Genomic DNA, 53,001 nt, shown 5'->3' on the forward strand with positions numbered 1-53,001 from the left:
CACCGAGAGCTTCTTCTGGAACTTCACGGACGACTACGTGGAGCTCATCAAGGACCGCGCCTATGGTGCGGCCGGCGAGGAGCAGCAGGCGTCCGTGCTGGCCGCCCTCGCGACGAGCCTGGACACCCTCCTGCGGCTCTTCGCGCCGTTCCTGCCGTTCGCCACGGAGGAAGTCTGGAGCTGGTGGCGCACCGGTTCCGTGCACCGCGCCCAGTGGCCGTCCGCCATCGCGGTCGACGGCGATACGACCCTCCTCGCCACGGTCGGCACCGCGCTCAGCGGCATCCGCAAGGCCAAGTCCGAGGCCAAGGTCAAGCAGCGCACCGAGGTGCTGTCCGCGACGATCACGGCCTCGGAATCCCTCACCACGCAGCTGAAGGCCGGCCTCGCCGACCTCAAGGCCGCCGCCAACGCACGGGAACTGGCGCTGGTTGCCGGCGAGGGCGAACTGACCGTCAGCGACGTCGTGCTGGCACCGGCCGAGCCGCCCGCGCAGTCCTAGCAGGCTGCGACAACCAAAAGGGGGCCTCCGCCCGGCTTAGGCCGGGCGGAGGCCCCTTTTGTTTTTCGGGTCTTTGCCTTCCGGGCGCCCTAAATCTCGAAGGAGGTCTCGAAGCGTGTCAGCACGGGCGGGGCCGCCAGGAGCTCTCCCAGCCCGCTCGCGCCGGGCCCTGCCCGCCAGGCGCGGTAGGCGGAATCGTGCTCCAGCGATGCCCACTGTTCCACCACAAGAAAGTGCGCCGGATCATTGCTGTCGACCAGCACATGGACGCCGAGGCAGCCGTCAAACGCCCGTGTATCGGAGAGGATGTCGCGGAGCACGTCAGGCGCCGTGGGCAGGGATTCCGCTTTAAGGTTCAAATCAAGGTGGGCAGTGATAGGCATGGCGCTCCAATGGTCGCGGGCGGACAGGACACAGGACAGCACCGGCCGGATGTATGGACATCACGGAACCGCGGCCCTGCCATTGGAAGCAACAGCGGTGCAATCGGGCTTGTTCCTTCGGCCCTGATCCGCAGGCCGGGGTGCTCGCCTGTCGTTGCAAGGTCAGGACCCCACCCTCTGACCAGTTTTTGGGCAATCACCAGATTTTGGACCCTGCCAGTTTTTGGACCCTGCCAGTTTTTGGACCCTGCCAGTTTTTGGGCAAAGGGGAAGCCCCATCAGCGTTAGCCGTTGGTGGGGCTTCGACTTTTCGATTGTCACGTGACGTCTTAGACAATCTGGCGGGATCCTTGGATTTCCAGGTCTTCCTACCTCGTCACTGGTAGCCATCATCTGACTTTGCCGAAGGCTGCGTCGGATGAGTGTCACTGAATCTTTGGTTCCTGCGTCCCTCTTCTTTCGAAGTGGGTAAGTTCCATTGTTATCCTCCTGTTTGCCATACACAAGAGCCCCGAAAGAACTACATCAGAGTAATTCTTTCGGGGCTCCTAGAGGTATCCGCGCGGTGCCCGGAGGCCTAGTTGAAGGCCGGGCTTTCGGACCGGCTGCGCTTGATTTCAAAGAAGTACGGGAAGGATGCCAGGGTCACTGTGGCGTCCCAGATCTTCCCGGCGTCCTCGCCGCGAGGGATGCGGGTCAGGACCGGGCCGAAGAAGGCCGTGCCGTTGAATGCCACCACCGGGGTGCCCACGTCCTGTCCGACCAGGGAGATGCCGGCCTCGTGGCTGGTGCGCAGCTGGGCGTCGAATTCATCGCTTTGGCCGGCTGCGGCCAGTTCGGCGGGCAGTCCTGCCTCGGCCAGGGACTTGGCGATGACCTCGTCAATGTCCTTGTTGCCTTCGTTGTGGATTTTGGTGCCCATGGAGTCGTAGAGCGGCTTGATGTACTCCGCGCCATGCTGTTCCGAGGCGGCAATGATGACGCGGACCGGAGCCCACGCCTTCTTCATGAACTCCTTGTACTGCTCGGGCAGTTCCTCGCGGCCCTCATTGAGTACGGCAAGGCTCATCACATGCCACTCGGTCTGGATGTCGCGGACTTCTTCGACTTCGCCGATCCAACGCGAAGTGACCCAGGCGAAGGGGCACATGGGGTCGAACCAGAAGTCGGCTTTATTGGTCAGGGTTTCAGGCACAGGTGTTCTCCTTATGGAAGTCTGCGGGATGGAAGTCTGCGGGTAAGCGCGCTGCGGCAGGCAGGTCGGATGAGATCAGGTCAGGTCAGATGCCAGTCGTACATCAGACGCAGGGCGCGCCAAAGGTGACAGCTATCGCTGGGCCTGATTTATTCCGGGCGTCAGGACGGTCAGGCGGACTTGCGGCGCTTGACGTCGTGGGCGATCATCGTGGGCGCCGCCTTCTTGGTCACGACCTCTTCTGTGATCACGACGCTCGCGACGTCGTCGCGGCTGGGGAGATCGAACATAACCGGAAGCAGGACTTCCTCCATGATGGCGCGGAGCCCGCGCGCCCCTGTGCCCCGCTCCAGCGCCTGGTCGGCGATGGTGTTCAGTGCCTCGTCCTCGAAGATGAGTTCGACGCCGTCGAGCTGGAACATCTTCTGGTACTGCTTGACGAGGGCATTCTTGGGCGTGGAGAGGATCTGGATGAGCGCTGCCCGGTCCAGGTTCGAGACCGTGGTGATGACCGGCAGCCGGCCGATGAATTCCGGGATCAGCCCGAATTTGAGCAGGTCCTCGGGCATGACCTCGCCGTAGGAATCCGTGGTGTTCTTGACCTCGTTGAGGGGCGCGCCGAAGCCGATGCCCTTGCGTCCGGAACGAGAACCGATGATGTCCTCGAGCCCGGCGAAGGCGCCGGCCACGATGAACAGCACGTTGGTGGTGTCGATCTGGATGAATTCCTGGTGCGGGTGTTTGCGGCCGCCCTGCGGCGGGACGGAGGCCACCGTGCCCTCGAGGATTTTCAGGAGCGCCTGCTGCACGCCCTCGCCCGAGACGTCCCGGGTGATGGACGGGTTTTCGCTCTTGCGCGAGATCTTGTCGATCTCATCGATGTAGATGATGCCCTGTTCGGCCTTCTTGACGTCGTAGTCGGCGGCCTGGATGAGCTTGAGGAGGATGTTCTCGACGTCCTCGCCGACGTAGCCGGCCTCGGTCAGGGCCGTGGCGTCGGCCACAGCGAACGGGACGTTGAGGCGGCGGGCCAGGGTCTGGGCCAGATAGGTTTTGCCGCAGCCGGTGGGACCGATCAGCAGGATGTTGGACTTGGCGATCTCGACGTCGTCGTGGTGCACGCCGTCCGCGAGGCTGCCGCTCTTCGGGGCGTGGCCGGCCTGGATCCGCTTGTAGTGGTTGTAGACCGCGACGGCGAGCGACCGCTTGGCCGGCTCCTGGCCGATCACATATTCCTGCAGGAAGTCAAAGATCTCGCGGGGCTTGGGCAGTTCGAAACTGCCCAGGTCAGCTACTTCCGCGAGTTCTTCTTCGATGATCTCGTTGCAGAGTTCGATGCACTCGTCGCAGATGTAGACGCCGGGCCCGGCAATGAGCTTGCGAACCTGCTTCTGGCTCTTTCCGCAGAAAGAACACTTCAGCAGATCAGTGCTCTCGCCAATCCGAGCCATGTGTGAACCCCTTTAGTAGCTTGCTGCTGGCTGTGACATGTTCCACTCTAGGTCACTTTGGGCCCGTTGGGTGGAAAGCGGACGCCGGTGCGGCCAAGTAAAGTGCCGCACCGGCGCGTCGCGAATTGCTGGTTAGCGCGCGATCGCCTGGGGCTTGATCTTGCGGGAATCCAGGACCTGGTCGATCAGGCCGTACTGCATGGCCTCGGCGGCGGTGAGGATCTTGTCCCGCTCGATGTCGTTGTTGACCTGTTCCGGCGTCCGGCCGGAATGCTTGGCCAGCGTGTCCTCGAGCCAGGAGCGCATGCGCATGACCTCGGCGGCCTGGATCTCCAGGTCGGAGGCCTGCCCGCCCTGTCCACCGGAGAGTGAAGGCTGGTGGATCAGGACACGGGCGTTCGGCAGTGCCAGTCGCTTGCCCGGCGTGCCGGCCGCGAGCAGCACGGCTGCTGCGCTGGCCGCCTGGCCGAGGCAGACGGTCTGGATCTCCGGCCGGATGTACGTCATGGTGTCGTAGATCGCGGTCATGGCGGTGAAGGAGCCACCCGGAGAGTTGATGTAGAGCGTGATGTCCCGGTCCGGGTCGGTGGACTCGAGCACCAGCAGCTGGGCCATGACGTCGTCCGCCGAGGCGTCGTCGACCTGGACGCCCAGGAAGATGATGCGGTCCTCGAACAGCTTGGTGTACGGGTCCTGGCGCTTGAAGCCGTAGGGTGTGCGCTCTTCGAACTGGGGCAGCACGTAGCGGCTGCTCGGCAGGTTGCCGGCAGTCGAACCGAAGTTGTAGTTCATGTTCATTGCTCCTGAATTCATTACTGTCTACGTGCCGGTCAGTTCTCGGTGGCTGTCGCAGCGCCGCTGTTGCCGGAGCCGTTGGCGTTGGTTCCGCCGCCGCCGGCCACGGATCCTGCGTGCGCCGCGATCTTGTCGAAGAAGCCGTACTCGAGGGCCTCCGGGGCCGTGAACCACTTGTCGCGGTCGTTGTCCTTGAGGATGGTGTCCACGGTCTGTCCGGTCTGGTCTGCGGTCAGCTCGGCCATGACCTTCTTCATGTGCAGGATCAGCTCGGCCTGGATCTTGATGTCCGACGCCGTTCCGCCGATGCCGCCGGAGGGCTGGTGCATGAGGATGCGGGCGTTGGGGGTGGCGTAGCGCTTGCCCTTGGTGCCCGAGGAGAGCAGGAACTGCCCCATGGAGGCGGCGAGCCCGGTGGCCACCGTGACGACGTCGTTCGGGATGAACTGCATGGTGTCGTAGATGGCCATGCCGGCGGTGACGGAACCGCCGGGTGAGTTGATGTAAAGGTAGATGTCCCGTTCAGGATTCTCCGCCGAGAGCAGCAGCAGCTGGGAGCAGATCGCGTTGGCGTTATCGTCACGGACCTCGGAGCCGAGCCAGATGATGCGCTCTTTCAGCAGGCGGTTGTAAATGTAGTTATCCTGGGCTGCCGGATCGACCGTGGCCATCCGGGGCGCCCCTGCTTGCTGTGACATATGTACTTACCTCTCGCTGGCGACGGTGACGTCATTGGACGACATCACTGAACTTTCCTACAGCGACACTAACCGTTTTCACGCCCGCTTTGTTCGCTGGCGGCGGGCTGTTCGCTGACGGCGCACGTCCGCCGTCGCGGGGTTAAACGGGCGCCGGTTAAAACAGACGGCCCCCCGGATCGGTGATCCGGGGGGCCGTCAGCGCTAATGCTAGAACTTCACTGCTGCGGGGTCATCGCTCGGGGTGGCCTCGGCGGCGGTTTCTGCCGCGGGGGCTTCTTCCTCGACGGACTCAGCGGCCGGTGCGGCTTCGTCGCCGGGGCGGACGAAATCGCTCAGGTCAACCTTGTTGCCCTCGGAGTCGGTGACCTCGGCCTGGCCCAGGACGACGGCCAGTGCCTTGCGGCGGCGGACCTCGGAAACCATCATGGGAACCTGGCCGCTCTGATCGATGATCTGGGCGAACTGGTTCGGGTCCATGCCGTACTGGCTGGCGGTGGTGACGATGTAGTCGATCAGCTCGTTCTGGCTGACGTTGACTTCTTCCTTTTCGGCGATGGCGTCAAGGATGATCTCGTTCTGGAAGGCACGCTCGGTGTTGGCCTTGACCTCGGCGCGGTGCTCCTCGGTGTCGTGCTCGCCTTCACCGTGGGCGTTCTCGGCGTTGAAGTGCTGCTCGAGCTGCTCTTCGACGATTGATTCCGGGACGGGGACGGCGACGAGCTCAACGAGCTTGTCCAGGACCTTGTCGCGGGCCTCGACGCCCTGCTCAACAACCTTGGACTCGGCAGCCTGCTTGGCCAGGTCCTCGCGGAGTTCGGCCAGGGTGTCGAATTCGCTGGCGAGCTGGGCGAAGTCGTCGTCGGCGACGGGGAGCTCGCGCTCCTTGACGGCCTTGACGGTGACCTTGACCTGAGCGGACTCGCCGGCGTGCTCGCCGCCGACCAGCGTGGTGTCGAAGATGGCGTCCTCGTCGGCGCTGAGGCCGGTGACGGCCTCGTCGAGGCCTTCGAGCATGGTGCCGGCGCCAACCTGGTAGGACAGGCCGGAGGCGGAGTCAACCTCGGCGCCGTCGATCGAGGCTGCGATGTCGATCGTCAGGAAGTCGCTGTCGGCTGCCGGGCGGTCCACGGACTTCAGGGTGCCGAAGCGGCCACGAAGCTCGTCCATGGCCTTGTCGACGTCGGCGTCCGAAGACTCGGCGGCGGCAACCTCAACCTTGATGCCGGCGTAGTCCGGCAGTTCGATCTCGGGGCGGACGTCAACCTCGGCGTGGAACTTGAGCTCGCCGTCGGTGGCGGACGGGTCCGGAACCTCGGTGATCTCAACTTCGGGACGGCTCAGGGGACGAATGCCGGTTTCCTGCACGGCAGCCTGGTACCAGCCGTTGAGGCCTTCGTTGATGGCCGTCTCCAAGACGTAGCCGCGGCCGACGCGCTGGTCAATGAGCTTGGAGGGGACCTTGCCCTTGCGGAAACCGGGAACCTGGATCTGCGAAGCAACAGTCTTGTATGCCTCTGCGATGCTGGGCTTCAATTCCTCAAAGGGGACCTCAACATTGAGCTTGACCCGGGTGGGGGTGAGGTTCTCGACAGCGCTCTTCACAGTCTAAGTACTCCTGGTGTGGGGGGAATAGGGTTCTGCATTGCCACGTGCTGGCAGTGCTTGCAGAGTCGGGGTGACAGGATTTGAACCTGCGACTTCCTGCTCCCAAAGCAGGCGCTCTAGCCAAGCTGAGCTACACCCCGTAAGTGCACAGAACAGTCTACGGTCATACTGCGCCGATTTGCACATTTGACACCGGGGCCCTGAATTGGGTTTAGTTGTATCCGGCTTGAACAGCCGCCCGGAAGTTTTGCTGGAAATCCAGCATCGCCCCCGGGGACGTAGCTTAATGGTAAAGCCTCAGTCTTCCAAACTGATTACGCGGGTTCGATTCCCGTCGTCCCCTCTGAAATATGACGAAAAAAGCCCCTCCACGGAGGGGCTTTTTTCATGCCTGTTTCATGCCTTGCGGCGCATATGCCGGATGGGGACTACTCAGTTGTGTTCAGGGGCTGTTCAGGCTTGCTGGCACTGCGGGCACCAGTACAGTTTCCGGGCACCGAGCTCCGTGAGCGCCACGGACGTGCCGCAGTCACGGCAGTCCAGGCCGTGCCGGCGGTAGACGAAGTGCGCCCGGTCCGGGTCCGGCAGTGCGTCCGGCAGCGCGCCGGCCTCGGTGTTCGGCACGGCGTCGCCGTGCCCGTCCCGGGGCGGAGTGTCCCAGTACTGCGGCGGCGTTGTGATGATCCGGCCGTCCCGGACGCCGTCGGACATCATGGCGGCGGTGTCGTCCCAGAGCCGGCGTGCCGCCTCCGGCGTCAGTCCGGTCCCGGGCAGCCAGGGGTTGAGGCGCTGCCGGAACAGCAGTTCCGCCCGGTAGACGTTCCCGACGCCGGCGATCACCTTTTGGTCCATGAGCAGCCCCGCCAGCGGGGCCCGTTTGGCCGTCACGCTGGCGGCAAATGCGTCCCGGTCCCCTGGTCGGTTGCCCAGCGGGTCCGGACCCAGGCGGGCGACGACGGCCGCGGCTTCGGCCGCGATGATCGCCTCGCAGGTAGTGGCGCCGCGCAGGTCCGCCCAGCCGTGCCCGCTCACCAGCCGGACGCGGACCGCGCCCACCGGTTCTGGTGGCCCTGTGTAGGCAGGCGACGCTGCACCAAACGACGGCCGGCCCCGCCGCGCTGCCGGCGTCATCGGCGTCGTACACCTCCCGCTCCCCCACCTTCCGGGGCGCCCCGATGCTGGACGCACCACGGAAGGTGGCATCCCCGCCGAAATTCCAGGCACCGTAGAGGCCCAGGTGGACGTGCAGGACCAGGCCGTGGTCGAACCCGAGGAACAGATGCTTGCCGTGGGCGGTCGCGGACGTCAGGACATGGCCGTCCAGCAGGGCGGCGCCGGGCGCGAACCTGCCTTGCGGGCTGGAGACCGAAAGCCTCTGGCCCGCGAAAACGTCACCGAACTGGCGGGCCAGCCGGTGGACGGAGTGCCCCTCCGGCACTACAGGACGACTTCGCCGGTGCGCTCGTAGGTGGCGATCTTGCCGATCCGGCGGACGTGGCGCTCGTCGTTGCTGAACGGCTCGGTCAGGAAGGCCTCGATGATGGCCGTTGCCTCATCGACGCTGTGCTGGCGGCCGCCGACGGCGACGACGTTGGCGTCATTGTGTTCGCGGGCGAGCTGGGCCGTGGAGAGGTTCCACGCCAGTGCCGCGCGCACGCCCTTGACCTTGTTGGCGGCAATCTGCTCGCCGTTGCCGGATCCGCCGAGCACGATGCCCAGGGCGTGGGTTCCGGCTTCCTGGTCCGCGACCACCGCGAGGGCGGCGTTGATGCAGAACGACGGGTAGTCATCCAGGGCGTCGTATTCCACGGGGCCGTGGTCCACCACGTCGTAACCTTTGGCGCTGAGGTGGCTGACGAGGTGGGCACTGAGCTCCATACCGGCGTGGTCGGTGGCAATGTGCACGCGGGGGAAGTCAGAAATGGTCACGGCTGTTCCGTTCAGTTGCGGCGCGGGGCGGCGGCCGGGGCGGTCGAGGTCTCGTCCAAGCCTACTAGGCCGCGTCTTCCGGGACGGTGCTGTGGCGGGCCGGGGGCTGGATCGGGCCGCCGTGTTACGTGGCCGGGGCCCCGCCGTTCCGCCGCGCCCTGTCCGCCACCCGGGAAAGCGTTTGGGCAATGTTGTCCGCCGTGGCGGCGCTACCGCCACTCACCGCGAGCCGGTGCCCGTCCGAGCGGTCGATGACCACCGCGGGGCCACTGCTGACCAGCAGCGCTGTGGTGTTGCCGTGGATGCGGTAGCCCCAGCCGCCGTAGTCCGCCGCCCTGACGTCCCTGGGCGTGGCGGCGTCGATAGCCGCGGCTGGAACATTCATGACACGGACGAAACCTGCCACGAAGACCCGCAGGCCGCTCCGGTCAACCCGGATCCGGGCCACCAGGAACGCCGCCGCCACCAGGGCTGCGGCCACCAGGAGGGCAGAGACCCACGGCACGGCAATGGTGAAGAGGGCCGCGGGCAAGAGCGTCGCGATGCCAAGCATGACGAAGATCGAACTGCGGGCATGGACCCAGAGACTGACCCGGTCCCTGGCCAATTCAGGATCCTGTTCGCGTTGGAGGGCCTGGCGGACGGCGAGGTCGTCATCGACAGACCAGCGTTCGTCTGCCTTGAAGACCATGCCCATGACGAAGCCCATGGCGAGGGCTGCGCCGCTTCCCAGGGCCAGGACCGAGGCGTCCACATGGGAGCCCCGCGCGTCGGGCAGTCCCAACTGTCCCACGAGGGCGGCGGCGAGGACGGTGGTGAGGAAGAGGCTCATGGCAAATCCGGCGCCCATCATGATCCGGCGCATCATCACAGGCCGGGACAGCGGCACGGCCTGCAGCAGCACGGCCCAGCCCACAACTACGATCAGCGCGGCACCGGCGCCCACGAAGGCGGTGAACGGCGCAAAGTCGACGGCACCGGCGTCGGTCCAGCGGATGGCCAGCGGCTCGGGGAGCTCCGGCCGCACCAGCAGCGCACACACCACGAATCCGGCGGCCAGCATGAGGGGGAAACCGATGGCAAAGCGCAAGGCCCTGGCATCGACTGAGTCCCGGATCTTTCCCATGACCCAACGCTACCCCGGCTGGGCATGGAGAGATCCAGAGACATGCCCGCAGGTCAGGCGGCCAACAGGAAGCGAAACGGAGGAACGGATGCGTTGCGGCTGGAGCGCCGGGAAAGACATTGTGAGCGGGCTAACTTGCCACGGGCGGCTGACGTGAAAGAATGATTTCACAGTATCGCCGGCGGCTGCGGCCGGCCGGCAGTATCCATCTTCTTCTGGAGGCCCCTTTGCCCGGTATGAACCTCACCCGCGCCGAAGCCCGCGAGCGCGCCACCCTGATCGACGTCGAGTCCTACGAGGTCAGCCTGGACCTGACCCGCGGCGAAAAAGTCTTCGGGTCCACCACGGCCGTGAAGTTCGCGGCCAAGCCTGGGTCCTCGACCTTCATCGACGCCGTGACCCACACGGTGCACAGCGTGAGCCTCAACGGCCGCGAACTCGACCCGGCCGAGGTCTCCGACGGCGTCCGGATCCAGCTCCCGGACCTGGAAGCCGAGAACCACTTGCTCGTGGTCGCCGATGCCCCATACATGAACACCGGCGAGGGCCTGCACCGCTTCGTGGACCCGGTGGACAACGAGGTCTACCTCTACACCCAGTTCGAGGTCCCTGATTCGCGGCGCATGTTTGCCGTGTTCGAACAGCCCGACCTCAAGGCCAGCTTCACCTTCACGGTCACCGCCCCCTCGCACTGGGACGTGGTCTCCAACTCCCCCACCCCGGCGCCGGTGGAGACCATCCCCGGCGCGGACGGGGGCGCCCGCTCCGTCTGGGAGTTCACGCCCACGCCGCGGCTCTCCTCCTACGTCACCGCCCTGATCGCCGGGCCATACCAGTCGGTGCGCAGCGAGGTCGTCTCGGCGGAGGGCCGGGTCACGCCGCTGGGCATCTTCGCCCGCAAGTCCCTCATGCAGTACCTCGATGCGGACAACATCTTTGAGCTCACCCGTCAGGGTTTCGAGTTCTTCGAGGCGCAGTTCGGCTGCCCTTACCCGTTCGAGAAGTACGACCAGCTCTTCGTGCCGGAGTTCAACGCCGGCGCCATGGAAAACGCCGGGGCCGTCACCATCCTGGAAGGCTACGTCTTCCGAGGCAAGGTCACTGACGCCCAGGTGGAGCGCCGCGCCATCACCGTGCTGCACGAGCTCGCGCACATGTGGTTCGGCGACCTCGTGACGATGCGCTGGTGGAACGACCTCTGGCTCAACGAGTCCTTCGCCGAATACATGTCCCACCTGGCCGCCGTGGAAAACACCGAGTTCGACCACGCCTGGACCACGTTCGCCTCGGTGGAGAAGTCCTGGGCGTACCGGCAGGACCAGCTGCCCACCACGCACCCGATCTTCGCCGAGATCAACGACCTCCAGGACGTCGAGGTGAACTTCGACGGCATCACCTACGCCAAGGGCGCCTCGGTGCTGCGCCAGCTCGTCGCCTGGGTCGGCCCGGAGGAGTTCATGGCCGGCGTGCGCGAGTACTTCAGCAAGCACGCCTGGCAGAACACCGAGCTCAGCGACCTCATGGCAGAACTCGAAAAGGCCAGCGGCCGCGACCTCGAAAAGTGGGGGCAGCTCTGGCTGGAGACCGCCGGCGTCAACACACTGACGCCGGAGATCTCGGCCGACGCCGAGGGCACCATCGGCTCCTTCGCCATCGTGCAGTCGGCGATCGAGAGCCAGCCGACGCTCCGCCCGCACCGGCTCGCCGTGGGCTTCTACAACCTCAACGGCGCCGGCAAGCTGGAGCGCGTACACCGCGTTGAGCTCGACGTCGACGGCGAGCGCACCGAGGTTCCGGCCCTGGCCGGCCTGGCCCAGCCTGACCTGATCCTGCTCAACGACGACGACCTCGCCTACGCCAAGGTCCGCCTCGATCCGAAGTCCCTCGCCACCGCCACGGCCCACCTGAAGGACTTCAGCCAGAGCCTCCCCCGCACCCTCGTGTGGGGCTCGGCTTGGGATGCGGCGCGCGACGGCGAATCCCCTGCCCGCGGGTATGTGGACCTGATCCTGGCCAACATCGCCGAGGAATCCGATTCCTCCGTGATCCTGGTCCAGCTCAGGCAGCTCGCCACCACGCTGACGTTCTACGTGGCCGAGGAGCACAAGGAGGCCACCACCGTGGCCGCGACCGACAAGCTGTGGGATCTCGCCTCGGCCGTGCCTGCGGGCTCGGACGCCCAGCTGCAGTTCGTGAAGTCCTACGCCCTGCTGGCCAGCAGCGCCGGGCAGCTGGACACGGTGTCCGGGCTGCTGGACGGCTCGCTCACCCTGGATGGGCTGAGCGTGGACCAGGACCTGCGCTGGGAACTGCTGGCGTCCCTCGTGGCAGGCGGCCGCGCCGGGCAGGAGCGGATCGACGAGGAACTGGAGCACGACAACACCTCCAACGGCCAGAACGCGGCGGCCCTTGCCAAGGCCGCGATCCCCACGCCGGAGGCCAAGGCCGCAGCCTGGGAATCGATTGTGGTCAAGGGCGATCTGTCCAACGCCCTGCAGGGTTCCGCGGTGGCCGGCTTTACCCGGGTCCTGGACACGTCCCTGCTCGAGCCGTACGCCGAGAAGTACTTCGAGGCCGTCCCGGGCATCGTGGCCAACCGCACCCACGCGCTGGCCTCGCAGATCGTCGTCGGGCTCTACCCGGCCCAGCTGACCACGCAGGCCACCGTGGACCGCACCGATGAGTTCCTGGCGTCACTGCCGGAAGGCAGCTCCGCGCTGCGCCGGATGATGCTGGAGAACCGCGACGGCGTTGTCCGCTCGCTGCGGGCCCGCCAGGCCGACGTCGGCTAGGAAAGCCGCCCCGAACCCCGGCAATCCTGGAGCCCCGGTGCCGCCCACGTGCGGCGCCGGGGTTCCCTCGTTCTAGGCTGGAGTCATGAGCCTTGACGAACACCGCTACGCGCTGACTGTCCGCTGGACCGGGAACCTCGGGGAGGGGACGTCCTCCTACCGCGGCTATTCACGGGACCATGACGTCGAGATCCCGGGATTGCCGGTGTTGCATGGCTCGGCCGATCCGACCTTTCACGGCGACCGCGAGCGCTACAATCCCGAACAGCTGCTTCTGGCCGCGCTGTCCCAGTGCCACATGCTCTCCTTCCTGCACGTGGCCGTGAAGCACGGCGTGGTGGTGACCGCCTACGAGGACCGGGCCGAGGGCCTCATGCGGACCAACCGGGACGGCAGCGGCCAATTCGAATCCGTCACGCTGAAACCCACGGTGACGGTGGCGGAGCCGGCGGCCCCGGAACTCCTGGAAGAGCTCCACGTCGAGGCCAACAAGGTCTGTTTCATCGCCCGCAGCGTCAACTTTCCGGTGCTGCACGAGCCCACGGCTGTGGTGGAGGGCCCGACGGACTGAACCCGGCCAGGTGGCACCGTCAGGTGGCAAGGTCAGGCGGCACCGTCAGCCTGCCCGACTGAAGCCTCCGCCCTGTACTCGGACACGATCCGGCGTTCGGTCTCCGCGCTCATCCCGGCCTTGCGTTCGCGGCCGAGCCCGCGGCGGCGTTCATCCGTCAGGGTGTCACGCAGCGTGTCCATCCAGGGCCGGAGGCGCAGCCCGGCGGCTCTGGCAGCGTCATTGCTGCGGGCCGCGAAGCCATCGTGGCCGGCCGGCAGCCACAGCGGCAGCGAGTCCGGGCCGGCCCAATAGTTCGCGCCGTGGGACGCCAGCCAGTCCTCGGGAGCGACAACCACCTCGGAGTCGGCGTCGGCGAGCTGACGCGATTCCTCAAGGTAGGCGGCAAACGGGACCGGTTCGCCGACGGCGTTCAGGGCGCCGACGGTTCCCTTTTCGGCGGCGGTGAGGATCCAGGCCGCGAGGTCGCGGACGTCGATGATCTGGGTGGCGTCGGCGGGGATGTCCGGGACCAGGACCGGATCGTCGTCCCGGGCAAAACGGGCAGGCCAGTACCCGTAACGGTCAGAGCCGTCCCCGGGTCCGCCGATCAGGCCGGCGCGGCACAGGTGTGCCTTGGCCCCGGCCAGCTCCCAGGTCCAGGACTCAATCGCGGACTTGGCCTCGCCGTAGTTCTCCATGCTCAGTTCCGTGCCCGGAGCCAGCGGCGGGAGCACCTGGGCGTCTTCGGAGGCACCGGCCACGGAATGATCGGCGTAGACCGAGCAGCTGGAGACGAAGGTCCAATGCCGGGTCGAGCCGGCCAGCGCCTCAAGGGCCTCACGCGCCTGCACGGGGTCCCGGGAGACATCGATCACGGCATCCCATCCGTCCGGGTCTGAACGGCCCGCCACCGGCGCGTAGGCGGCCTTCCCCTCCGAGCGGTCCGCCCGAACCCACGTGGCTCCGTCAGGCGGTGAAGAAATAGTCCCACGGGCCAGGCAGGTCACATCATGCCCGGAAGTCAGGGCCTGTCGGGCTATTTCGGCTGAGAGGAAGGCGGTGCCGCCAAGGACCAGGATGCGCATGGGGCAACGCTACGGCGCTAATGTTGAAGGAGACCAGAGTGTTATGCGACCGGCGAACGCCGGCCGCTACCCGGACGCCCAGCCCTGCTGCCGGCCGGCTGGGACGAAGCAACAAGGAGTTTTCCCCCACCGATGATCAGCCTGACCACCATCGAACCAATCACCGCCCAACAAATCGCCGCCGTCAATCTGCCGGGCGCCCTGATAGCCCTGGGGATCGGCGTCGCCGTGTGGCTGGTGGCGTCCTTCGTGATCGCCGGAATCACCAAGCGTGTCGCCGAGGGCAGCACATTCTTCAAGAAGCGGCATTTCCGCTGGGTGTCTCCCGCTCTGCGGGCACTGGACCACGAGCGCCGGGTCCAGCGGGCCCACACCATTGGCGCACTGCTCAACAGCGTTGTCGGCGTCCTGGTGGCCGTCCTCACCATCGTGTACGTGCTCAAATACCTGAACGTGGACATTGCACCGCTGCTGACCAGCGTCGGTATCCTCGGTATCGCCATCGGCTTCGGCGCCCAGCAACTGATCCGCGACTTCCTGGCCGGCATCTTCATCACGCTCGAGGACCAGTACGGGATCGGCGATGTCATCGAAACCTCCGAGGTGGTGGGCATTGTCGAGGCCATGAACCTGCGGATCACGCGCGTCCGGGCCGACGACGGCACCATCTGGTACCTGCGCAACGGCGAAATCCTGCGCGTGGGCAACCGTTCCCAGGGCCATTACATCGCGCCGTCTTCCCCGCCGGCCGAAGAGGCCGATTCCGCGCCGCAGCAGCAGGCCGGAGAATAGAGCCATGACGATTCCCAGCGCCGGCGAACCAAGCCAGCCCAGGCAGCTGCTGCAGAACGATCCGTTCAGCCAGCCCGGCTACACCGACAACTTCTATGACGCCGTGGGCGGCCACGAGACCTTCGTGAAGCTCATCGACGTCTTCTACGACGGCGTCGCGACCGATCCGCTGCTGCGGGCCATGTACCCGGAAGAGGACCTCGGCCCGGCCAAGCGGCGCTTCCTGATGTTCCTGGAACAGTACTGGGGCGGGCCCAGCACGTATGGCGAGGAGCGCGGGCACCCGCGGCTGCGGATGCGCCACATGCCGTTCCGCGTGACGCCGGAGGCCAAGGAACGCTGGCTGTTCCACATGCGCGCCGCCGTGGACTCCCTGGAGCTTCCGCCCTTGTATGAGGGCACGCTCTGGGACTACATGGACCGGGCAGCCCTGTCCATGGTGAACAGCCCCTCGGAGGCCTGAGCGCGGACGCTGCCTACAGCCCGGTGCCGGTCCGGACCAGCACGTGTCCGCGGGTGCCGCTGAGGCGGAACCAGCGCCCGGCGCGGAAGAGCTTTTGTTCGCCCTCGGCCAGGAAGCCCAGGGTCAGCGCGGCGAAAGCGGCACCCGCCGGCAGGCCGCCGGCGTCGGGCAGTTCCCGGCCCCAGACGCTCGCGCGGGCGTTGTTGACGATCAGTGCACCCGGCTTGTCCGGGATGATCGCGGCGATTTCCCTGATGCCGGCCTCGGCAGCGTCCCTCAGGACGGGGTCCTGGAGGGTGCCAAGCAGTTCCCAGCCGGTCCGCGGCGCCCCGATCCCGGCCCACGACTCGCTGACGGTCACCGGCGGAACGGGGAGCTCGACGTCGTGCTCCCCCGCCCGGGCCAGACGGTCCAGCACGGCGGACAGCGGCACCGTCACGTCAGTGTCCGCCGGCTGTGCCAGCGCCATGGTCCGCAGTCCCAGGATGGTGGGGGTGGATTCGCCGAGGAGCCGGGGCCGCAGGACGCAGACGTAGGCGGCCAGGACCGGGCCCGCGGCCTGGAGCCGGATGGCGCCGTCGTCTATGGATCTGGCGCGCGTGGCGAAGGTGCGCAGGTCGGCGAGGTCGCGGGGATCGGTGAACTGCAGGGGCTGGGTTAGGACATCAGACACACTACCGACTCTACCGGCTGCGCTTCTTTGGAGCGGCGCGCGCTGCCGTCTAGAGTCAGACCATGACTGAAGCCGAAGCCGGACTGCTGGGGCTCCCGACCCAGGACCCCACCTCCTCGCTCATCCAACTGCTCAACCTCGGCGAGCTCGAGGGCGCGCGGACGGACGAGGACATCTTCATGGGGCCCTCCCAGCAACAGCCCAGGCACCGCGTCTTCGGCGGCCAGGTGCTGGCGCAGTCCCTGATCGCCGGCAGCCGCACCGTCGATCCGGACCGCAGTGTGCACTCCATGCACGGCTACTTCCTGCGGCCCGGTGACGCCAACAAGCCGATCACCTTCGGGGTGCAGCGGTTGCGTGATGGCCGGTCCTTCTCGGCCCGCCGGGTCCACGCCTATCAGGAGGGCATGCCCATCCTGTCGATGATTGCGTCCTTCCAGGCCGAGGACGAGGGGATCGAGCACCAGTCCGAAATGCCCACCGGGATCCCGGACCCGGAATCTCTGCCCAGCACTGCCGACCTGCTGGGCAAGTTCGATCACCCCGTGGCGCGGCACTGGGCGTTTGAACGGCCCTTCGATATCCGCCACGTCGACCCGGCGCTGTACGTCTCGGCGAAGGGGCCCAAGGAGGCGCGCAACGCCGTCTGGATGAAGACGTTCGGGCCGATGCCCGACGACGCCGGCGTGCACCGGGCCGCCCTGGCCTACGCGAGCGATTACACCCTGCTCGAATCCATCCTCCGCAAGCACGGGATGAGCTGGATTACACCCGGGATGTCCGTGGCCAGCCTGGACCACGCCATGTGGTGGCACCGGCCGGTCCGGGTGGACGAATGGCTCCTGTACGTCCAGGAGTCCCCCAGTGCCCAGGGCGCGCGGGGACTGGCGACCGGCAAGATCTTCAGCCGGGACGGCCTGCACGTGGCCACGGTGGCGCAGGAAGGCATGGTCCGCGTCCCGGACGATCTGAAGAACACGGTGAACGGCGCCGTCCAGGCCGCCGTCTAGTAGTACATCTAGTCCGCCGTCAGTCCAGAGTGCTGCAGCACCAGATGCGCAGGGCCGAGCGCAGCTAGGACTCCCGCCCCTGCCGGACGCCGCGCCAGTCGCCCTGCCCGGCACAAAGTCCCGCGGCACGCAAAAAGCCGGCTCCCCCCGGGGAACCGGCTTTTTGTGTGCCAGCGGCGCTGTAAGCCTGGCGGGCTTAGTCGCGGGTGAGGCGGCGGTGCGTGACGCGGTGCGGCTTGGCCGCGTCCGGGCCCAGGCGCTCCACCTTGTTCTCCTCGTAGGACTCGAAGTTGCCCTCGAACCAGTACCACTTGGACGGGTTCTCCTCGTCGCCTTCGTAGGCGAGGATGTGGGTGGCCACCCGGTCCAGGAACCAGCGGTCGTGCGAGACGACGACGGCGCAGCCCGGGAATTCCAGCAGTGCGTTCTCGAGGCTACTGAGGGTTTCGACGTCGAGGTCGTTAGTCGGTTCGTCGAGGAGCAGCAGGTTGCCGCCCTGCTTGAGGGTCAGGGCAAGGTTGAGGCGGTTGCGCTCACCGCCGGAGAGCACCCCGGCCTTCTTCTGCTGGTCCGGGCCCTTGAAGCCGAAGGCGGCCACATAGGCGCGGGACGGCATTTCGACGTGGCCGACCTGGATGTAATCCAGCCCGTCGGACACGACTTCCCACAGCGTCTTGTTCGGGTCGATGCCGCCGCGGCTCTGGTCGGCGTAGGAGATCTTGACGGAATCGCCGATCTTCAGTTCGCCGCCGTCCAGCGGTTCCAGGCCCACGATGGTCTTGAACAGCGTGGACTTGCCGACGCCGTTGGGGCCGATGACGCCGACGATGCCGTTGCGGGGCAGGCTGAAGGACAGCCCGTCGATCAGCGTACGGTCATCGAAGCCCTTCTGGAGCTCCTTGGCTTCCAGCACGAGTCCGCCGAGGCGCGGTCCCGGCGGGATCTGGATCTCTTCGAAGTCGAGCTTGCGGGTGCGGTCCGCCTCGGCGGCCATTTCCTCGTAGCGGGCCAGACGGGCCTTGGACTTGGTCTGGCGTCCCTTGGCGTTGGAGCGGACCCACTCGAGTTCTTCGGTGAGGCGCTTGGCCTGCTTGGCATCCTTCTTGCCCTGGACTTCCAGGCGGGCGCGCTTCTTCTCCAGGTACGTGGAGTAGTTGCCCTCGTACGGGTAGAGGTGCCCGCGGTCAACTTCGGCGATCCACTCGGCCACGTGGTCCAGGAAGTAGCGGTCGTGGGTGACGGCCAGGACGGCGCCGGCGTAGCTGGAGAGGTGCTGTTCGAGCCACAGCACACTCTCGGCGTCGAGGTGGTTGGTGGGCTCGTCGAGCAGCAGCAGGTCCGGCTTCTGCAGCAGGAGCTTGCACAGGGCGACGCGGCGGCGCTCACCACCGGAGAGGAGCGTGACGTCGGCATCGGCCGGCGGGCAGCGCAGGGCGTCCATGGCCTGTTCCAGCTGGGAATCGATGTCCCAGGCATCGGCCGCGTCGATCGCTTCCTGCAGCTGTCCCATTTCCTCGAGGAGGGCATCGTAGTCAGCGTCGGGGCTGGCCATTTCCTCGGAGATCTCGTTGAAGCGCTGGATCTTGCCGTAGATTTCGCCGACGCCTTCCTGGACGTTGCCCAGGACGGTCTTGTCTTCGTTCAGCGGCGGCTCCTGCAGCAGGATGCCTACCGTGTAGCCGGGGCTGAGCCGGGCCTCACCGTTGGAGGGAGTGTCCAAGCCTGCCATGATCTTGAGAATGGTGGACTTACCGGCACCATTCGGGCCGACAACGCCAATCTTGGCCCCCGGGAAGAAGGACATGCTCACGTCATCGAGGATGAGTTTTTCGCCGACAGCCTTACGGGCCTTGGTCATTGTGTAGATAAATTCCGCCATGCCTACAAATCTAGTGGTTCGGCCGGGATAACTCACATTCCGTCGGCGCCCGACGCGGCTGTTGACGGGCCTGCTGCCGGAGCCCTTGCCGCCGCCCTGGCCCTGCGGGCCGCCCCTGCCCTTGCCTCAGGGTCCCGGGCTGCCCCCGCGGCACTGCCCGGCCGGAACTGTTCGGCTCAGTTTCCGGACGCCCACGAGGCAGCCACGGAGGCCGGCCCGGCAGCACGCTGAGTCCGGTAGCCTCCGGCCCGGGAATCAGGCCGCGGCCCCTTTCAGTTCGCCGGTCTCCTGGTCCACCTCCTCATCCTCCTCACCGCTCGCGTCATCGATGTACGTCGCCTCCTGCTCGGCACCGTCCCCGGCGCTGTCCCCTTGTTCTCCGGCGCCTGCGTGTTGGCCGCCGTCACTGCTGCCGGCGGCGCCCGGGGCGCCGGGCACGGCGGCCGTCTGGCTTCCGGCGGCGGCGGAGCGGGTGAAGTTGGCAGAGCCCCACATGAGGTCGTGGCCGACTGACTCCGCATTAATTTCGGCGTCGTGGTAGACCCTGCCGTCCTTCTCCCAGCTGCGCATCTTCAGCCTGCCCACCACAATGACCCGCTGTCCCTTCTTGATGCTGCAGCCGATGTTGCCCGCCAGCTGGCGGTAGCCCTGGACGGTGAACCAGTTGGTGTTGCCATCCACCCAGGTGCTGGATCCGCGGTCGTAGCGTCGCTCCGTGGCGCCGAGCCGGAAGTTCGCCGTGGCCACGCCGCCGGGGGTGGTCGCACTTCTGATCTCCGAGGCGACGAAGCCACGGACCGTAATGTTGTCACTCATTCTCATGTCCTGTCTCGAATTGTCGTGCCCAGCCGGGCAGTTCCAGCATCCCGCCGGGGCCCGCGGGCAGGCAGGGGCGAACTGTGCCATGTGGAAAACCCACGTCCGGCGGCAGCGCCGGGGCCTTTGTTGGGGAGTGGTCCTGGCTGCAGGACAGGCCACCGGCCACATTGACCCCCACCGGCCGTCCGGCACTGTAAACTTTTTGAGGCGTCCCCGGCAGCAGCCGGTGGGCACCAGCGTGCCCCAGTAGCTCAGGGGATAGAGCAGCGGCCTTCTAATCCGCCGGTCGGGGGTTCGATTCCCTCCTGGGGCACAAGAGCAGCGGCTCTGACCTGCACATGTAAGGTCAGAGCCGCTTTTGTTTTACTGGCGCGGCGCGAATCCGCCGCTTACCACCGGACTCAGGTTCCGCATGTCGATATCCGGTGCATCGTCGGCCAGCAACTGAAAGCGCGACATCGTCATCGCGCCGTACAGGGGTGACATACGGGGCCGGAGCGCCACTCGCAAACCGTCACCATCCGAGATGCCCGCACCCGCACATCGGCCGGACGAACACAGAAGGCCCCCGCGGGCTCATCCGCGAGGGCCGTCCTGAAGTTGCTGACTGCTACACGCCAGGCGGCACAGCCGTTGTCGCTCGCCGCGGTCGGCGCCGGGCCGTGATGTACACGGCGATCAGCCACACCCCAATGGGAACAAGCACGATGCCAGTAACGAGCCGCAGCGGGTCGACCGGCATCCATGTGAGGAAGATCGCCGCCCAGATGAGCATGAAGATTCCTGCGACCAGCCCAGGGATGGACGGATTCTTACTCTTACGGATTCCTTCCGATATGTTGCCGATAGTTTCCACCGTACGAGTCTGCACCAACCGCGGCGTCGACGTCGACGCCGTCGCCGAACGCTGGAACCGTTCACACCTCCTGCTGTCCTGCCCTGACGGCGGCCGCGAGCCGCTTCCATTCCAACCAGAACGTCAGATCCACTTGTTGTGTTTGAACGTCAGGTACAGGATCCCGCCCATGCCGATCATGAGCGCCAGTGCCATCGGGTAACCGAAAATCCAGTTGAGTTCGGGCATGTCGTGGAAGTTCATGCCGTAGATCGACGCGATCAGTGTCGGTGCGAACAGGATGGCCGCCCACGACGAGATCCGTTTGACCTGCTCGTTCTGGGCGAAGCTGGACTCCGTCAGGAGGCGCATTTCGTCGTTCTGCCGCTGGGCCACGAGGGCCGCGTTGACGGCCAGCGCGTTTTGCAGGAGTGCCCGGAAGGCAGCCACCCGCTCCCCCAGCCTGATGGCGTGGTCCAGTACGTCGCGGAAATGGTCCTGCAGTTCGGGGTCCGGCACCCCGTCCGGTCCGCTGCCCATGAGGGTCTGCAGGATTCCGGCCAGGGGGGCCGTCGCCCGCTGGAACGTAATGACCTGGCGGGAGAGCTCATAGATCCGTCGCGATACCCCGGGATCGGCGGCGAACAAGTCATCTTCGATCTCATCGATGTCGTTTTCCAGCCCCGCGGCAACCGGCTCGTACTCGTCCACCACCTGGTCCAGAATCGCGTACAGCACCGCGTCCGGTCCCAGCGCCAGGAATTCCGGCTCGGACTCCATGCGCCGGCGTACGCGGGCGAGGTCGGGCGACTCGGCCCGGCGGACAGTCACCACGAAATCCGGGCCGGCGAACACGTGGATCTCGCCGAACTCGACCTTCTCCACGTCGTCCAGGTATCGGGCGGGCCGCAGCACCAGGAACAACGTCTCGCCGTAGTGTTCCAGCTTTGCGCGTTGGTGGCCGGCGAGCGCGTCCTCGACGGCAAGGTGGCTCAGGTCGAATTCCTCTGCCACCGAACGCAACTCATCGGGGTCCGGTCGGTAGAGCCCGATCCAAGCCATGCCCTGGCGCTGCCGCAGGAGGAAATACGTCTCCTCGAGGTCTTCCGGGTCCGCGGTCCGGCGACCGTCCACGTAAACGGCGTTGTCAATAATGGTCACGGCCGCGCCTCCTCTTCAAGGCTTTCCCTTGGCTGTGACGTTATACCGTGCCCGGGCCGGTGCCAACAGCGCTCCCCGGGGCTGCGCACGCAATGTCACCGGTATGCGCGGTTGGCCCGGACCCCGCCCAGCTGCCCGGACACCCCGGCAGCCATCAGCAGGCTTAGTATTGAGTTGACAGGCAGGCCGTCAGGGAAAGCCTGTGCGCCCTGTCCGCAATCGAAAGGCACGGCCGCCATGACCGAGACACCTCGCAGATTCGACCCCGACACTCCCGACGATGCCCCAACCGCACAGTACACGGGGACCGCTGACGCCGCGTCCGGGCCAGGGACCTCCGAAGTTGGCACCTCCCGTGCAGAGGTTCCCGCAGCACCGGCCCCGGAAACTCGCCAGCCACCCGCAGCCCCGGCCCCGGAGACGCGCCAGGCCACCCGAGCGGGAATGGTCTGGGCAGCGGTTGCCAGCGCGCTGGTGGTGCTGATCGTGCTCATCGCCTTCATCCTGCAGAACCAGGAATATGTGCAGGTGAAGTTCTTTGGCCTCGAAGGCTCCGTCCCGCTCGGCATTGCCTTGTTCATCGCGGCAGTCGGCGGCGGCGTGCTTGTCGCGATCGCCGGAGCCGCCCGCATCATTCAGCTGAGGCTCGCCGCACATCGTGTCCGGCGACAGGCCAGCCCGGGGACGCGCACGCGCTAAACGGCAGGCGCTACCCTCTTTCCATGAGCACAGCAGAATCCGGGGGCCAGGCAGCCATCACCACCGCGGCCGCGGACTGGCCCGACGTCGAACGCCTCTTTGGCGTCCGCGGCGAACCGTCACGCTGCTGGTGCCAGTTCTTCGCGGTGACCGGCAGCGAGTGGTCCGCGACCACCCCGGACCAGCGTAAGGCCCAGTTGCGGGACAAGTTCGACGGCGGCCGGCCGGCTCCCGGCGTGCTGGCCTTCCGCGAAGGGGCGCCCGTGGGGTGGTGTGCCGTGGAGCCGCGTGAGTGCTATCCGAGGATCCTGCGCTCGAAGGTGCTGGCCGCCGCAAAAACGGCGCCGGACGCCGCGGCGTCTGAAACCCCGGCAGCTGACCATCCGTGGTCGGTCAGTTGTTTCGTCGTGGCCCCCGGCCATCGCCGAACCGGCGTGGCCGGCGCCCTTCTGGCAGCCGCCGTCGAACACGCCTTCGCCCACGGCGCCACGGTGGTGGAGGGCTACCCGGTGGACCCCGCGCAGCGGCCCAAGGCGGGCCCGGCTGACCTTTATCACGGGACGTTGGAGCTCTTCGTGGCCGCCGGCTTCACGGTGGTCAGCGACGCGGTGCCGGGACGCGCCGTCGTCCGCCTCACGGCACCGCCCTCGGTCGCTGAAGCCGAGTCCTAAGCCACGACCTAGGGCAGTGTCAGGATCACGGGCCCGTCAGCCGTGATGGCCACGGTGTGCTCGCTGTGCGCGGCGCGGCGGCCGTTCGCCGAGCGGAGGGTCCACTCGTCCTCGTCATGGTAGTAGTCGTCCTTGCGCCCCAGAATCAGCATCGGCTCGATGGCGATGACCAGGCCCTCGGTGAGTTTGATGCCCCGGCCGGGACGCCCGTCGTTGGGCACGGGCGGCTCGGCGTGCATGGTCCGGCCGATCCCGTGGCCGCCGTGATCGGCGAGCAGCCCATAGCCTGCCCGGCGCGCCGCTCCACCGATCGCGTAGGCGAGGTCTCCCATCTTGTTCCCGATCCTTGCTGCCTCGATCCCCCGCGCCAGGGCAGCGTCCGTGGCGTCGATGAGGGCCTGGTCCACCGGGTCGACCGTCCCCACGATGAAGCTGATGGCCGCATCGCCGCACCAGCCCGCCAGGAACGCGCCGCAGTCCACGCTCAGGAGGTCCCCGTCCTGCAGCCGGTACCCGTTAGGGATGCCGTGCACGACGGCGTCGTTGACGGACGTGCAAATGACCCCGGGAAACGGGACGGACGCCCAGCGCGGCCGGTAGTTCAGGAACGCCGGCGTGGCACCGGCGTCGGCGATTGACGCCGCGGCGACCTCGTCGAGCTCCTTGAGCGAGACGCCGACGACGGCGGCCTCCCGGACCCGCGCGAGCGTATTGGCCACCACCCGGCCCGCCTCCCGCATCAGTGCAATCTCTTCGGGACTCTTGATCATGGACATGGTTTTCCTTCCGACGCGGAGCCGCGGCTTGCTGGCATCAACTCTAGAGCCCGCCGCAGGATGTCTACAGTGGCCTCATGGCCACCACTGAAGTCACCACGGAACTGATTGACGCGATCCGCCGCCAACTGCAGGCTGCGGCTGACCCAAGCCGCGCCGCGGGGGCGCAGGCCTACATGAAATCGCAGATGCCGTCCCTGGGCGTGCGGGTGCCCGAGGTCCGCAGGATCGTCAAAACCGTGGCCGCGGCGCACCCTCCGGGCGGCCTGGCGGAACTGCAGTCAACCGTGCTCGCGCTGTGGCGGAACGCCGTCTGCCGTGAGGAGCGCTACGCCGCGATCGACCTCACCGGGCTCAAGCTCGCCGCCGGGGAGCTCAGCATGCTCGCCGTCTACGAGGAAATCATCCGCACCGGGGCCTGGTGGGACCTTGTGGACGGGGTGGCGCACCGGCTGGGCGCGCTCTTGCTGGCCCACCGGGCAGAGCTGACGCCGGTACTGGGGCGCTGGAGCAGGGACCAGGACTTCTGGGTCCGGCGGGCCGCCATCACCGCTCAATTGGGGGCCAAATCAGCCACTGACACGGCCCTCCTGGCCGCCGTGATCGAGGCCAACCTCAAGGATCCTGAGTTCTTCATCAGGAAGGCGATTGGGTGGGCCCTGCGCCAGTACGCCAGGACGGATCCGGACTGGGTGCGGGCGTTCGTGCAGCAGCACTGGGTGGACCTCAGCCCGTTGTCGCGCACGGAAGCGCTCAGGAACCTGCCCGCCTAGCCAGAATCAGCGCTAGATGATGGGCCGCGTCGTGACCGGCTCGTCCGACTTGCTGAAGAGCTGCTTGGTCTTCGGGTCCAGGAAGATCAGGTACAGGGCAAACAGCAGGGCGATGATGGCCGCGGCGTTGCGGGCCAGAGCCAGCGCCAGGCCAAGGTCCGCGGTCTGCAGGTACGGGAAGACATCGAGCTGGTCCGAGATCGCGTACACCATGAAGAAGGACACGATGAAGTACAGCGCCTTGACCTGCCAGTCGTCGCGGATGCCCGTGACGGCAAAGAGCGGGATGAGCCAGACGATGTACCAGGACTGGATCATCGGGGACAGCAGCACGACGGCGGCGAACGCCAGGGTGAGGCGGCGCATCAGGCGGTCGTAGTCACCGCGGAAGATCTGCCAGGCGACGATCCCGACGGCGAGCAGCTTGCCGGCGTCGAAAGCCCATTTGGCCAGCCCCCAGCCGTCGAGGCCGAACGCGTTGGAGATGGAGGCTACCATCAGGCCCACCAGGCCGACGGGCGCGTACCAGATCCAGATGCTGCCCGGGGCGGACAGCCCGTTGATCCAGCCAAAGCCGAAGCCATTGACCCGGCTCATGGCGTACAACAGGGCCAGGCTGAGCCCTGCCGTAAGCGCCCAGAAGAGGACCTTGCGCGGCCAGCTGGCGCCCTTGCCCGCCCAGAGCAGGCCGATGAAGGGCAGGAAGACCACCGTGATCGGCTTGACCGAGATGGACAGCGTGACCAGCACGATGCCGAGGATGACCCGACGCGTGGCGCAGTAATAGAGACCGGCCAGGGCAAGGCCGATCATGAGGGAGTCGTTGTGGACGCTGGCGATGAAGTTGGTGAGGAACAGCGGATTCGCTGCCGTCAGCCACAGGGCCCGGTTGGGGTTCACGCCGTGCAGTTCGGCCAGTTTTGGCACGTAGATCACGCACAGGACCACGCCCACCAGCGCGGCCATCCGGAACAGCATGATGCTGCCCTCGGGGTGGACGTTGGTGGCCCAGACGACGAACTGTTCGATCCACAGGAACAGCTGCCCGTAGGGGACCGGGGCTTCGGTCCACATCCGGTCGGCGCCGAGCTGGAAGTAGTTGGACAGCGCCGAGATGCCGTTTTCGTAGGGGTTGAAGCCCTCCACCATGAGCCGGCCCTGGCCGATGTACGCGTAGACGTCACGGCTGAACAGCGGCACTGAGAACATCAGGGGCAGGCCCCAGGCCACCGTCGCCTGGAGCGTGGCCTTCCGGGCGCCATCTCCCCAGACCCGGACGCGCTGGCCGAGCCGCAGCCAGGCGCGGACCAGCAGCATGCCGCCAAAGGCCAGCAGGACAATGGACAGGGCGACACCAAACGCCTCGGTGCGCATCCAGATGAACAGCGGAACGCGGCGGAGCTCTGACGCGGGGGCGAGCCAGCCGACCCCGATCGAGCCGATCGTCATGAACAGCGATCCCAGGAACCCGGCAAGGATCGGGGACCGCGGGTTGTCGACGTCGCCAGCAGAATCGTCCCGTGCCGGGCGCGGCACAAGCGAGCCCAGCCCACGCCGGGCGAACCCAGGCTGGCCGGATTCCGAGGGGCGGGACGGGGACGTGAGGGACGTACCGACTGCCGTTTCCCCCGCCGCTGGCACAGGCGCCGTCATGTCAGGATCGTCCAATCTGTTGTGGGCCATGTTTCCGCCCACAGCCAGCCGCATTGTCCGGCCCGGGGCGCCGCGTTCACGAAATGAGTTGACGAATTAATTCGACGGCCGCGTATCCGAAATCCTAGCACCGGACGGCTCTGCGGCGTCGGAACGGTAGGCTGGGCGGGTGCCTATTACTAACGAACGCATCGTCTGGATCGACTGCGAAATGACCGGCCTGGACACCAAGAATGACGCCCTCATCGAGGTGGCCGCCCTGGTGACCGATTCGGAGCTCAACATTCTCGGTGACGGCGTCGACGTCGTCATCAAGCCCGACGACGCCGCGCTGGCCCAGATGAACGACTTTGTCCGCGACATGCACACCCGGTCCGGCCTCCTGGCGGAGTTGCCGCACGGCAAGACCATGGCTGAGGCACAGGCCGCCGTTCTCGAGTACATCAAAAAGTGGGTGCCGGACCCGAAGAAAGCTCCGCTCGGCGGCAACTCCGTGGGCACCGACCGCGTGTTCCTCGTACGCGACATGCCCGACGTTGTGGAGCACCTGCATTACCGGGTCATCGACGTAAGCACCATCAAGGAGCTCTCCCGCCGGTGGTTTGCCCGGGCCTACTTCCAGTCCCCCGCCAAAATGGGCGGGCACCGTGCCCTCGGCGACATCAAGGACTCGATCGACGAACTCCGGTACTACCGCGAGGCCGTCTTCGTCCCCGCACCGGGCCCGGACAGCGCCACGGCGCAGCGGATCGCCAAGCGCGTCATGGGCGGCGACGAAGCCGATCCTTCGAAAAACGAGCCTGCCGGAAAGTAATCTGCACCACTTTTTGACGAAATTTTGGTGAAAACCGCAAAAGTGGCAAAAGCACCCCCGAACAACAGGTAAGCTATTTGTCGTTGCCTTTCCAGCCAGCCGGTTCGCCGGAGGGCCTGATACGGCACATGGTGGGCGTAGCTCAGTTGGCAGAGCGCCTGGTTGTGGTCCAGGAGGTCGCGGGTTCAACCCCCGTCGCTCACCCTCATGAAGGACGGCAGTGATTGTCCGACCTTTTCCAAAGGCCGCACCGGATATCCGGTGCGGCCTTTGTTGTCTGTACGGTGTTTTCTGGTTTTTTGTTTTTTTGTCCGTGCAGTCGTCCCGGGATCTGTCGTTGGAAGGAAACGCAGTGAAGCGCAAGCTCTTTGAAGAAGACCACGAGATGTTCCGTGAGATGGCCGCCGAGTTCAACGTCCGCGCGGTTGCCCCTCACTACGCCAAGTGGGACGAGGACCACATGATGTCCCGGGACCTGTGGTCCACGGCCGGCGAACAGGGCCTGCTGGGCCTCGCCGTGCCGGAAGATTTCGGCGGCATGGGGATGTCCGATTACCGCTTCCGCGCAGTGCTCGACGAAGAATTCGCCAAGAGCAACCACCTCGCCGTGGGCCTGGCGTTCCACCTGCACGACGACATGGTCCTCCCCCACCTGCTGGCTTACGGCTCCGATGACCTGAAGTCCCGCTGGCTGCCGGGCATGGTCTCCGGCGAGAAGGTCACCTCGATCGCCTGGACCGAACCGGGTGCCGGCTCGGACCTGCGCGGCATCCGCACCAAAGCCGTGCGCGACGGCGACGACTGGCTGATCAGCGGCCAGAAAACGTTCATCGGCAACGGCATCTCCGGCGACGCGTCGCTGGTCCTGGCCCGCACCGACGGCGGCACCGGACGCGGGAACCACGACTCGTTCTCGCTGTTCATGGTCGAGAAGGGCGAGGGCTACAACACCGGCAAGCAGCTGGACAAGATGGGCCTGAAAGCCTCCGACACCGCCGAACTGTTCTTCGACAATGTCCGCGTCCCGCATGCCGATCTCGTGGGCGAGGAAGGCAAGGGCCTGCAGTACGCCGCCGAGCAGCTCCCCCAGGGCCGCCTGGCGATCGCCGTGGCGAGCTCCGCCGTCGTGCGCGCCATGTACGAGGAGACCGTCCGCTACACGAAGGACCGCAACGCGTTCGGCGAGCGGATCATCGATTTCCAGAACAGCCGCTTCCAGCTGGCCGACATCCTCACCGAGGTCGAGGTCACCGAAGCGTACGTGGACCAGGCCATCCTGGCCTTCAACGCCGGGGAGCTCGACGCCGCCGGCGCTGCCCGCGCCAAGCTGTGGGCTTCCGAGCGCGCCAAGTCCGTCACGGACCGCTGCCTGCAGCTGCACGGCGGCTACGGCTACATCCTCGAGTACCCGGTGGCACAGGCCTTCCTGGCCGCCCGGCTGCTGACGATTTTCGGCGGCACCAACGAAATCATGCGCGACGTCGTCGGCCGCACCATCGCCGGCTGAGCTGCCGCGACTCCAACAGCCTGAGGAAATTTCCTGACATGACCGTCCTGCCCATCACGATCTGGGGCGAGCCCGTATTGCACCGCCGGGCCGCGGAAGTCGAAGTATTCGACGACGAGCTCCGCACCCTGATCGCCGACATGTTCGAGACCAATGACGCCGCCAACGGCGTCGGGCTCGCCGCACCCCAGGTGGGGGTCGGCAAGCGGCTCTTCGTGTACAAGTACGAAAACGACGACGGCGCCCCGCCCACCGGCGTGGTCGTCAACCCCGTCCTGACCCTGTCCAAGGTCTCCGGCGCTTTGCCGGACCCCGACGAGGAAGAGGAGGGCTGCCTGTCCTTCCCGGGCGGCCAGTACCCGCTCAAGCGGGCCGAATGGGCGAGGGTCCAGGGCTTCGACGGCGACGGAAATCCGGTGGAATTCGAGGCGACCGGCTGGTTCGCCCGGGTCATCCAGCACGAGTACGACCACCTCGACGGCAAGCTCTACGTCAACCGGCTGATCGACCGCTATTCGCGCAAGGCCATGAAGCAGGCCAAGCGCAGCGGCTGGGGTGTTCCCGGCCTGACCTGGATGCCGGGCGTGGATCCGGACCCGTTCGGCCACTGACTTCGTGGCCTGAAAATTTCCTAATTCAGAATATTTCCCAGCCCAGAAATTTCACCGGTTCAAAAATTTCCCGGCTCAGAAATTTCACTAGCGCAGCAGTGACGCGGCCGGCTAGCTCCCCGCAGTGCGGTCGACGGCGGCCAGGATGGCGGCGGCGAGCTCGGCCGGCTTGGTGAACTGCGGCCAGTGGCCGGTGGGCAGGTCCACGTAGTCGACGTCGCGGACCCGCGCGAGCTCCGCCACGAACGGGTGGCCCCCGGCGATCATTTCCGTGAGCATCGAGGACGGGAATTCGCAGGCGATGACGGTGGCCGGGACCTCGAACCGGCGTTCATCCTTGAGCTGCTGCCGGTCCTGGGCCACGCCTCGGGGCTGCGGGATGGCGCGGGCGCGGAACATCGCGCGCAGCTCGTCGGTCAGGTCGGTGAGGTCCGCGTCCTCGAAGAGCTCCCACGGCGGCAGCGGCACGTCATCGCCGTCGGCCGGGAGTTCATCGTTGATGACCCCGCCCTCGCCCAGCGGGCCGCTGTCCACGTAGATTGCGCGGGCCACCCGGTCCGGGCGGGCATCGACGGCGCCGTGGATGATGGCGCCGCCGCCGGAGTGGCCCACCAGGACCACCGGCGCGTCGAAGGAGTCGATCTTCGCCACGACGGCGTCGATGTGCGTGCGCAGGCCGATGCCTGCGCGGGGCGCATCGACCGACTCCAGGCCGGGCAGGGTCAGCGAGTAGACCTTGTGCCCGGCCGCGGTGAGCGGCGGGGTGACGTCCTCCCACGATGAGGCGTCCAACCAGAATCCGGGTACGAGGATAATGTCCATGCCGGTACCCTACCGGTCGAGTGCCAGGTCCACCACTTGATAGGGGTCTTCACCTGGGACGATGTTGTGCATGGTGATGCGTGCGGTCTCGCCCGGGTGGATGTGGATCTGCCAGCCCCAATCCGGGCCGCTGGGCGCCGCGTAGGAGCCGTTGAGCCGGAGGAATCCGTCCCCGTCCACGGTCCCGGAGAACTGCATCAGTGCCTTGCCGGTGTGCCAGGAGTCCACCCACACGGCGGTGGCCGGGTCCTCGTCGGACGCACCACCGGCCAGGAGCAGCAGACCCTCCTGGGGGCTCGCGCCGTCTGACCAGGTGTAGGCGACGCTCACGAAGTGCGCCGCGGTCACCTCGACGGTGGCCGTGGCCGCCGAATCCTTGTAGTCGTCCGTGGGCATGATCCGGAGGCGGTTTTTTCCCTGCCAGCTGCCCAGCAGCGGCGTCACGTATTTCACAATGTCCATGCTGCAGTCTACAAAGCAGGCTCAATTGCGCCTCCCTTCTCCGCGGGCGAGCCCGCAAGCCGGCAGGCCTCCCCGGCGGGGTCCACGTGCCTCTCAGCCGTCGGCCGGTTTTCCCAGGCTCGCCGCGAAGTCCGGGACGTAGTGGAACAGTTCCCGCGGCGGGCGTGTGTAGTTGACGGCCTTAGGCCGCTCCGGCAAAGTCACCGGCTCTGTCCGCACTTCGGTGTATTCGATGCTGGAGAGCAGGTGGGCGATAACGTTGATCCTTGCCCGGCGCTTGTCTTCTGCTTCCACCACGTACCACGGTGATTCCGCGGTGTCCGTCTGCACGAACATGTCGTCCTTGGCCCGCGAGTAGTCTTCCCACCGCAAGATTGCCTCGCGGTCCATCGGCGAGAGCTTCCATTGCCGCAAGGGATCGTCCAGACGGGACTTGAACCTCCGCTCCTGTTCCGCATGGCTGATCGAGAACCAGTACTTGAAGAGCAGGATGCCGTCGTCGATGAGGAGCCGTTCAAAAACCGGGCACTGTGCCATGAAGCGCTTGTGTTCCGCCGGGGTGCAAAAGCCCATAACGTGTTCGACGCCGGCACGGTTGTACCAGGAGCGGTCCATCAGGACGATTTCCCCTGCGGCGGGGAGATGCGCCACATAGCGCTGGAAATACCATTCACCGCGTTCGCGTTCCGTCGGCGCCGGCAATGCGACTATCCGGGCAAACCGCGGATTCAGGTATTCGGTGACCCGCTTGATCGCACTCCCCTTGCCGGCGGCGTCCCGACCCTCAAAAATGATGAGGACCCTCGCCCCGCTGCTCCTGACCCACTCCTGGAGGGCAACCAGTTCTCCTTGGAGCCGGAGAAGTTCGGCCTCGTAGATTCCGGTATCCAGCCGGGCCCGCCGCCGTGCGGAGCCCTTCTTGTGACCGGCGTGCCCCTTGCCGGACTCGTCCGTGCGATGTGCCATGGTTCCGTTCCTGTATTCCGGCGGGCGCCTTGTCCCGCCGCGCCCATTTTGGCCCGTTAGCAGAACGGCTACAAGGGTCCTCCAGCGCGGAAGCCGTGACGGGCGGAACTCCCATGCCCGGGGCATGAAGACTGGCGCTGGGCACGCCAGGACAGGACACACATTGCCGTCAACCCGGAACGATGCTCTGTTGCCCGGGGCACGACGCGAGGATCCGTTTCATCGCCTCCTTCTCTGCGGCTGTGACCCACAGCTGGTAGGCCGCCTTGACCGAAATCTGGCGGGCAACGTAGTGGCAGCGGAAAGCCTTGTTGGGCGGCAGCCAGGTGGCGGCGTCGGAGGCGCTCTTGTCCTGGTTTGCGAGGCCGTCGACGGCGATCAGGTTGAGGGGGTCGTTGGCCAGGTGCTCCCGCTGCTGCGCGGTGAGCTGCTGGGCGCCCTTTTGCCACGCGTCGCCCAGCGCCACGACGTGGTCGATCTGCACTTCCGCGCTGGTGTCGGGGCCGCGCCGGAACACGATCATGCGGCCGGTGTACGGTTCCTGGAACGTGCCGCCGGCCACCTGGCACCGGGAACCGCTGACGAATTCCGCGGCCGCCAGGTCCCGCCGGAGGATGTCGTTGCGCGTATCGCAGCCGTTGCGGTCCACGTCGAGCCAGGCCTGGCCGAAGGCGCTCCGGTCGTAATTGTCCTTTGCCGACCGTCCCTTGACCGCAAGAGTGTCGAGCACGCCGGCGGCGCTGCCCGCCGGTACGGGCCGGACAGCCTCCACCGGCTTCATCCACTCGCGGGCAAGCACCGGGGCCTCGCTGGGACCCGGGGTCCGTGGCTCGGCGGCGGCAAACTGACCGGCAGTGAAGAACCAGAACAGGCCGCCGAGCAGGGCCAGTGCGGCCACGGCGAGGAGAAGCCACGCCTGGCGCGATCTGCGCCGGGCGCGGCGGAATTCCGTCCAGGTGACGGTCATGAGGGCGGCCGCAGGCGGCGTTCTGGCTTCACGACCCGAGCCTACGCGGGTGCTCTGACATCCGGGAGGCTGTCCACAGTGTTGGGGAGCGGTGGCGGAAAACGCCGTCGGCTATTGCTCCCGTGTGACCCGTTTCAGGTCCTGGTTGGCCAGGTCCAGCAGTGACTGGAGCTGGTTCACCCGGTCGTCGTTGACTTCACCGGCCTCGCGTTTGACCATGGCGTCGTCCAGCAGCCGCTTGGCTTCCTTCGCGTTGCTCCGCGCGACGTCCAGCGCGTGTTCCAGGGTGGTCTCGTGTTCAACAGCCGGGTTCTGTTCCATGGCACCATTGTGGTTCCCTTTCCCGACCGATTCCAGTGAACCGGCCGGGAAAAGGGGAATAAGTCCCGGTCAGGGACTTTTAGTCCGGTGGCTAGAGGCCGACGGGCAGACCGGCGGCCTCGAGGATGGAGGCCGCGTCCTTGGCGGGGAAGGACGGCGGATTGACCCCGGCCATTTCCTCCATGACGCGGACCACCTGGCAGCTGTAGCCGAACTCGTTGTCGTACCAGACGTACAGCACGAGGTTTTTCTCGTTGGAGATCGTGGCCAGGCCGTCCACGATGCCTGCCCGGCGCGAACCGACGAAGTCCGTGGAGACAACCTCGGGCGAATCGATGTAGTCGATCTGCTTGCGCAGCTCGGAGTGCAGCGACATTTCCCGCAAGTAGTCGTTGACCTCGTCCTTGGTGGTGCCGTTCTCCAGGTTAAGGTTCAGGATGGCCAGCGACACGTCCGGGGTGGGGACGCGGATGGAGCTGCCCGTGAGCTTGCCGAGCAGTTCCGGGAGGGCCTTGGCGACGGCTTTGGCGGCACCGGTCTCGGTGATCACCATGTTCAGCGCGGCGGAGCGGCCACGGCGGTCACCCTTGTGGAAGTTGTCGATCAGGTTCTGGTCGTTGGTGAAAGAGTGGACCGTCTCCACGTGCCCGTGCACCACGCCGTAGCGGTCGTTGATGGCCTTGAGCACGGGAGTGATGGCGTTGGTGGTACAGGAGGCCGCCGAGACGATCGTGTCCGAGTCGGCGATGGTGCCGTGGTTGATGCCGTGCACGATGTTCTTCAGCTCGCCCTTGCCCGGGGCGGTCAGGAGAACCCGGGACACACCCTTGCTCTTCAGGTGCTGGGACAGGCCTTCGGCGTCGCGCCAGCGGCCCGTGTTGTCCACGACCAGGGCGTCGTGGATGCCGTAAGCGGTGTAGTCGATCGTGGCGGGGTTGTCCGAGTAGATGACCTGGATCTGGACGCCGTTGGCGGTGATGGTGTCGTTTTCGAGGTCCACCTTGATGGTGCCTTCGAAAGAGCCGTGGACGGAGTCGCGGCGCAGCAGGCTGGCGCGCTTGGCGAGGTCGTTGTCGGAACCGCGGCGGACCACGATGGCGCGCAGGCGCAGGCCGTGGCCGCCGCCCGCCTTTTCAATCAGGAGCCGGGCCAGGAGCCGGCCGATGCGGCCGAAGCCGTAGAGTACGACGTCGGTGCTGGTGCGGTCGTCGCCGCCGCGCTTGCCGACAATCTCGGCAAGTTCCCCGCGGAGGAACTCATCCAGGCTGGCGCCGTCGCCCTCTGCTCGGTACTTTTCGGTGAGGCGGGCAATATCGATCGCCGCGGCGCCAAGGTCCAGCTTGGTCAGGGCCTCCAACAGCGGGGCCGTCTCCTCGAGGCGCAGTTCTTCCTTGCTCATCCGGCGGGCGAAGCGGTGGGCCTTGAGGATATTCATGGTGGACTTGTTGATCAGGCTGCGTCCGTGGATGGAGGTCACCACGTTGTTCTCGCGGTACAGCCGGCCGATCACGGGGATCATGGCCTCGGCGAGCGCCTCGCGGCCCATCCACGTATCAAGACAAGAATCTGACGTCTGGCTCACAGAACTACCTTCCTAGAATCCACCCCCTACGTCCTCGTAGGGGGAAGTCGGCCGCCGGAGGGTGTCCGGTACCGGGCACCGGCAGGGATTCGGTCCACCCCGGGCGCCTCATCGAGCGCAAAGAAAAACCGCCGGCTGCGAACGCAGACCCGGCGGCAGAACTTCTACGTTCACCATCAATTCTAAGGGCGGCCCGGCATGCTCCGGTGCCCTGTAGCGCGTGAAATGACTCACACACCGTCCGGGGCCTTAGAGGAGCCGGCAAAACCACTCACTCCTGGCGCCAGCCGGGCTGCGTCCTCCAGGATCATGTCGACGGCCTTTTCCGCGATCATGATGGTCGGCGCCTGCGTGTTGGCGCTGATCAGGCGGGGCATGATCGAGGAGTCAACCACCCGCAATCCCTCCAGCCCGTGGACCTTCAGCCGGGGCGAGACGACCGAATCATCGGTGGTCCCCATGGCGCAGGTGCCGACCGGGTGGTACGAAGTCCTTCCGTGGGAGCGCACGAACTTCACGTACTCGTCGCGGGTCTTCACCCGTGAGCCGTCACCGATGTGCTCCTTTTTGATGAAGGCTGCGATCGATGTCTGTTCCATGATCTGGCGGCTCTGTTGCACGCCGGCGATCGTCATCTCCAGGTCATAGTCGTCCGCTAGGAAATTCGGATCGATGAGCGGCGACTGTGTGGGGTCTGAGGATGCGACCCTGACCGTCCCGCGGCTGCGGGGTCGCAGGAAATAGGAGTTCAACGTCATGCCGAACCCGGGCTGCAGCGACGCTATGCCCGGCTCTGAACGCGCGGCGGGCAGGAAGTGGAACTGCAGGTCAGGGGTTTTCTCATCCTTGTTGGCGTAACTGAAACCGCCGGCCTCGACAAGGTTGGACGCGAACGGTCCCGAGCGGAAGGCCAGGTACTCGAGGCCGGCCAGGACCGTCGCCGGGCGCACGCGGTTGAAGCGGTCCAGGCTGTGGTCGTCGGTGAGTTCGTAGATGATGTCCAGGTCCAGGTGATCCTGGAGGTTCTTCCCGACGCCTGGGAGGGCATGGAGGACGTCGATCCCGGCGGCGGCGAGGTCCGCCGGGTCGCCGACCCCCGAAAGCTGCAGCAACTTCGGCGATCCAAAGGCGCCGCTGGCGACAATGACCTCCCGCCGCGCGGCGTAGGTTCTCACCACCCCGTCTTCGACTGCCTGCACGCCGACGGCACGGCCGTTCCTGATGACCACTTTGGAAACGGTTACGTTGACGCGGACCGTGAGATTGCGGCGCTTGCGCGCGGGTTTGAGGTAGGCCACGGCCGCGCTGCACCGGCGGCCGTTCTTCGTGGTGGTCTGGTAGAAACCGACGCCGTGCTGTTCGGCGCCGTTGAAATCGTTGTTGTACGGCAGCCCGAACTCCTGTCCGGCCTGCACGAACGCCGCCGAGAGCGTGTGCGGACGCCGGGGATCCGAGACGCCAAGCGGCCCCTGGGTTCCGTGGTGGGGTCCTGCGAGTCTGGAGTTGCACTCCGAACGGACAAAATACCTGGACACCTCAGCGGCGGACCAGCCCTCGCAGCCGTAGTCCGCGACCCACCCGTCGTAGTCCTCGTCCACGCCCCGCGTGAAGACCTGGGAGTTGATGGAGCCGCCGCCGCCGAGTCCCCGGCCCTGGGGAAGCGCGATGCTGCGGCCGTTGCTGTGCTTTTGCGGAACGCTGTTGTAGGCCCACTGATACGGGCCCCCCTTGAGTCTGGGGAAGCCCGCGGGCATGTGAATGAACGGATGGCGGTCGGATTTTCCTGCTTCGAGCAGCAACACGCGTATGGAAGGGTCTTCGCTAAGTCTGCCGGCCAAGACGCTGCCGCCTGTGCCACCGCCGGCGATGACATAGTCGTATGCTGCGTCGTCCGGCACTATGACTCCTCGACCATCGCTCATGCACCGTTACCTGAAGCGTTCATTGAAGTGTCGGGGCTCGCGGGGATGATGTCAACCACGCCTCAAGGTTTTCCCAAGCTTGCAACCCTGCAGTCACGCGACCCCCGGCCGGCAGCCTGTGACGGCCGAATCCTGCCGGGCAGGACTTCCCGGCGGTTTGGATGGATGGGTTGACCGATACGCCGGGTTCTGGCCGATTCGTTGCGGGTACTGGGATGCGGGCTAGGTCAGGGGCAAATCAGGGGCATCGAGCTTCACGAGACCATCCGTTAGGGCCGCCGCCTTGGTGTCGTCGTCCGGCCACAAGTGGGCATAGGTCTTGAGGGTTTCAGTGGCGTCGTTGTGCCCCAGCCGGTGGGCCACAGCCACCGGGGACATGCCCCCGGCGATGAGCTGCGAGGCGTGGTAGTGCCGGAGCTCGTGCCACCCCGTACCGGAGCCCGGGACGATGTCTCGGATGTGACGCCACGCCTCCCCCGCCGTGTGCCTGGTGATGGCCCGGCCGGCCGAGTGGAAGATGATTCCGCCGACGCCCTGCGGCCCTTCCCGGAGGTTCTTGAGGATCTGCATGGAGTGATCGCCGATGTGGATGCGCCGGCGGCTGGCCTTTGTTTTGGGCGGCCCCCATGAGGGATCGCTCGAGTTGTTCCCGATCAGTTGCCGGTCGATGCTGATCATGGAGTTGTCGAAGTCGACCCGGTCCCAGGTCAGGCCGCGGAGCTCGGAGGAACGCAGCCCGGTCGCGGCGCAGAACACTACCATCGGACGGTACGGCCGCCAGATCTCAGCGGCGAGCCGCTGCACCACCTCGGTGCGGAGCGGCACGACCGCCTCAGGCTCGATCTTCGGGAGCCGTATAGATAGGCACGGAGTCTTCTGTACCTTCCCATCGAGCACGGCAGCCTTGAACATCGCCGCCAAGTACCCATAGGTGACTTTGACGGTCGATGGTGCCAGCGACTCTGCCCAGTCCCCCACCGCGGCCTGCACGTCTTCGCGGCGCACCGAGTCGAGGGCCATCTTTCCGAGGCTGGGGACGATGTAGAGCTTCATCTTCGCCTCGACCTGCGCCCTGGATGAAGCCCGGTGGTGCAGCTGGTCCTTCTTCCACTGCTCCGCATAATCCGAGAGGAGGACTTTCGTCCGCGTCCGCACATAGGTGCCCTGGTTCATGGCCGACACCTGCTCGGCGAGGAACGCCTTGGCCGCTTCCTTTGTGGCGAAGCTCTGCCGCTGCTTCGATTCCCCCGTCGGCGTCCACTCCGCCCGCCACCGCAAACCCTTCCCATATAGCGGGGTGCGGGTCTTGTCCTTCCGGATACACCTGTCTTCGACGCGGGCCACTACAGCATCCTTCCCGCGAGGGCAGGCCGCCGGCGCTGGATCCTCTGCTCTTTGAGCCGGGCAACGGTGTGCGGGTCCCAGGCATGAGCTTCGGGCATATCCAGGATCCGGTCTACTTCCTGCCAGAACCGGACGCCGGAGAGGTCGAACTCCTCCCGGGCCCGGCGTTCCCGGGCGGCCGGGTATTTGAACGGCGCCACGGCGAGGCGCAGGATTCCCTGGTCGTGCTCAGTCACGGTGGCTCGACCCGGGGCACCCGCCGGAGGAGACGCGCTGTTGGGACTACGGCAAGCTCCCGAAGGTCATGGTGTCCGTGCCGCTGGCGGGCGGCCTCACGGTGGACGTCTACGCCGTCGCCGAACGCTGGAACCCCTCCTACGTCCTCGTCGCCTGGGGAGACGATGAGGACCACAAGCACTGGGCCTGGGTCCCCGCCGGGAACGTCCGCCGCGTCACCGGCTCCGAGTGGGACATCGAGGAGTACCGCCGCTGCCCGGAGAAACTGCGTTCGATCAGGTGGGGCAAACGGCTCCCCGGGTTCCTGCTGACCTAGCTCGTTCGGCCGCCGTCTCTATGCGCGGCCTTGCCGCAGCTCAAGGAAAGTCCAAGGTGCGTAGGCAACCATAGCCTTCCTGGCTGGCTCGGGAAGCCTCGCTGTCTCCGAACGGGGCACTGTTGCCGGTGCCGGCTGTCCCTGCTTTAGGGTGGGAGGTGGGATCCGTGAAGAGACTTACGGCATGGGCTCAAGGGCTACTGGTCGGCCTGACAGTTTCTGTCCTGATGCTCGCGGGCGTTACGCCCGCGAAGGCAGCGGAGAAGATCACCGTCCTGCATGTGTTCGTAGCTGCGGGGCAGTCGAATATGTCTGGCCGCGGCCTCCCCAGCGGCACCACAAATGATCCGCGAGACCCAAGGATATTCCAGTACGGCGCGAAGCTACGCACGCTCCGCGAGGCCACCATCCCTTTGGACATGCTCGACACCGCCAAAGGAATCTCCCCGGCCACGACGTTTGCCCGCGAGTACGTGAAATACCAGCCCGCCAACGTCGGAGTTCTCATTATCCCCGCGGCGCGAGGCGCCACCGCATTTACCAACAGCGTGGCAACCCCGACTTGGAATGTAGGCACAGCCTCCGCCCCGGAATTCGATCTCCCCTGGCTGGCAGTCACACAAGCCCGCGAAGGGATCGCGGCGGCCGTGGCGGCGGGCTACACCGTGAAGCTCAAAGGCATCCTCTGGCACCAGGGCGAAGGCAACTGGTGGATGTCCACCTCCGCATACAGCGCGAAGCTTGACGAGCTCATAGGGTACTTCCGATCCCAACTGGCTGCCCCTCGACTGCCCTTTGTGGTGGGGGGTCTGGCACCGGAGGGAATCGCGGCCCAACCCGGTTTAGCCAACGTGGACAAGTCCCACAAGGCAACACCCTCACGAGTCGCCTACACCGCGTTCGCACCGTCCACGGCCGGGGGCGTGAACGACGGCGACGCGTTCCACTTCTCCCGGACCGGCGTCGAGTACCTGGGGAGAACGTACCTCACCGCCTATTGGCGGGCCGCCAAAATCACCTACGGTCCGGTACCGGCCATCACCGGTACCGCGAAGATCGGGGCCACCCTCACCGCCGTGCCCGGCACTTGGGCCCTGGCTCCGGTTACCGTGAGCTACCAGTGGTACCACTCCGGGACTGCGATCTTTGGCGCCACCGCTGCCACCTATACGGTCCTCTCCGGCGATCTAGGACGGACCATCACCGTGAAGGTCACCGGCTCCAGAGCCGGTTACACTAGCAGCTCCAGGACCTCCGTCGGCACCAAGGTGGCTAAGTAGCGCGTAACCATGCTGGAGTCTCTGAGAGTCCACCGCAACCGCTGGCCTAGCCGCTCGGCCCAGCTATCGGGGTATGGTTCGTGCTCCAGGGAATCCAGGGATTCGGCTTCTTCTTCGTCCAGCCGTGCTTCCAGAAACTCGATGATGTCCGCCATGGGCTCATACTGCCACTAGCTGAGCGCGTCCGCAGCAGCCGGACCCGAGGGGCAAACGAGGGGCAAACGCCCCGGCCAGACCCCATCAAATCGAATCAAATCGGATCGAGAATGAGGGGCTGGAAACGCCGTCATATAGCCGAATTTTCCCTAGATCACGGGGGCAAAGGCCTAAGTAAGTGGATGGGTTGACCGATACGCCGGGTTCTGTGTTCCCGCGCTGTTGCCGGCGCGGGAGTAGCGGCCATCCATCTACGGACGCCGTTGCCGACGCCCTCCAGCAGCCTACCCGGACACTCGGGCGAGCAGCCCTCAAACGTGCCCTGTCTGGCCTTGCTCCGGGTGGGGTTTACCTAGCCTTCCCGGTCACCCGGGAAGCTGGTGGTCTCTTACACCACCGTTTCACCCTTACCTGCCCTGCGGCCTGTGCAAAACACACGCCGCACGCAGGCGGTCTGTTCTCTGTGGCACTGGCCTGCGGGTTACCCCGAGTGGGCGTTACCCACCACCCTGCTCTGCGGAGCCCGGACGTTCCTCGAGCCACTTGCGTGACGCGCGGCCGCCTGGTCAACCCATCCGCTGTCCATTCTAAGGTCAGCGGGGGGGCCTCCGGTGACACGTCCGGACCGGGCCGGACCCCCCGGGCCTATTATCGGAAGATGGACGAGTCTGCCCTGACCCGGCGACGCCTGCTGGAGCTGGCCGGAATCGGCCTGGGCGCGGCCGCGTTCACGGGCTGCACTGCCCGCATCGCGCCCGCCGAAATGACTCCGCCAGCACCAGCCGCTCCGGCCGTACCAGCAGGCCCGACGGCGACAGCGCCCCCGGCGCCCGCCGCCCCGTTGACAGTCCGGACCAGCTCAGGCTCATTCGTCTCGGCTTACCGCCCCGGGATCGCCAGCCACTGGTCCCTGGCCGCCCCCGAATTGCCGCCCGGCGGCACACAGCCGGAATTGCCCCTGGCTGTCTTTCTTCACGGACTCAACGGCAGCCACACCGTCCTGCTCGAGGACCTGGCCGCCCAGGAGGCCCTCCAACGGCACCTCGACGCCGGCGGCACGCCCTTCGCGATCGCTGCTGTGGACGGCGGAAACACCTGGTGGCACCCGCGCGCCGACGGCAGCGACACCCAGTCGATGCTGGTGAAGGAATTTGTACCGTTCCTGGGCAGCCAGGGCTGCGACCTGGGCAGGATCGGCCTCTTTGGCCTCTCCATGGGAGGCTTCGGTTCCCTGCTGCTCGCCTCGCAGGGCCGGCTGCCCGGAGTCCGCGCCGTCGCGGCCATGAGCCCAGCGGTCTGGGACCACTACGACCCTCGCCAGGAATCGGCCTTCGACGGCCCGGCCGACTTCGCAGCCCATGACGTGTTCGCGCTCCGACCCCGACTCGCGGCGCTGCCCAAGCGGATCGACTGCGGCACCGGCGACGAGCTTGCCGCCTCGGTTCGTGCCTACCGTTCAGGACTCCCGGGCGAGGTCGAGGGTGGTTTCCGGCCCGGCGGCCACGACTACAGCTACTGGCGGTCCGTCCTGCCCGATGTGTTGTCCTTCTTGGGCTACAACCTCGCCTGAACCCGGCGCCGGTAGGATCGTACGGTGCTAATTCTGTTGCCGCCCTCCGAGGGCAAGACTCCCGCAACGCGCGGGAACGCCGCCGACTGGACCGCCTTAAGCTTTCCCGCCCTCAACAGCTCCCGGGCCAGGGTTCTGGACGCGCTGGGCACAGTCAGCGCCCATGAGGACGCCTTGGCGCTGCTGGGCGTCGGCGCCTCGCTGAGTGCCGACGTCGAACGCAACACCCGCCTGCACGCGGAACCTGCTGCGCCGGCCCACCAGGTCTATTCCGGCGTGCTCTTCGATGCCCTGGGCTATGACTCCCTGACCCCGGCGCAGCGGAAGAAGGCCGACGCGTCGGTGCTGGTGGTCTCCGCCCTGTGGGGCGCCATCCGCTTCGCCGACCGTGTGCCGGCCTACCGGCTGTCGATGGGGATCTCACTGCCCGACGTCGGGCGGCTCGCCTCGTTCTGGAAGCCGCAACTGGGCGAGGCCCTGGCGGTGGCCGCCGCGGGCGAGCTCCTGGTGGACTGCCGGTCCAGCACCTACGCCGCGGCCTGGACTCCCCCGCCGGAACAGACGGTGGCCGTGAACGTCTTCACCGAGACAGGCGGCGTGCGCAAGGTGGTCAGTCATTTTGCCAAGCACACCCGGGGCGAGCTGGCACGCCATTTGCTCACCCGCCGGGGAAAGGCGCCGACCACCCCGGCGCAGCTGCAGAAGGCGGCGGCCGAGAAGTGGGTTGCCGAACTGGTCGAGGGCACGGCCCGGAAGCCGCACACCCTGAACATCATCCTGCCCAACTAGCTCGCAGCAGGGGCCGTTCTGAACACTCAGAACGGCCCCTGCTGTTAGTCAGTTGGGTGGTTAGGCCCACTCGGCGGAGCGGACCAGGATGCAGCCGGAATCCGGGCAAAAGACGATGTCGTCCTCGGCGGCGGCCTTGATCTCCGCGAGGTCGCCCGGGCTCAGGTGCATGCCCGAGCCTTCCGAGGTGCCGTGGAAGAGCCGGGCAGCGCCGACGCCGCGCTTAGCCAGCGTCTTCTCGTAGATGGCCAGCATGCCGGCGTCGAGGGCAGCGGCGAACTCGGCCCGCTGCCCGCGCACCACGGTGGCCTCGGCTGCGATCTCGGCCAGCTGTTCGTCCAGCTCGGCGCGGATGGAGCCGAAGGAGCCCTGGATGTCGTCCACGATCTGCTGCTGGGCCACTTGGCGGGCACGGAGCGAGTCGAGCCGTTCGAGGACTTCGAGCTCAACGTCCTCGAGGTCCGAGCGGCGCTTGTTCAGGGAAACAAGGTCCCGCTGCAAGGCAACGAGGTCCTTGGACAGGCCCGTTCCGCTGTTGAGCCTCGCCTCGTCGCGTTCGATCCGGGAGGCAACCTGCTCGACGTCGGCCTCTGAGCGCTTGAGCTCGAGCTCGGCGTCGTGGACGGCCACCTTCGCTGCGCCCAGTTCACCGTTGGCCACACTGAGTGCAGCTTCAAGATCGGTGATCCGGGAGTCACTTTCAAGGCTTCGCCGGCGGTTGGACAAGGACTTGAGCTTGGCATCGAGTCCCTGCAATTCGAGCAACTTCAACTGTTCCGCCGGTGCTGCCTTGGCCACTATTTACCTCCGCTAAATCCAATCCGGCCGAAGCCGGGCACCGTATCGGCGCTCCCTAGACTCTAGTCCCCGGCCGGAGTCAGAATGAAGTCCCACGGATCACTGTTGGTGGTGCTGACCCGGATCTCGACGTCGTGGCCCTGGTCGCTGAGCACGTTGCCCAGCGCTTCGGCGGCGGCGGGCAGCCACAGCCACTCGCTGGCGAAGTGGGACACATCGATCAGGTAGGGCCGGTCGTTGACCGCCGCCTCCCGGGCTTCCGATGCCGGGTGGTGCCGCAGGTCAGCCGTCACGTAGACGTCCGCGTTGCTGGCCCGCACCTCCCCGAAGAGGGAATCGCCGGCGCCGCCGCAGACAGCAACCCGCCGGATCAGACCGTCCCGGTCCCCGGAGACCCGGACGCCGCCTGCCACCGAGGGCAGGATGCCGAACACCCGGGCAGCGAAATCACCCAGCGTCAGGACCTCCTCGAGGTCCCCGACCCGGCCGATGCCTTCTTCGGGGAGCCCGTTCGCGGCGGGGGTCAGGGGGGCGACATTCAGCAGGCCCAGGGCATCGGCCAGGACATCGGAGACTCCCCCGACGGCGGAGTCCCCGTTGGTGTGCACGGTCATCAGCGCGGTCCCGGACTCGATGAGGCGGTGCACAGCCTTGCCCTTGGCCGTATTCGCGGCGACCGACGTCACGCCCCTGAGCAGGAGCGGATGGTGCGTGATGAGCAGTTCGGCGCCGAATTCAATGGCTTCCTCGATCACGTCCGTGGTCGGATCGACGGCGAACATGACCCTGTGCACCTCGGCGTTCGGATGGCCCGCCACGAGGCCCACCTCATCCCAGTCCTCGGCCAAGGATTCGGGCCAGAGCTCCTCCACCGCCAGCTGGATCATGCCCAGCGTCGCGGCGCCGGGGGCCTCGCCGTGGCCGGTAGCGCCGTCGTCGGCGGCAGCAGTGCCGTCGGACTCCGCTGAAACATCGGTGTTCACAGGTTCCATACCCCCATTTTTACCCTATCCGCGGGCGCCCCTGACACTCGTAAGGGTCTCGTAAGGTGGGCGGGGAATCATCTGGACCGTCGAACCATTGAAGAGGTCATGAGAACTTTTGTCCTCGGCGGAGGCTGCTTTTGGTGCCTCGACGCCGTCTACCAGAAAACCAAGGGTGTCAGTTCGGTCGTCTCGGGCTACACCGGAGGCCATGACCGCGACCCCGACTATTATTCTGTGTGCTCCGGGACCACCGGCCACGCCGAGGTGGTGGCTGTGACGTTCGACGAGGACGTCATCCCCGCCGAAGTCATCCTGGACATGTTCTTCGTCCTCCACGACCCCACCACCCTGAACCGGCAGGGCTACGACGTCGGGACGCAGTACCGTTCCTCCATGTTCTACGAAACCACCGAGGAAAAAATCCTGTTCGAGGAGGCGATCGAGCGGAACCAGGCCCTGTGGCGGCATCCGATCGTGACCGAGGTCAGCCGGCTGCCGCAGTTCCATGTGGCGGAGCAAATTCACCAGGACTACTTCGCCAAGTACCCCGAGCAGGGTTACTGCCAGGTCATCATCAACCCGAAGCTGGCCAAGGCGAGGAAATATTACTCTGCGTGGCTTAATGCTTAGCTAGGGCCTGTACGCGCTCGTTAGGCTGACCTCAGTCAACCCTCTTCAAAGACAGGCATACATACATGGCACCGATCTATGACGATGTAACCCAGCTGGTCGGCGGAACTCCGCTGGTCCGGCTGAACCGGCTGACCGAAGGCCTTGACGCCACAGTGGCCGTCAAGCTGGAGTTCTACAACCCGGCCAACAGCGTCAAGGACCGGATCGGCGTCGCCATCATTGACGCTGCCGAGAAGGCCGGTGCCCTCAAGCCCGGCGGCACCATCGTCGAAGGCACCTCCGGCAACACCGGAATCGCCCTGGCCATGGTGGGCGCGGCCCGCGGCTACAAGGTCATCCTGACCATGCCGGAAACCATGTCCACCGAGCGCCGAGTCATGCTGCGCGCCTACGGCGCCGAAATCGTCCTGACCCCCGGTTCCGAGGGCATGCGCGGAGCCGTGGAGAAGGCCCAGGAGATCGTGGCCAACACGGAGAACTCCATCTGGGCCCAGCAGTTCGCCAACGAGGCCAACCCGGAGATCCACCGCCGCACCACGGCCGAGGAAGTCTGGGCCGACACCGACGGCAAGGTGGATATCTTCGTCGCCGGCGTCGGCACCGGCGGCACCGTCACCGGCGTCGGGCAGGTCCTGAAGGAACGCAAGCCGGGCGTCCAGATCGTCGCCGTGGAGCCGAAGGACTCCCCCATCCTCAATGGCGGCGCCCCGGGCCCGCACAAGATCCAGGGCCTCGGAGCGAACTTCGTCCCCGAAATCCTGGACACCAACGTCTACGACGAGGTCATCGACGCCACCCTGGAAGACTCCGTCCGGGTCGCCCGCGATCTCGGCATCAAGGAAGGCATCCTGGGCGGCATCTCCTCCGGCGCGATCGTCTGGGCGGCCCTGGAGCTCGCCAAACGCCCCGAGAACGCCGGTAAACTCATTGTTGCTGTGGTTTGCGACTTTGGTGAGCGCTACATCTCCACCGTGCTGTACGACGACATCCGCGGCTAAAGTCACTGCCGCCGTCCCACGATTCCCCAGAAAGGTCTTTGTGAGCTTCTTCGCAAGACTGAAGGAAGACCTCGACGCCGCCCGGTCCCACGACCCGGCGGCTCGAGGTTCTTTTGAGAACTTCTTCGCCTACTCCGGCCTGCACGCCATCTGGTTCCACCGTCTGACGCACCGGCTGTGGCAAAACCCGGCCCTGCGGTTCCCGGCCCGGCTCATCTCCCAGCTCGCCCGGTTCCTCACCGGGATCGAGATCCACCCCGGCGCGACCATTGGCCGGCGCTTCTTCATCGACCACGGCATGGGCGTGGTCATCGGTGAGACCGCCGAGATCGGCGAGGACGTCATGATCTACCACGGGGTGACCCTCGGTGGCCGCTCGCTGGCCAAGATCAAACGTCACCCCACCATCGAAGACCGCGTGGTGATCGGCGCCGGAGCCAAGATCCTGGGCCCCATTACGATCGGACGGGACAGCGCCGTCGGGGCCAACGCCGTCGTGGTCAAGGATGCCCCGGCCGAATCAATCGTCACCGGCGTGCCTGCGACCTGGCGGCACCGCGACGCGCAGCGCGAGACCAAACCCGCCGTCGACCCAGCCGAATACCTGATCGAATACCGGATCTAGGGCCGCTTCGGGGCGACGGAAGTCTTTTCACCTGCTCCCCGTATCACTAGGATGTCGAGCACAGCGGCGCGTCCGTCCGTGCAGTGTCCTAGTGTGCAGTGTCCCTTAGGAATGTCCTTGAATTGGCGCCGTCCGAGCCTGCGAGGAGACGCGCCATGCCCAACGGTAAGCCGAACATCCTGGTCATCTGGGGTGATGACATTGGCATCACCAACCTGAGCTGCTACAGCGACGGGCTAATGGGGTACCGCACACCCAACATTGACCGCCTTGCCGAGGAAGGCATGCGGTTCACGGACTCCTACGGCGAACAAAGCTGCACCGCAGGGCGTGCCTCGTTCATCACCGGGCAGAGCGTGTTCCGTACCGGGCTCAGCAAGGTCGGCATGCCGGGCGCGGACCTCGGCCTGCGCGCCGAGGACCCCACCATCGCCGAGGTCCTCAAACCGCACGGCTACGTGACCGGACAGTTCGGCAAGAACCATCTGGGCGACAAGAACGAATTCCTGCCGACCGCCCACGGCTTCGACGAGTTTTACGGCAACCTGTACCACCTCAACGCCGAGGAGGAGCCGGAATCGCCCAACTGGCCCAGTGTCCAGGACTTCCCCGGTTTCAACGACCGGGCACGGCCGCGCGGGGTCATCCGCTCCTGGGCCACCGAGGACGAGGACGACACAGTGGACGGGCGGTTCGGCCCGCGCGGCAGACAGCGCATCGAGGACACCGGCCCGCTCACCAAAAAGCGCATGGAGACGATCGACGAGGAGTTCGGCGCCGCGGCGAAGGACTTCATCGGGCGCGCGCATGGCGCCGGCAACCCGTTCTTCGTGTGGATGAACACCACGCACATGCACTTCCGCACGCACCCGAAGCCCGAGAGCATCGGCCAGGCCGGCCGCTGGCAGTCTGAATACCACGACACCATGATCGACCACGACAAACTCGTCGGCGGGCTCCTGGACCACCTCGACGAACTGGGCATCGCCGAGGATACGATCGTGATCTACTCCACCGATAACGGCCCGCACATGAACACCTGGCCCGACGGCGGAATGACCCCGTTCCGCAGCGAGAAGAACACCAACTGGGAGGGCGCGTTCCGCGTCCCCGAGATCATACGGTGGCCGGGCCACATCCCGGCGGGGGTCGTGTCTAACGAGATCATCCAGCACCATGACTGGCTGCCGACGTTCCTCGCCGCCGCCGGCGACACGACCACGGTCGAAGAACTCAAGCAGGGCAAGTCGATCGGCGACCGCACCTACAAAGTCCACATCGACGGCTACGACCTCCTCCCATACCTCACGGGCGAAGTCACCGTGAGCCCCCGGAAGGGACTCGTGTACTTCTCCGACGACGGCGACGTGCTCGCCTTGAGGTACGACAACTGGAAGGTCGTGTTCATGGAGCAGCGTGTGCAGGGCACGCTCCAGGTGTGGTTCGAACCCTTCGTGCAGTTGCGGATCCCGAAACTGTTCAACTTGCGCACCGACCCCTTCGAACGGGCGGACGTCACCTCGAACACGTACTTCGACTGGCTCTTCGAGAACGACTACCTCATCTTCGCCGCCCAGGCACTCATGGCAGAGTTCCTCGCCACGTTCGAGGAGTTCCCGCCACGCCAGCGTGCAGCGACCTTCAGCATCGACCAGGCCGTGGAGAAGCTGCAGGCGTTCCTGGCCGGTGGCGATTGATTCCCCACCCCGCCACGCCGCCCGTCGCTCCCCAGGGGTTCGTGCGCATCGACGCCGGAGAGTTCGCTATGGGCTCGGATGAGCACTACCAGGAGGAGGCCCCGGCGCACCGGGTGCGGGTCGGCGGGTTCTGGATCAGCCCGGCAACGGTGACCAACCGCGAGTTCGCGAGCTTCGTGCGGGCGACCGGGTACCGCACGGTCGCGGAGCGGCCGCTGGACCCGGAGATGTTTCCGGGCGCGCCGGCCGAGAACCTCGTCCCGGGGTCGATGGTCTTCACGGGAACACCGGGCCCCGTCGACCTGCGGCACCTCAGCCAGTGGTGGGCGTGGACGCCGGGCGCGAACTGGAGACGGCCATTCGGGCCCGGCACCACCATCGCCGACCGCGCGGACCATCCGGTGGTGCATGTCGCCTACGAGGACGCCGAAGCCTACGCCGAGTGGGCCGGATGCCGTCTGCCAACCGAGGCGGAATGGGAATACGCCGCCCGGGGCGGCCTCGATGGTGCGCGGTTCACGTGGGGCGAGGACCCGGAGGACGCGCACACGCCGCGAGCGAACTACTGGCACGGCGACTTCCCCTGGAGGGCACGCCGCGGCTACGGCTCGACCACGCCCGTGGGTTCCTTCCCGCCGAACGGGTACGGGCTCTATGACATGGCCGGCAACGTGTGGGAGTGGACCAGTGACTGGTACCAGCAGCACGACGCCGGCCCCGGATGCTGTGCCCCGCGCAATCCCCGGGGCGGAGAGCGCGACTCCAGCATCGACCCGCGTCAGGCTCCGGTTCCGCGCAAGGTCATCAAGGGAGGTTCATTCCTCTGCGCCGACAACTATTGCCGGCGGTACCGGCCCGCCGCGCGGCGGCCGCAGATGATCGACACCGGGATGAGCCACGTCGGGTTCCGCTGCGCCGCATCGAAACTTTAGCCGGGGAACCGCTTGTAGATGTTCCACAGGACGGCGTCGAACGCCCGGTCCGGCAGCAGGTGGCGCAGCAGCAGGATCCCCCGGGCGCTGGCTCCCACCGGGTACCGTGTCTTGGGCCGCCGCGCTGTGGCCGCGTGCAGGATGGCCTCGGCCGCGAGTTCCGGCCGCGCCGACGTCGCGGCGTTGTCCGTGGTGGCCAGAGCGGCCGCGACCACCTTGGCCTGGCCGGCGTAGGGGCCGCTCCCGGAGCCGGCCAGCAGCCCCTGCGCCGCAATGGTGCCCCACTCCGACTGCGTCCCGGCAGGCTCAATGATGGCCACGTCGATGCCGTGCGGCTTGAGTTCGAGCCGCAGCGAATCGCTCAGGCCCTCCACGGCAAACTTCGTCGCGTGGTACCAAGCGCCCAGCGGCTCGTACATCTTGCCGCCGATCGATGAGATGTTGATGATCCGGCCCGCCCGCGCGGCCCGCATTGCGGGGATCACGAGCTGGGTCATGCGGGCGAGGCCGAAGACGTTGACGTCGAACTGCCGCCGCCCCTCGGCGAGCTCCACTTCCTCGAGCGAGCCGTACGTCCCGTAGCCGGCGTTGTTGACCAGGACGTCGATCCGGCCGTGCGCGGCCAGCACCTCCCCGACGGCGGTGCACATGGACTCCTCATCCGTCACGTCCAGGGACACCACGTTGACGCCGGAGGCCTTCAGCGGCTCCATTTTCTCCACCCGGCGGGCACCGGCGTAGACGGTGAAGCCGGCCGCGGCCAGCTTCCTCGCGGTTTCGAAGCCGATCCCGGTGGACGCACCGGTGACAAACGCTACGGGCTGGGGCATGGGCAGAACTCCTTGGGCGCTGAACTCGGTGCTGAACGTCTGGGGCGGGTGCGGTGCGGAAACACGAACGGCCGGAGCCTCCCACAGTATCGGGAAGCGCCGGCCGTTCGCGGTGCGGACTAGTGCGTGTCCACTGCCTCGATCTCGGACTTGTCCTCGCCCCAGAGGGTGTGGAAGGTGCCCTCGGCGTCGACCCGGCCGTAGGTGTGCGCACCGAAGAGGTCGCGCTGGCCCTGAATCACGGCGGCCGGCAGGCGCTTGCGGCGCAGGCCGTCGTAGTAGGCCAGCGAGGAGGAGAAGACCGGTACGGGGATGCCGAGCTGCACCGCGGTAGCCACCACGCGGCGCCAGGCCGGGAGGACGTCGGCGATCGCCTTGGTGAACGCCGGTGCGAAGAGCAGGTTGGCCGGCTTTTCCGCCGCGGCGTAGGCCTTGGTGATCTCCTTGAGCAGTTCGGCGCGGATGATGCAGCCGCCGCGCCACAGCGAGGCGATCTCATCCAGCTTCAGGTCCCAGCCGTATTCCTTGGCCGCGGAAGTGAGCATGTCCAGACCCTGGGCGTAGGAAACCAGCTTGGAGGCGTACAAAGCCTGGCGGACGTCTTCGACGAAGCTCTCGGGGACCTCGACGGCGGCCTCGCCGCCGGCCAGCAGTTCCTGGGCCAGGACTCGCTGCTCGGCCTGCGAGGACAGGGCACGGGCGAAGACGGACTCGGCGATGCCCGACGTCGGGGAGCCGAGCTCGAGCGCGGAGATGACCGTCCAGCGGCCGGTGCCCTTCTGGCCGGCGGCATCCACCACGACGTCGACGAACGGCTTGCCGGTCTTGGCATCGACGTGGCCGAGGACCTCTGCGGAGATTTCGATCAGGAAGGAGGCGAGGTCGCCCTTGTTCCACTCTTCGAAGATCTTGGCCTGCTCGGCCGGTTCGATCCCGGCGCCGGAGCGCAGGAGGTCGAAGGCCTCGCCGATGACCTGCATGTCGGCGTATTCGATGCCGTTGTGGACCATCTTGACGAAGTGGCCGGCGCCGTCGGTGCCGATCCAGGCGCAGCAGGGCTGGCCGTCGACGTGGGCGGCGATCTTTTCCAGCAGCGGGCCGAGGGCGTCGTAGGACTCCTTGGAGCCGCCGGGCATGATCGAGGGGCCGTTGAGGGCGCCTTCTTCACCGCCGGAGACGCCGATGCCGACGAAGTGCAGGTCCTTCTTGGCGAGGGCGGCCTCGCGGCGGCGGGTGTCCTCGTAGTGCGAGTTGCCGGCGTCGATGATGATGTCGCCCGCTTCCAGGAGCGGCTCGAGCTGCTCGATCACGGAATCGACCGGCTTGCCGGCCTTGACCATGATCAGCACGCGGCGCGGCTTCTCCAGCGAATCAACGAGTTCCTGGAGGGTTTCCGTGCGGACGAAGTCGCCCTCGTCGCCGTGCTTTGCGAGCAGGGCGTCTGTCTTCTCCACGGACCGGTTGTGCAGGGCAACGGTGAAGCCATTCCGGGCCAGGTTGCGTGCGAGGTTGGCCCCCATCACCGCGAGGCCGGTGACACCGATGTGTGCTGACATCAAAACTCCAATTCATTTCTGTACGCCATCTATGTACGGCGATTCATGTGCGACGTTCAACTAGGACTCGGGAAGGTGCACCGCAGAGGGCGGACCCGCCCTTGGGATTTTTGTGGCTGTACATAAACCATATGTATTTCCGCGGGCTGCGGGAAAGCAGCGCCCACGTAGCGGAATACTGCGCGTCACAAACAGTCTATGATCACCTGCGCCCGGGCCGCCGATCGGCCCGGGAGAGGCTTGCAGCATTATGCTTACGACTATGTCAACGAGCCTCCACCATCGTGCCATTGAGCACCTCGGGACCCGGATCGTGGCCGGCGAGCTTCCGGCCGGGCACGTCATGCTTGCCGAGCATCTTGAGGACGAACTCAAGGTCTCCCGCTCGGTGGTCAGGGAGGCGGTCCGCGTCCTGCAGTCCCTGGGCCTGGTTGAGACCATCAAGCGCGTCGGAATCCGGGTACTGCCCTCCAACCGGTGGAATCCCTTCGATCCGCTCGTGATCCGCTGGCGCCTGGCCGGCGAGGGCCGTGGGGCCCAGCTGCGCTCCCTGGCCGAGCTCCGCACCGCCGTCGAGCCCGTGGCCGCCGAGCTGGCAGCTGCCAACGCCCCCGAGGAGCTCCGCAGGGAACTTGTGGAGGTCTCGCACGCCATGCGGGACGCCGGGCAGGCCGGAGATGTGCCCCGGTTCCTGGAGCTGGACATCCTGTTCCATTCCCTGCTGCTGACCGGCTCCGGCAACGAGATGTTCGCCAACATGGTGGGGCAGGTCACCGAGACCCTGACCGGGCGCACCATCCACGGCCTCATGCCGGACCACCCGCGCGAGACGGCGCTGCAGTGGCACGTGGAGGTCGCCGAAGCCATCGCCGCCGGCGAGGCCGCCGCCGCCCGCGAGGCCTCGAACCGGATCATGCGCGACACCATTTCCGAGATGGAGCCGAGCTGGAAGAACCAGCCGCGGGTGTTCGTTCCGCTCGAGCGCCGGTAGCGCACCGCCGGCGGACCGCCTCACTCCGGGGCCGGCCTGAAGTCGAGCAGGACCTTCCCGGACACCGCCGCATTCCCGGCAGTCTCGAACGCTTCCAGTCCCCGGTCCAGCGAAAAAGTGTGCGTGATGACGGGATCGATCTGCAGGGATCCGTCGGCGAGGGCGGCGATGACGTCATCGATTTCGTCGTTAAAGCGGAAGGAGCCCCTGAGTTCGAGTTCCCGGGTGATGGCCAGGGAGATCAGGACCGGCTGCGGGCCGGTGGGCAGCAGGCCCACCATCACCACGGTGCCGCCGCGGGTCGCACCCCGGATGGCCGAGGCCAGGCCGTGGTGGTTGCCGGAGGATTCGATCACGACGTCGGCCTCGACGGCGGCGATCGCCTCCGCTTCGTCCGCCTTGAGGACGGCGTCCGCTCCCACGGCACGGGCGATGTCCAGCGGCTTGGCATGCATGTCGACGGCCACGATCCGGGCGGCGCCGGCCCGCTTGAGCACGGCAACGGCCAGGGCCCCGATGGGGCCGCTGCCGATCACCAGGGCGGTCTTGCCGGCCACGTCCCCGGCGCGGGCAACGGCGTGCCATGCGACGGCCGCCGGCTCGATCAGCGCCGCGGTGCGCAGGTCAAGGCCCGCGGGCAGCGCCCGGAGCATCCGCGCCGGCAGGTTCACGTACCGGCTGAACGCGCCGTCGGTGTGCGGGAACCGGGCCGCGCTGCCCAGGTAGGTGCAGCCCGGGGAGAGGTTGGGCCGGTCCGCCGGATACCGGGCGGCGCCCGGGCCGGGCGTGGCCGGATGGACCGCCACGGCCGTGCCCGGACCGGGCCCGGTGCCGTCCGCCGCGGCCCGGACCACCGTGCCGGAGACCTCGTGCCCGAGCACCAGGGGCGCCCTCAGGATGGACTCCCCCGCCGCGCCGTGCAGCCAGTAATGCAGGTCCGAACCGCAGATCCCGCCGTAGCGGACTTC

52 protein-coding genes, 4 tRNA genes, 1 other RNA gene and 1 pseudogene (1 of these 58 running past the window's edge) are annotated in these 53,001 nt (G+C 66.6%); 25 read left to right on the plus strand and 33 right to left on the minus strand.

Features of this window, described 5'->3' with window-relative positions:
• Positions 1–502: the end of a valine--tRNA ligase gene (valS, locus tag AC1DDO_RS02290; protein WP_476868348.1), read on the plus strand. The gene continues 2,117 nt to the left of window position 1, outside the view; the window shows 502 of its 2,619 coding nt (coding positions 2,118–2,619); the start codon falls outside the window, past its left edge; its stop codon occupies positions 500–502.
• A gap of 89 nt (positions 503–591) precedes the next feature.
• Here the strand turns inward: valS and AC1DDO_RS02295 are convergent, their stop codons facing one another.
• The 7 genes from AC1DDO_RS02295 to AC1DDO_RS02325 all read right to left on the minus strand — a co-directional run bounded on the left by AC1DDO_RS02295 (position 592) and on the right by AC1DDO_RS02325 (position 6,772).
• A complete protein-coding gene (locus tag AC1DDO_RS02295; RefSeq protein ID WP_476971334.1) occupies positions 592–885 on the minus strand; it encodes a putative quinol monooxygenase in 294 nt (97 codons plus the stop codon).
• 577 nt (positions 886–1,462) lie between these two features.
• Positions 1,463–2,080, minus strand: coding sequence for a mycothiol-dependent nitroreductase Rv2466c family protein (locus AC1DDO_RS02300; RefSeq protein WP_476971335.1), 618 nt, complete (start codon positions 2,078–2,080; stop codon positions 1,463–1,465).
• A gap of 170 nt (positions 2,081–2,250) precedes the next feature.
• Positions 2,251–3,531: an ATP-dependent Clp protease ATP-binding subunit ClpX gene (clpX, locus tag AC1DDO_RS02305; protein WP_229993382.1), complete on the minus strand. Its 1,281-nt coding sequence runs from the start codon at positions 3,529–3,531 to the stop codon at positions 2,251–2,253.
• A gap of 132 nt (positions 3,532–3,663) precedes the next feature.
• Positions 3,664–4,323, minus strand: coding sequence for an ATP-dependent Clp protease proteolytic subunit (locus AC1DDO_RS02310; RefSeq protein WP_026266422.1), 660 nt, complete (start codon positions 4,321–4,323; stop codon positions 3,664–3,666).
• Between the two features lie 38 nt (positions 4,324–4,361).
• Positions 4,362–4,997 (minus strand): ATP-dependent Clp protease proteolytic subunit, encoded by a 636-nt coding sequence (locus tag AC1DDO_RS02315; protein WP_441408880.1) that lies wholly within the window; start codon positions 4,995–4,997, stop codon positions 4,362–4,364.
• A gap of 237 nt (positions 4,998–5,234) precedes the next feature.
• Positions 5,235–6,629, minus strand: coding sequence for a trigger factor (gene tig / locus AC1DDO_RS02320; protein WP_476971336.1), 1,395 nt, complete (start codon positions 6,627–6,629; stop codon positions 5,235–5,237).
• 68 nt (positions 6,630–6,697) lie between these two features.
• Positions 6,698–6,772: transfer RNA gene (locus tag AC1DDO_RS02325), tRNA-Pro, on the minus strand.
• 132 nt (positions 6,773–6,904) lie between these two features.
• Here AC1DDO_RS02325 and AC1DDO_RS02330 point away from each other — a divergent pair.
• Positions 6,905–6,975, plus strand: a tRNA-Gly gene (locus AC1DDO_RS02330).
• A gap of 110 nt (positions 6,976–7,085) precedes the next feature.
• Here AC1DDO_RS02330 and AC1DDO_RS02335 read toward each other — a convergent pair.
• The 3 genes and pseudogenes from AC1DDO_RS02335 to AC1DDO_RS02345 all read right to left on the minus strand — a co-directional run bounded on the left by AC1DDO_RS02335 (position 7,086) and on the right by AC1DDO_RS02345 (position 9,687).
• Positions 7,086–8,070: pseudogene (locus AC1DDO_RS02335) on the minus strand (Fpg/Nei family DNA glycosylase).
• On the minus strand, positions 8,070–8,561 hold the full coding sequence (locus AC1DDO_RS02340) for a ribose-5-phosphate isomerase (RefSeq protein WP_476868344.1): 492 nt from the start codon (positions 8,559–8,561) through the stop codon (positions 8,070–8,072). The pseudogene AC1DDO_RS02335 and the gene AC1DDO_RS02340 overlap by 1 nt, the downstream one beginning before the upstream one ends.
• 124 nt (positions 8,562–8,685) lie before the next feature.
• Complete coding sequence (locus AC1DDO_RS02345) at positions 8,686–9,687, minus strand: hypothetical protein (RefSeq protein WP_476868343.1); 1,002 nt, start codon at positions 9,685–9,687, stop codon at positions 8,686–8,688.
• Between the two features lie 236 nt (positions 9,688–9,923).
• On the opposite strand from AC1DDO_RS02345, the gene pepN reads away from it, so the two are divergent.
• Together pepN and AC1DDO_RS02355 are read left to right on the plus strand one after the other, a co-directional pair.
• The gene (gene pepN / locus AC1DDO_RS02350) at positions 9,924–12,479 is read left to right on the plus strand and encodes an aminopeptidase N (protein ID WP_476868342.1); all 2,556 of its coding nucleotides are present in this window, start codon (positions 9,924–9,926) and stop codon (positions 12,477–12,479) included.
• A gap of 85 nt (positions 12,480–12,564) precedes the next feature.
• Positions 12,565–13,050 (plus strand): OsmC family protein, encoded by a 486-nt coding sequence (locus tag AC1DDO_RS02355; protein WP_476868341.1) that lies wholly within the window; start codon positions 12,565–12,567, stop codon positions 13,048–13,050.
• 32 nt (positions 13,051–13,082) lie between these two features.
• Here the strand turns inward: AC1DDO_RS02355 and AC1DDO_RS02360 are convergent, their stop codons facing one another.
• A complete protein-coding gene (locus AC1DDO_RS02360; RefSeq protein WP_476868340.1) occupies positions 13,083–14,117 on the minus strand; it encodes an NAD-dependent epimerase/dehydratase family protein in 1,035 nt (344 codons plus the stop codon).
• Between the two features lie 132 nt (positions 14,118–14,249).
• Between AC1DDO_RS02360 and AC1DDO_RS02365 the strand changes: the two genes are divergently transcribed.
• Together AC1DDO_RS02365 and AC1DDO_RS02370 are read left to right on the plus strand one after the other, a co-directional pair.
• Positions 14,250–14,909 carry a mechanosensitive ion channel family protein gene (locus tag AC1DDO_RS02365; protein WP_476971337.1) on the plus strand — a complete coding sequence of 220 codons (660 nt, stop codon included), beginning with the start codon at positions 14,250–14,252 and terminating at the stop codon, positions 14,907–14,909.
• A 4-nt stretch (positions 14,910–14,913) separates the two neighbouring features.
• Positions 14,914–15,372 (plus strand): globin, encoded by a 459-nt coding sequence (locus tag AC1DDO_RS02370; protein WP_476971338.1) that lies wholly within the window; start codon positions 14,914–14,916, stop codon positions 15,370–15,372.
• A gap of 13 nt (positions 15,373–15,385) precedes the next feature.
• On the opposite strand, the gene AC1DDO_RS02375 is transcribed toward AC1DDO_RS02370, so the two are convergent.
• Positions 15,386–16,045: a DUF8185 domain-containing protein gene (locus AC1DDO_RS02375; RefSeq protein ID WP_476971339.1), complete on the minus strand. Its 660-nt coding sequence runs from the start codon at positions 16,043–16,045 to the stop codon at positions 15,386–15,388.
• Between the two features lie 62 nt (positions 16,046–16,107).
• Between AC1DDO_RS02375 and AC1DDO_RS02380 the strand changes: the two genes are divergently transcribed.
• Positions 16,108–17,055 (plus strand): acyl-CoA thioesterase, encoded by a 948-nt coding sequence (locus tag AC1DDO_RS02380; RefSeq protein WP_476971340.1) that lies wholly within the window; start codon positions 16,108–16,110, stop codon positions 17,053–17,055.
• Positions 17,056–17,251: 196 nt separating this feature from the next.
• Here AC1DDO_RS02380 and ettA read toward each other — a convergent pair whose 3' ends face one another.
• Positions 17,252–18,934: an energy-dependent translational throttle protein EttA gene (gene ettA, locus AC1DDO_RS02385; protein WP_441408733.1), complete on the minus strand. Its 1,683-nt coding sequence runs from the start codon at positions 18,932–18,934 to the stop codon at positions 17,252–17,254.
• Positions 18,935–19,189: 255 nt separating this feature from the next.
• Positions 19,190–19,750, minus strand: a complete 561-nt coding sequence (ssb, locus tag AC1DDO_RS02390; protein WP_476971341.1) for a single-stranded DNA-binding protein — start codon at positions 19,748–19,750, stop codon at positions 19,190–19,192.
• Between the two features lie 243 nt (positions 19,751–19,993).
• Between ssb and AC1DDO_RS02395 the strand changes: the two genes are divergently transcribed.
• Positions 19,994–20,066, plus strand: a tRNA-Arg gene (locus AC1DDO_RS02395).
• A gap of 297 nt (positions 20,067–20,363) precedes the next feature.
• Here the strand turns inward: AC1DDO_RS02395 and AC1DDO_RS02400 are convergent.
• Positions 20,364–20,609, minus strand: a complete 246-nt coding sequence (locus AC1DDO_RS02400) for a hypothetical protein (protein WP_476870123.1) — start codon at positions 20,607–20,609, stop codon at positions 20,364–20,366.
• A gap of 123 nt (positions 20,610–20,732) precedes the next feature.
• Positions 20,733–21,749 carry a magnesium and cobalt transport protein CorA gene (locus AC1DDO_RS02405; RefSeq protein WP_441408731.1) on the minus strand — a complete coding sequence of 339 codons (1,017 nt, stop codon included), beginning with the start codon at positions 21,747–21,749 and terminating at the stop codon, positions 20,733–20,735.
• A gap of 237 nt (positions 21,750–21,986) precedes the next feature.
• Between AC1DDO_RS02405 and AC1DDO_RS02410 the strand changes: the two genes are divergently transcribed.
• Both AC1DDO_RS02410 and AC1DDO_RS02415 read left to right on the plus strand, forming a co-directional pair.
• Positions 21,987–22,448: a LapA family protein gene (locus tag AC1DDO_RS02410; protein ID WP_476971342.1), complete on the plus strand. Its 462-nt coding sequence runs from the start codon at positions 21,987–21,989 to the stop codon at positions 22,446–22,448.
• Positions 22,449–22,471: 23 nt separating this feature from the next.
• Entirely contained in the window at positions 22,472–23,119 is a 648-nt protein-coding gene (locus AC1DDO_RS02415; RefSeq protein WP_476971343.1) for a GNAT family N-acetyltransferase, read from the plus strand.
• A gap of 8 nt (positions 23,120–23,127) precedes the next feature.
• Here AC1DDO_RS02415 and map read toward each other — a convergent pair whose 3' ends face one another.
• Positions 23,128–23,895, minus strand: coding sequence for a type I methionyl aminopeptidase (gene map / locus AC1DDO_RS02420; protein ID WP_476971344.1), 768 nt, complete (start codon positions 23,893–23,895; stop codon positions 23,128–23,130).
• Positions 23,896–23,972: 77 nt separating this feature from the next.
• Between map and AC1DDO_RS02425 the strand changes: the two genes are divergently transcribed.
• A complete protein-coding gene (locus tag AC1DDO_RS02425; protein WP_476971345.1) occupies positions 23,973–24,668 on the plus strand; it encodes a DNA alkylation repair protein in 696 nt (231 codons plus the stop codon).
• Between the two features lie 12 nt (positions 24,669–24,680).
• Here the strand turns inward: AC1DDO_RS02425 and mptB are convergent, their stop codons facing one another.
• Positions 24,681–26,321 carry a polyprenol phosphomannose-dependent alpha 1,6 mannosyltransferase MptB gene (gene mptB / locus AC1DDO_RS02430; protein WP_476971346.1) on the minus strand — a complete coding sequence of 547 codons (1,641 nt, stop codon included), beginning with the start codon at positions 26,319–26,321 and terminating at the stop codon, positions 24,681–24,683.
• Positions 26,322–26,490: 169 nt separating this feature from the next.
• Here mptB and orn point away from each other — a divergent pair, with 169 nt between their 5' ends.
• From orn to def, 4 genes are all read left to right on the plus strand, one after another.
• Entirely contained in the window at positions 26,491–27,135 is a 645-nt protein-coding gene (orn, locus tag AC1DDO_RS02435; RefSeq protein ID WP_476971347.1) for an oligoribonuclease, read from the plus strand.
• 131 nt (positions 27,136–27,266) lie between these two features.
• A tRNA-His gene (locus AC1DDO_RS02440) sits at positions 27,267–27,339 on the plus strand.
• A 148-nt stretch (positions 27,340–27,487) separates the two neighbouring features.
• Positions 27,488–28,642, plus strand: coding sequence for an acyl-CoA dehydrogenase family protein (locus tag AC1DDO_RS02445; RefSeq protein WP_476971348.1), 1,155 nt, complete (start codon positions 27,488–27,490; stop codon positions 28,640–28,642).
• Between the two features lie 38 nt (positions 28,643–28,680).
• Entirely contained in the window at positions 28,681–29,253 is a 573-nt protein-coding gene (def, locus tag AC1DDO_RS02450; RefSeq protein WP_476868325.1) for a peptide deformylase, read from the plus strand.
• Between the two features lie 111 nt (positions 29,254–29,364).
• Here def and AC1DDO_RS02455 read toward each other — a convergent pair whose 3' ends face one another.
• The 9 genes from AC1DDO_RS02455 to AC1DDO_RS02495 form a co-directional block, all read right to left on the minus strand.
• On the minus strand, positions 29,365–30,075 hold the full coding sequence (locus tag AC1DDO_RS02455) for an alpha/beta fold hydrolase (protein WP_476971349.1): 711 nt from the start codon (positions 30,073–30,075) through the stop codon (positions 29,365–29,367).
• Positions 30,076–30,084: 9 nt separating this feature from the next.
• Positions 30,085–30,537: a DUF1579 family protein gene (locus tag AC1DDO_RS02460; RefSeq protein WP_476971350.1), complete on the minus strand. Its 453-nt coding sequence runs from the start codon at positions 30,535–30,537 to the stop codon at positions 30,085–30,087.
• Positions 30,538–30,630: 93 nt separating this feature from the next.
• The gene (gene ppk2 / locus AC1DDO_RS02465) at positions 30,631–31,503 is read right to left on the minus strand and encodes a polyphosphate kinase 2 (RefSeq protein ID WP_476971351.1); all 873 of its coding nucleotides are present in this window, start codon (positions 31,501–31,503) and stop codon (positions 30,631–30,633) included.
• 169 nt (positions 31,504–31,672) lie between these two features.
• Positions 31,673–32,470, minus strand: a complete 798-nt coding sequence (locus AC1DDO_RS02470) for an HNH endonuclease family protein (protein WP_476971352.1) — start codon at positions 32,468–32,470, stop codon at positions 31,673–31,675.
• Positions 32,471–32,581: 111 nt separating this feature from the next.
• Positions 32,582–32,791 (minus strand): hypothetical protein, encoded by a 210-nt coding sequence (locus AC1DDO_RS02475; RefSeq protein WP_476868320.1) that lies wholly within the window; start codon positions 32,789–32,791, stop codon positions 32,582–32,584.
• A gap of 91 nt (positions 32,792–32,882) precedes the next feature.
• Positions 32,883–34,373 carry a glyceraldehyde-3-phosphate dehydrogenase gene (locus tag AC1DDO_RS02480; protein WP_476868319.1) on the minus strand — a complete coding sequence of 497 codons (1,491 nt, stop codon included), beginning with the start codon at positions 34,371–34,373 and terminating at the stop codon, positions 32,883–32,885.
• A gap of 230 nt (positions 34,374–34,603) precedes the next feature.
• Positions 34,604–36,295, minus strand: a complete 1,692-nt coding sequence (locus tag AC1DDO_RS02485) for a GMC family oxidoreductase (protein WP_476971353.1) — start codon at positions 36,293–36,295, stop codon at positions 34,604–34,606.
• A gap of 222 nt (positions 36,296–36,517) precedes the next feature.
• Entirely contained in the window at positions 36,518–37,639 is a 1,122-nt protein-coding gene (locus tag AC1DDO_RS02490) for a tyrosine-type recombinase/integrase (RefSeq protein WP_476971354.1), read from the minus strand.
• A complete protein-coding gene (locus AC1DDO_RS02495) occupies positions 37,639–37,875 on the minus strand; it encodes a DUF3263 domain-containing protein (protein WP_476971355.1) in 237 nt (78 codons plus the stop codon). The genes AC1DDO_RS02490 and AC1DDO_RS02495 overlap by 1 nt, the downstream gene beginning before the upstream one ends.
• 68 nt (positions 37,876–37,943) lie before the next feature.
• On the opposite strand from AC1DDO_RS02495, the gene AC1DDO_RS02500 reads away from it, so the two are divergent.
• Positions 37,944–38,192, plus strand: a complete 249-nt coding sequence (locus AC1DDO_RS02500) for a hypothetical protein (RefSeq protein ID WP_476971356.1) — start codon at positions 37,944–37,946, stop codon at positions 38,190–38,192.
• A 167-nt stretch (positions 38,193–38,359) separates the two neighbouring features.
• Positions 38,360–39,472 (plus strand): sialate O-acetylesterase, encoded by a 1,113-nt coding sequence (locus AC1DDO_RS02505; RefSeq protein WP_476971357.1) that lies wholly within the window; start codon positions 38,360–38,362, stop codon positions 39,470–39,472.
• Between the two features lie 335 nt (positions 39,473–39,807).
• Here the strand turns inward: AC1DDO_RS02505 and rnpB are convergent.
• Positions 39,808–40,202, minus strand: an RNA gene (rnpB, locus tag AC1DDO_RS02510) — RNase P RNA component class A.
• 84 nt (positions 40,203–40,286) lie between these two features.
• On the opposite strand from rnpB, the gene AC1DDO_RS02515 reads away from it, so the two are divergent.
• Both AC1DDO_RS02515 and AC1DDO_RS02520 read left to right on the plus strand, forming a co-directional pair.
• Positions 40,287–41,198 (plus strand): alpha/beta hydrolase, encoded by a 912-nt coding sequence (locus AC1DDO_RS02515; RefSeq protein ID WP_476971358.1) that lies wholly within the window; start codon positions 40,287–40,289, stop codon positions 41,196–41,198.
• Positions 41,199–41,222: 24 nt separating this feature from the next.
• Complete coding sequence (locus tag AC1DDO_RS02520) at positions 41,223–41,987, plus strand: YaaA family protein (RefSeq protein ID WP_476971359.1); 765 nt, start codon at positions 41,223–41,225, stop codon at positions 41,985–41,987.
• 60 nt (positions 41,988–42,047) lie between these two features.
• On the opposite strand, the gene AC1DDO_RS02525 is transcribed toward AC1DDO_RS02520, so the two are convergent.
• Positions 42,048–42,785, minus strand: a complete 738-nt coding sequence (locus tag AC1DDO_RS02525) for a zinc ribbon domain-containing protein (protein WP_441408713.1) — start codon at positions 42,783–42,785, stop codon at positions 42,048–42,050.
• Between the two features lie 62 nt (positions 42,786–42,847).
• Positions 42,848–43,777 carry a Nif3-like dinuclear metal center hexameric protein gene (locus AC1DDO_RS02530; RefSeq protein WP_476971360.1) on the minus strand — a complete coding sequence of 310 codons (930 nt, stop codon included), beginning with the start codon at positions 43,775–43,777 and terminating at the stop codon, positions 42,848–42,850.
• A gap of 99 nt (positions 43,778–43,876) precedes the next feature.
• On the opposite strand from AC1DDO_RS02530, the gene msrA reads away from it, so the two are divergent.
• The 5 genes from msrA to AC1DDO_RS02555 all read left to right on the plus strand — a co-directional run bounded on the left by msrA (position 43,877) and on the right by AC1DDO_RS02555 (position 48,656).
• Positions 43,877–44,401, plus strand: a complete 525-nt coding sequence (gene msrA / locus AC1DDO_RS02535; RefSeq protein WP_441408711.1) for a peptide-methionine (S)-S-oxide reductase MsrA — start codon at positions 43,877–43,879, stop codon at positions 44,399–44,401.
• Between the two features lie 65 nt (positions 44,402–44,466).
• Positions 44,467–45,402, plus strand: a complete 936-nt coding sequence (gene cysK / locus AC1DDO_RS02540; RefSeq protein WP_441408710.1) for a cysteine synthase A — start codon at positions 44,467–44,469, stop codon at positions 45,400–45,402.
• Positions 45,403–45,442: 40 nt separating this feature from the next.
• Positions 45,443–46,027 (plus strand): serine O-acetyltransferase EpsC, encoded by a 585-nt coding sequence (gene epsC, locus AC1DDO_RS02545; RefSeq protein ID WP_018773413.1) that lies wholly within the window; start codon positions 45,443–45,445, stop codon positions 46,025–46,027.
• 155 nt (positions 46,028–46,182) lie between these two features.
• Positions 46,183–47,724 carry an arylsulfatase gene (locus AC1DDO_RS02550; RefSeq protein WP_476971361.1) on the plus strand — a complete coding sequence of 514 codons (1,542 nt, stop codon included), beginning with the start codon at positions 46,183–46,185 and terminating at the stop codon, positions 47,722–47,724.
• Positions 47,721–48,656, plus strand: coding sequence for a formylglycine-generating enzyme family protein (locus tag AC1DDO_RS02555; RefSeq protein WP_476971362.1), 936 nt, complete (start codon positions 47,721–47,723; stop codon positions 48,654–48,656). The genes AC1DDO_RS02550 and AC1DDO_RS02555 overlap by 4 nt, the downstream gene beginning before the upstream one ends.
• Here AC1DDO_RS02555 and AC1DDO_RS02560 read toward each other — a convergent pair.
• Both AC1DDO_RS02560 and gndA read right to left on the minus strand, forming a co-directional pair.
• On the minus strand, positions 48,653–49,486 hold the full coding sequence (locus AC1DDO_RS02560) for an oxidoreductase (RefSeq protein WP_476971363.1): 834 nt from the start codon (positions 49,484–49,486) through the stop codon (positions 48,653–48,655). The two genes, AC1DDO_RS02555 and AC1DDO_RS02560, sit on opposite strands and share 4 nt — an antisense overlap.
• A 119-nt stretch (positions 49,487–49,605) precedes the next feature.
• Positions 49,606–51,042, minus strand: a complete 1,437-nt coding sequence (gene gndA, locus AC1DDO_RS02565; RefSeq protein ID WP_441408706.1) for an NADP-dependent phosphogluconate dehydrogenase — start codon at positions 51,040–51,042, stop codon at positions 49,606–49,608.
• Between the two features lie 262 nt (positions 51,043–51,304).
• Here gndA and AC1DDO_RS02570 point away from each other — a divergent pair, with 262 nt between their 5' ends.
• The gene (locus AC1DDO_RS02570; RefSeq protein WP_476868309.1) at positions 51,305–52,033 is read left to right on the plus strand and encodes a FadR/GntR family transcriptional regulator; all 729 of its coding nucleotides are present in this window, start codon (positions 51,305–51,307) and stop codon (positions 52,031–52,033) included.
• Positions 52,034–52,053: 20 nt separating this feature from the next.
• Here the strand turns inward: AC1DDO_RS02570 and AC1DDO_RS02575 are convergent.
• On the minus strand, positions 52,054–53,001 hold a 948-nt coding region (locus AC1DDO_RS02575; RefSeq protein ID WP_476971364.1), incomplete at its 5' end, for an L-idonate 5-dehydrogenase.

Source organism: Arthrobacter sp. 10N43 (assembly GCF_056394525.1).

Excerpts from the sequence above, each read along its gene's own strand:
- AC1DDO_RS02355 (WP_476868341.1), top strand. The coding sequence starts at position 12,565 with ATGAGCCTTGACGAACACCGCTACGCGCTGACTGTCCGCTGGACCGGG.
- AC1DDO_RS02455 (WP_476971349.1), bottom strand. The coding sequence starts at position 30,075 with ATGGACATTATCCTCGTACCCGGATTCTGGTTGGACGCCTCATCGTGG.
- AC1DDO_RS02560 (WP_476971363.1), bottom strand. The coding sequence starts at position 49,486 with ATGCCCCAGCCCGTAGCGTTTGTCACCGGTGCGTCCACCGGGATCGGC.
- map (WP_476971344.1), bottom strand. The coding sequence starts at position 23,895 with ATGTCCATGATCAAGAGTCCCGAAGAGATTGCACTGATGCGGGAGGCG.
- AC1DDO_RS02370 (WP_476971338.1), top strand. The coding sequence starts at position 14,914 with ATGACGATTCCCAGCGCCGGCGAACCAAGCCAGCCCAGGCAGCTGCTG.
- AC1DDO_RS02485 (WP_476971353.1), bottom strand. The coding sequence starts at position 36,295 with ATGAGCGATGGTCGAGGAGTCATAGTGCCGGACGACGCAGCATACGAC.
- AC1DDO_RS02550 (WP_476971361.1), top strand. The coding sequence starts at position 46,183 with ATGCCCAACGGTAAGCCGAACATCCTGGTCATCTGGGGTGATGACATT.
- AC1DDO_RS02345 (WP_476868343.1), bottom strand. The coding sequence starts at position 9,687 with ATGGGAAAGATCCGGGACTCAGTCGATGCCAGGGCCTTGCGCTTTGCC.
- AC1DDO_RS02570 (WP_476868309.1), top strand. The coding sequence starts at position 51,305 with ATGTCAACGAGCCTCCACCATCGTGCCATTGAGCACCTCGGGACCCGG.
- clpX (WP_229993382.1), bottom strand. The coding sequence starts at position 3,531 with ATGGCTCGGATTGGCGAGAGCACTGATCTGCTGAAGTGTTCTTTCTGC.
- AC1DDO_RS02425 (WP_476971345.1), top strand. The coding sequence starts at position 23,973 with ATGGCCACCACTGAAGTCACCACGGAACTGATTGACGCGATCCGCCGC.
- AC1DDO_RS02415 (WP_476971343.1), top strand. The coding sequence starts at position 22,472 with ATGAGCACAGCAGAATCCGGGGGCCAGGCAGCCATCACCACCGCGGCC.
- AC1DDO_RS02310 (WP_026266422.1), bottom strand. The coding sequence starts at position 4,323 with ATGAACTACAACTTCGGTTCGACTGCCGGCAACCTGCCGAGCAGCCGC.
- ppk2 (WP_476971351.1), bottom strand. The coding sequence starts at position 31,503 with ATGGCACATCGCACGGACGAGTCCGGCAAGGGGCACGCCGGTCACAAG.
- mptB (WP_476971346.1), bottom strand. The coding sequence starts at position 26,321 with ATGACGGCGCCTGTGCCAGCGGCGGGGGAAACGGCAGTCGGTACGTCC.
- msrA (WP_441408711.1), top strand. The coding sequence starts at position 43,877 with ATGAGAACTTTTGTCCTCGGCGGAGGCTGCTTTTGGTGCCTCGACGCC.
- ettA (WP_441408733.1), bottom strand. The coding sequence starts at position 18,934 with ATGGCGGAATTTATCTACACAATGACCAAGGCCCGTAAGGCTGTCGGC.
- AC1DDO_RS02530 (WP_476971360.1), bottom strand. The coding sequence starts at position 43,777 with ATGGAACCTGTGAACACCGATGTTTCAGCGGAGTCCGACGGCACTGCT.
- AC1DDO_RS02410 (WP_476971342.1), top strand. The coding sequence starts at position 21,987 with ATGACCGAGACACCTCGCAGATTCGACCCCGACACTCCCGACGATGCC.
- pepN (WP_476868342.1), top strand. The coding sequence starts at position 9,924 with ATGAACCTCACCCGCGCCGAAGCCCGCGAGCGCGCCACCCTGATCGAC.
- AC1DDO_RS02360 (WP_476868340.1), bottom strand. The coding sequence starts at position 14,117 with ATGCGCATCCTGGTCCTTGGCGGCACCGCCTTCCTCTCAGCCGAAATA.
- def (WP_476868325.1), top strand. The coding sequence starts at position 28,681 with ATGACCGTCCTGCCCATCACGATCTGGGGCGAGCCCGTATTGCACCGC.
- AC1DDO_RS02460 (WP_476971350.1), bottom strand. The coding sequence starts at position 30,537 with ATGGACATTGTGAAATACGTGACGCCGCTGCTGGGCAGCTGGCAGGGA.
- ssb (WP_476971341.1), bottom strand. The coding sequence starts at position 19,750 with ATGAGTGACAACATTACGGTCCGTGGCTTCGTCGCCTCGGAGATCAGA.
- AC1DDO_RS02380 (WP_476971340.1), top strand. The coding sequence starts at position 16,108 with ATGACTGAAGCCGAAGCCGGACTGCTGGGGCTCCCGACCCAGGACCCC.
- AC1DDO_RS02500 (WP_476971356.1), top strand. The coding sequence starts at position 37,944 with ATGGTGTCCGTGCCGCTGGCGGGCGGCCTCACGGTGGACGTCTACGCC.
- AC1DDO_RS02315 (WP_441408880.1), bottom strand. The coding sequence starts at position 4,997 with ATGGCCACGGTCGATCCGGCAGCCCAGGATAACTACATTTACAACCGC.
- cysK (WP_441408710.1), top strand. The coding sequence starts at position 44,467 with ATGGCACCGATCTATGACGATGTAACCCAGCTGGTCGGCGGAACTCCG.
- AC1DDO_RS02295 (WP_476971334.1), bottom strand. The coding sequence starts at position 885 with ATGCCTATCACTGCCCACCTTGATTTGAACCTTAAAGCGGAATCCCTG.
- AC1DDO_RS02515 (WP_476971358.1), top strand. The coding sequence starts at position 40,287 with ATGGACGAGTCTGCCCTGACCCGGCGACGCCTGCTGGAGCTGGCCGGA.
- AC1DDO_RS02470 (WP_476971352.1), bottom strand. The coding sequence starts at position 32,470 with ATGACCGTCACCTGGACGGAATTCCGCCGCGCCCGGCGCAGATCGCGC.
- AC1DDO_RS02475 (WP_476868320.1), bottom strand. The coding sequence starts at position 32,791 with ATGGAACAGAACCCGGCTGTTGAACACGAGACCACCCTGGAACACGCG.
- AC1DDO_RS02365 (WP_476971337.1), top strand. The coding sequence starts at position 14,250 with ATGATCAGCCTGACCACCATCGAACCAATCACCGCCCAACAAATCGCC.
- gndA (WP_441408706.1), bottom strand. The coding sequence starts at position 51,042 with ATGTCAGCACACATCGGTGTCACCGGCCTCGCGGTGATGGGGGCCAAC.